This is a genomic window from Paenibacillus sp. NPDC058174, from assembly GCF_042883865.1.
GTDB lineage: Bacteria > Bacillota > Bacilli > Paenibacillales > Paenibacillaceae > Pristimantibacillus.
The window spans coordinates 57,672-115,342 of record NZ_JBHVUY010000006.1 but is presented as its reverse complement, the minus strand read 5'-3'; the positions used below and the strand labels follow the sequence as shown (position 1 = coordinate 115,342).

The 57,671-nt window shown below is 44.8% G+C and carries 49 protein-coding genes, 1 tRNA gene and 1 pseudogene (2 of these 51 cut by a window edge); 17 read left to right on the top strand and 34 right to left on the bottom strand.

The genetic code is table 11. The annotated features are described in order from the left end of the window. Together aroA and ACFVVF_RS23780 are read right to left on the bottom strand one after the other, a co-directional pair. A protein-coding gene (gene aroA, locus ACFVVF_RS23785) for a 3-phosphoshikimate 1-carboxyvinyltransferase (protein WP_387814933.1) crosses the window boundary here: on the bottom strand, window positions 1-536 show its start. It extends 757 nt beyond the left edge of the window; only the first 536 of its 1,293 coding nucleotides appear in the window; its start codon is at window positions 534-536; its stop codon lies off the left edge, out of view. 63 nt (window positions 537-599) lie between these two features. Then, window positions 600-1,184: a shikimate kinase gene (locus ACFVVF_RS23780; RefSeq protein WP_387814931.1), complete on the bottom strand. Its 585-nt coding sequence runs from the start codon at window positions 1,182-1,184 to the stop codon at window positions 600-602. A gap of 117 nt (window positions 1,185-1,301) precedes the next feature. Between ACFVVF_RS23780 and ACFVVF_RS23775 the strand changes: the two genes are divergently transcribed. Next, window positions 1,302-1,646 carry a hypothetical protein gene (locus ACFVVF_RS23775; protein ID WP_387814929.1) on the top strand — a complete coding sequence of 115 codons (345 nt, stop codon included), beginning with the start codon at window positions 1,302-1,304 and terminating at the stop codon, window positions 1,644-1,646. Here the strand turns inward: ACFVVF_RS23775 and gndA are convergent. The 6 genes and pseudogenes from gndA to ACFVVF_RS23745 form a co-directional block, all read right to left on the bottom strand. Further along, the gene (gene gndA, locus ACFVVF_RS23770) at window positions 1,643-3,055 is read right to left on the bottom strand and encodes an NADP-dependent phosphogluconate dehydrogenase (protein WP_188892950.1); all 1,413 of its coding nucleotides are present in this window, start codon (window positions 3,053-3,055) and stop codon (window positions 1,643-1,645) included. The genes ACFVVF_RS23775 and gndA overlap by 4 nt on opposite strands. Window positions 3,056-3,290: 235 nt before the next feature. Further along, window positions 3,291-3,887 carry a hypothetical protein gene (locus ACFVVF_RS23765; RefSeq protein WP_387814926.1) on the bottom strand — a complete coding sequence of 199 codons (597 nt, stop codon included), beginning with the start codon at window positions 3,885-3,887 and terminating at the stop codon, window positions 3,291-3,293. 188 nt (window positions 3,888-4,075) lie between these two features. After that, window positions 4,076-5,808 (bottom strand): annotated as a pseudogene (locus tag ACFVVF_RS23760) (proline--tRNA ligase). 407 nt (window positions 5,809-6,215) lie between these two features. Further along, window positions 6,216-7,367 (bottom strand): ABC transporter permease, encoded by a 1,152-nt coding sequence (locus tag ACFVVF_RS23755; protein WP_387814924.1) that lies wholly within the window; start codon window positions 7,365-7,367, stop codon window positions 6,216-6,218. Further along, window positions 7,360-8,535, bottom strand: coding sequence for an ABC transporter permease (locus ACFVVF_RS23750; RefSeq protein WP_387814922.1), 1,176 nt, complete (start codon window positions 8,533-8,535; stop codon window positions 7,360-7,362). The genes ACFVVF_RS23755 and ACFVVF_RS23750 overlap by 8 nt, the downstream gene beginning before the upstream one ends. An 11-nt stretch (window positions 8,536-8,546) precedes the next feature. Beyond that, the gene (locus ACFVVF_RS23745) at window positions 8,547-9,491 is read right to left on the bottom strand and encodes an ABC transporter ATP-binding protein (RefSeq protein WP_387814920.1); all 945 of its coding nucleotides are present in this window, start codon (window positions 9,489-9,491) and stop codon (window positions 8,547-8,549) included. A 205-nt stretch (window positions 9,492-9,696) separates the two neighbouring features. Between ACFVVF_RS23745 and ACFVVF_RS23740 the strand changes: the two genes are divergently transcribed. The 3 genes from ACFVVF_RS23740 to ACFVVF_RS23730 are packed head-to-tail and all read left to right on the top strand — an operon-like array spanning window position 9,697 to window position 12,227. Next, the gene (locus ACFVVF_RS23740) at window positions 9,697-10,872 is read left to right on the top strand and encodes a sensor histidine kinase (protein WP_387814918.1); all 1,176 of its coding nucleotides are present in this window, start codon (window positions 9,697-9,699) and stop codon (window positions 10,870-10,872) included. Then, window positions 10,869-11,537 carry a response regulator gene (locus ACFVVF_RS23735; protein WP_387814916.1) on the top strand — a complete coding sequence of 223 codons (669 nt, stop codon included), beginning with the start codon at window positions 10,869-10,871 and terminating at the stop codon, window positions 11,535-11,537. The genes ACFVVF_RS23740 and ACFVVF_RS23735 overlap by 4 nt, the downstream gene beginning before the upstream one ends. Window positions 11,538-11,564: 27 nt before the next feature. Then, window positions 11,565-12,227 (top strand): DUF1054 domain-containing protein, encoded by a 663-nt coding sequence (locus ACFVVF_RS23730; RefSeq protein WP_387814914.1) that lies wholly within the window; start codon window positions 11,565-11,567, stop codon window positions 12,225-12,227. An 86-nt stretch (window positions 12,228-12,313) separates the two neighbouring features. Here the strand turns inward: ACFVVF_RS23730 and ACFVVF_RS23725 are convergent, their stop codons facing one another. Then, complete coding sequence (locus tag ACFVVF_RS23725) at window positions 12,314-15,331, bottom strand: efflux RND transporter permease subunit (RefSeq protein WP_387814912.1); 3,018 nt, start codon at window positions 15,329-15,331, stop codon at window positions 12,314-12,316. A 231-nt stretch (window positions 15,332-15,562) separates the two neighbouring features. Between ACFVVF_RS23725 and ACFVVF_RS23720 the strand changes: the two genes are divergently transcribed. Both ACFVVF_RS23720 and ACFVVF_RS23715 read left to right on the top strand, forming a co-directional pair. Further along, the gene (locus ACFVVF_RS23720; protein WP_387814910.1) at window positions 15,563-16,312 is read left to right on the top strand and encodes an ABC transporter ATP-binding protein; all 750 of its coding nucleotides are present in this window, start codon (window positions 15,563-15,565) and stop codon (window positions 16,310-16,312) included. Further along, window positions 16,309-17,334 carry an ABC transporter permease gene (locus ACFVVF_RS23715; RefSeq protein WP_387814908.1) on the top strand — a complete coding sequence of 342 codons (1,026 nt, stop codon included), beginning with the start codon at window positions 16,309-16,311 and terminating at the stop codon, window positions 17,332-17,334. Before ACFVVF_RS23720 ends, ACFVVF_RS23715 begins: the two co-directional genes overlap by 4 nt. A gap of 87 nt (window positions 17,335-17,421) precedes the next feature. Here ACFVVF_RS23715 and ACFVVF_RS23710 read toward each other — a convergent pair whose 3' ends face one another. Together ACFVVF_RS23710 and ACFVVF_RS23705 are read right to left on the bottom strand one after the other, a co-directional pair. Further along, window positions 17,422-18,612: an MFS transporter gene (locus ACFVVF_RS23710; RefSeq protein ID WP_387814906.1), complete on the bottom strand. Its 1,191-nt coding sequence runs from the start codon at window positions 18,610-18,612 to the stop codon at window positions 17,422-17,424. Between the two features lie 20 nt (window positions 18,613-18,632). Then, the gene (locus ACFVVF_RS23705; protein ID WP_387814904.1) at window positions 18,633-19,916 is read right to left on the bottom strand and encodes an MFS transporter; all 1,284 of its coding nucleotides are present in this window, start codon (window positions 19,914-19,916) and stop codon (window positions 18,633-18,635) included. A 115-nt stretch (window positions 19,917-20,031) separates the two neighbouring features. Here ACFVVF_RS23705 and ACFVVF_RS23700 point away from each other — a divergent pair, with 115 nt between their 5' ends. Continuing rightward, window positions 20,032-21,501 (top strand): aminotransferase class I/II-fold pyridoxal phosphate-dependent enzyme, encoded by a 1,470-nt coding sequence (locus ACFVVF_RS23700; RefSeq protein ID WP_387814902.1) that lies wholly within the window; start codon window positions 20,032-20,034, stop codon window positions 21,499-21,501. Between the two features lie 411 nt (window positions 21,502-21,912). After that, a complete protein-coding gene (locus ACFVVF_RS23695) occupies window positions 21,913-22,308 on the top strand; it encodes a DUF1885 family protein (protein ID WP_387814900.1) in 396 nt (131 codons plus the stop codon). 118 nt (window positions 22,309-22,426) lie between these two features. On the opposite strand, the gene ACFVVF_RS23690 is transcribed toward ACFVVF_RS23695, so the two are convergent. From ACFVVF_RS23690 to ACFVVF_RS23680, 3 genes are all read right to left on the bottom strand, one after another. Beyond that, entirely contained in the window at window positions 22,427-22,750 is a 324-nt protein-coding gene (locus ACFVVF_RS23690) for a DUF1292 domain-containing protein (RefSeq protein ID WP_387814898.1), read from the bottom strand. Between the two features lie 164 nt (window positions 22,751-22,914). Beyond that, the gene (locus ACFVVF_RS23685) at window positions 22,915-23,478 is read right to left on the bottom strand and encodes a stalk domain-containing protein (protein WP_387814896.1); all 564 of its coding nucleotides are present in this window, start codon (window positions 23,476-23,478) and stop codon (window positions 22,915-22,917) included. 179 nt (window positions 23,479-23,657) lie between these two features. Further along, window positions 23,658-23,858 carry a hypothetical protein gene (locus ACFVVF_RS23680; RefSeq protein WP_387814894.1) on the bottom strand — a complete coding sequence of 67 codons (201 nt, stop codon included), beginning with the start codon at window positions 23,856-23,858 and terminating at the stop codon, window positions 23,658-23,660. A 132-nt stretch (window positions 23,859-23,990) separates the two neighbouring features. Between ACFVVF_RS23680 and ACFVVF_RS23675 the strand changes: the two genes are divergently transcribed. Then, entirely contained in the window at window positions 23,991-24,719 is a 729-nt protein-coding gene (locus ACFVVF_RS23675; protein WP_387814892.1) for an MBL fold metallo-hydrolase, read from the top strand. 67 nt (window positions 24,720-24,786) lie between these two features. Here ACFVVF_RS23675 and ACFVVF_RS23670 read toward each other — a convergent pair whose 3' ends face one another. Next, window positions 24,787-25,032: a DUF3892 domain-containing protein gene (locus ACFVVF_RS23670; RefSeq protein ID WP_387814891.1), complete on the bottom strand. Its 246-nt coding sequence runs from the start codon at window positions 25,030-25,032 to the stop codon at window positions 24,787-24,789. Between the two features lie 92 nt (window positions 25,033-25,124). Then, on the bottom strand, window positions 25,125-25,328 hold the full coding sequence (locus ACFVVF_RS23665; RefSeq protein WP_387814889.1) for a hypothetical protein: 204 nt from the start codon (window positions 25,326-25,328) through the stop codon (window positions 25,125-25,127). Window positions 25,329-25,481: 153 nt separating this feature from the next. On the opposite strand from ACFVVF_RS23665, the gene ACFVVF_RS23660 reads away from it, so the two are divergent. Further along, entirely contained in the window at window positions 25,482-26,648 is a 1,167-nt protein-coding gene (locus tag ACFVVF_RS23660) for an acyltransferase family protein (RefSeq protein WP_387814887.1), read from the top strand. Between the two features lie 91 nt (window positions 26,649-26,739). Continuing rightward, a tRNA-Val gene (locus ACFVVF_RS23655) sits at window positions 26,740-26,814 on the top strand. 131 nt (window positions 26,815-26,945) lie between these two features. On the opposite strand, the gene ACFVVF_RS23650 is transcribed toward ACFVVF_RS23655, so the two are convergent. The 8 genes from ACFVVF_RS23650 to ACFVVF_RS23615 form a co-directional block, all read right to left on the bottom strand. After that, the gene (locus ACFVVF_RS23650; protein ID WP_387814885.1) at window positions 26,946-30,497 is read right to left on the bottom strand and encodes a phage tail spike protein; all 3,552 of its coding nucleotides are present in this window, start codon (window positions 30,495-30,497) and stop codon (window positions 26,946-26,948) included. Window positions 30,498-30,538: 41 nt separating this feature from the next. Then, the gene (locus tag ACFVVF_RS23645; protein WP_387814883.1) at window positions 30,539-35,080 is read right to left on the bottom strand and encodes a hypothetical protein; all 4,542 of its coding nucleotides are present in this window, start codon (window positions 35,078-35,080) and stop codon (window positions 30,539-30,541) included. A 93-nt stretch (window positions 35,081-35,173) separates the two neighbouring features. After that, entirely contained in the window at window positions 35,174-35,458 is a 285-nt protein-coding gene (locus ACFVVF_RS23640) for a hypothetical protein (RefSeq protein WP_387814881.1), read from the bottom strand. A gap of 77 nt (window positions 35,459-35,535) precedes the next feature. Beyond that, window positions 35,536-36,057, bottom strand: a complete 522-nt coding sequence (locus ACFVVF_RS23635; RefSeq protein WP_387814880.1) for a hypothetical protein — start codon at window positions 36,055-36,057, stop codon at window positions 35,536-35,538. 132 nt (window positions 36,058-36,189) lie between these two features. Next, window positions 36,190-36,963 (bottom strand): hypothetical protein, encoded by a 774-nt coding sequence (locus ACFVVF_RS23630; RefSeq protein ID WP_387814878.1) that lies wholly within the window; start codon window positions 36,961-36,963, stop codon window positions 36,190-36,192. A 32-nt stretch (window positions 36,964-36,995) separates the two neighbouring features. Continuing rightward, the gene (locus ACFVVF_RS23625) at window positions 36,996-37,706 is read right to left on the bottom strand and encodes a hypothetical protein (RefSeq protein ID WP_387814876.1); all 711 of its coding nucleotides are present in this window, start codon (window positions 37,704-37,706) and stop codon (window positions 36,996-36,998) included. A 301-nt stretch (window positions 37,707-38,007) separates the two neighbouring features. Beyond that, the gene (locus tag ACFVVF_RS23620; protein WP_387814874.1) at window positions 38,008-38,829 is read right to left on the bottom strand and encodes a hypothetical protein; all 822 of its coding nucleotides are present in this window, start codon (window positions 38,827-38,829) and stop codon (window positions 38,008-38,010) included. Next, window positions 38,826-41,573 (bottom strand): RNA dependent RNA polymerase, encoded by a 2,748-nt coding sequence (locus tag ACFVVF_RS23615; RefSeq protein ID WP_387814872.1) that lies wholly within the window; start codon window positions 41,571-41,573, stop codon window positions 38,826-38,828. Before ACFVVF_RS23615 ends, ACFVVF_RS23620 begins: the two co-directional genes overlap by 4 nt. Before the next feature lie 266 nt (window positions 41,574-41,839). On the opposite strand from ACFVVF_RS23615, the gene ACFVVF_RS23610 reads away from it, so the two are divergent. From ACFVVF_RS23610 to ACFVVF_RS23590, 5 genes are all read left to right on the top strand, one after another. Continuing rightward, on the top strand, window positions 41,840-42,280 hold the full coding sequence (locus ACFVVF_RS23610; RefSeq protein WP_387814870.1) for a hypothetical protein: 441 nt from the start codon (window positions 41,840-41,842) through the stop codon (window positions 42,278-42,280). A 299-nt stretch (window positions 42,281-42,579) separates the two neighbouring features. Beyond that, window positions 42,580-42,801, top strand: coding sequence for a hypothetical protein (locus tag ACFVVF_RS23605; RefSeq protein ID WP_387814868.1), 222 nt, complete (start codon window positions 42,580-42,582; stop codon window positions 42,799-42,801). Between the two features lie 94 nt (window positions 42,802-42,895). Beyond that, the gene (locus ACFVVF_RS23600; RefSeq protein WP_387814867.1) at window positions 42,896-43,054 is read left to right on the top strand and encodes an asparagine synthase; all 159 of its coding nucleotides are present in this window, start codon (window positions 42,896-42,898) and stop codon (window positions 43,052-43,054) included. A gap of 168 nt (window positions 43,055-43,222) precedes the next feature. After that, entirely contained in the window at window positions 43,223-43,513 is a 291-nt protein-coding gene (locus ACFVVF_RS23595; protein WP_387814865.1) for a hypothetical protein, read from the top strand. A gap of 168 nt (window positions 43,514-43,681) precedes the next feature. Then, window positions 43,682-44,668 carry an S-layer homology domain-containing protein gene (locus ACFVVF_RS23590; protein WP_387814863.1) on the top strand — a complete coding sequence of 329 codons (987 nt, stop codon included), beginning with the start codon at window positions 43,682-43,684 and terminating at the stop codon, window positions 44,666-44,668. Window positions 44,669-44,735: 67 nt separating this feature from the next. On the opposite strand, the gene ACFVVF_RS23585 is transcribed toward ACFVVF_RS23590, so the two are convergent. The 4 genes from ACFVVF_RS23585 to ACFVVF_RS23570 all read right to left on the bottom strand — a co-directional run bounded on the left by ACFVVF_RS23585 (window position 44,736) and on the right by ACFVVF_RS23570 (window position 47,460). Beyond that, window positions 44,736-45,401: a uracil-DNA glycosylase gene (locus tag ACFVVF_RS23585; protein WP_387814861.1), complete on the bottom strand. Its 666-nt coding sequence runs from the start codon at window positions 45,399-45,401 to the stop codon at window positions 44,736-44,738. Window positions 45,402-45,414: 13 nt separating this feature from the next. Then, window positions 45,415-46,107 (bottom strand): ribonuclease H, encoded by a 693-nt coding sequence (rnhA, locus tag ACFVVF_RS23580; protein ID WP_387815088.1) that lies wholly within the window; start codon window positions 46,105-46,107, stop codon window positions 45,415-45,417. 142 nt (window positions 46,108-46,249) lie between these two features. Beyond that, a complete protein-coding gene (locus tag ACFVVF_RS23575) occupies window positions 46,250-46,861 on the bottom strand; it encodes a histidine phosphatase family protein (RefSeq protein WP_387814859.1) in 612 nt (203 codons plus the stop codon). A 47-nt stretch (window positions 46,862-46,908) separates the two neighbouring features. Beyond that, complete coding sequence (locus ACFVVF_RS23570) at window positions 46,909-47,460, bottom strand: methylated-DNA--[protein]-cysteine S-methyltransferase (protein WP_387814857.1); 552 nt, start codon at window positions 47,458-47,460, stop codon at window positions 46,909-46,911. A gap of 327 nt (window positions 47,461-47,787) precedes the next feature. Here ACFVVF_RS23570 and ACFVVF_RS23565 point away from each other — a divergent pair, with 327 nt between their 5' ends. Beyond that, window positions 47,788-49,104, top strand: a complete 1,317-nt coding sequence (locus ACFVVF_RS23565; RefSeq protein WP_387814855.1) for a GHKL domain-containing protein — start codon at window positions 47,788-47,790, stop codon at window positions 49,102-49,104. A 55-nt stretch (window positions 49,105-49,159) separates the two neighbouring features. On the opposite strand, the gene ACFVVF_RS23560 is transcribed toward ACFVVF_RS23565, so the two are convergent. The 6 genes from ACFVVF_RS23560 to ACFVVF_RS23535 all read right to left on the bottom strand — a co-directional run. Continuing rightward, window positions 49,160-49,462, bottom strand: coding sequence for a hypothetical protein (locus ACFVVF_RS23560; RefSeq protein WP_387814853.1), 303 nt, complete (start codon window positions 49,460-49,462; stop codon window positions 49,160-49,162). Beyond that, window positions 49,459-49,668, bottom strand: coding sequence for a helix-turn-helix transcriptional regulator (locus ACFVVF_RS23555; protein WP_387814851.1), 210 nt, complete (start codon window positions 49,666-49,668; stop codon window positions 49,459-49,461). The genes ACFVVF_RS23560 and ACFVVF_RS23555 overlap by 4 nt, the downstream gene beginning before the upstream one ends. A gap of 709 nt (window positions 49,669-50,377) precedes the next feature. Beyond that, window positions 50,378-51,670 (bottom strand): TIGR02679 family protein, encoded by a 1,293-nt coding sequence (locus ACFVVF_RS23550; protein ID WP_387814849.1) that lies wholly within the window; start codon window positions 51,668-51,670, stop codon window positions 50,378-50,380. Next, entirely contained in the window at window positions 51,667-55,821 is a 4,155-nt protein-coding gene (locus ACFVVF_RS23545; protein WP_387814847.1) for an SbcC/MukB-like Walker B domain-containing protein, read from the bottom strand. Before ACFVVF_RS23545 ends, ACFVVF_RS23550 begins: the two co-directional genes overlap by 4 nt. Window positions 55,822-55,826: 5 nt before the next feature. Beyond that, on the bottom strand, window positions 55,827-57,050 hold the full coding sequence (locus tag ACFVVF_RS23540; RefSeq protein WP_387814845.1) for a TIGR02678 family protein: 1,224 nt from the start codon (window positions 57,048-57,050) through the stop codon (window positions 55,827-55,829). Window positions 57,051-57,085: 35 nt separating this feature from the next. Continuing rightward, window positions 57,086-57,671: the final stretch of a TIGR02677 family protein gene (locus ACFVVF_RS23535; RefSeq protein ID WP_387814843.1), read on the bottom strand. It continues 896 nt past the right edge of the window; 586 of the gene's 1,482 nt are visible here — the last part of the coding sequence; the start codon falls outside the window, past its right edge; it ends in the stop codon at window positions 57,086-57,088.

Here is a 57,671-nt window from a genome sequence, read left to right as displayed (position 1 = left end):
TTCAGCAGCGGAGTCAGGAACAGCAATGCGCTCAGAAACTGCGAGCTTACGCTGCCGGACACTTGAATTTTGCCGCCAACCGGCTGGCCGCCGCGAATGCGGATCGGCAGCTTGCCTTCGTTATGCTCTACCGAAACGCCGATTTGACCAAGCGCATCGATCAGATCGTTATGGGGTCTTTTGCCCAGCGAATCCGGGTATTTGTTGACAAAGGTTACATCCGGACAAAGCGCAGCAATTGCCATCAGGAAACGGAGAACCGCTCCGGCATTGCCGACATCCAGTGTATCTACAGCCTTCGGATTTTTGCCAAACCCTGTAATGACGATTTTCTCGTCGTCTTCCTCAACAACTGCGCCCAGATCCCGGATACAGCGGCGCATTGCATCGCTGTCTTCGCTGTGTGCAGGGTAGTAGATCGTGCTCGTTCCTTCTGCCAATGCTGCAACGAGCAGGTAGCGAGTCGTATAATTTTTCGAGGAAAGCGCCTGAATTTCGCCCTTCAGTTCGGGCGTAGGAGTAACGATAACATCCATAGTGCTGCAAGTCTCCCTTATTTATATAGTAGTGTGCGGGCAATGCCCGGAGTTAAACAATGGCTATGCCTGACTGCTGCGGCTATGCAATTGAAGCAATATCGCTTCAGCCGCCTCGTTCGCCGTCAAAGCTGTCGTATCCATCTGCAAATGAGCGAAATCATACGCATGCTTGCGCGCTTCCATAATCCGGTTCACATTCGCTGCAACGTCGCCTTGCAGCAAGGGACGTGACGTATCCGATTTGACCCGCGATATGATGTGCTCGGCATCCGCTTTCAGCGCGACAACGAAGCTGTTGTCCAGCATCGCGCTTCGGTTGCCCTCAAGCAGCACGGCTCCGCCGCCCGTCGCAATGATCGCATTGCCGCCAGCCTCCAGCAGCGAAATCAGCGTCTTGCTCTCTATGGCGCGAAAGCCCGCTTCACCTTCGGCTGCGAAAATATCCGAGATTTTCCTGCCTTCCAGGCGCTCGATCTCTTCATCCGAATCATAGCGTGCCCAGCCCAGCTTGTCCGCCAGCAAGCGGCTTACTGTCGACTTCCCGGTTCCCATGAAACCGACTAATACAATTTTGCCGTTAGCTTCTTGTCCCAAGTTAGAGCGCCCCACTTTTATGAATAATTCCGACTTTGTCCCAAATATCATATCATTTTTTGCAGCGAATAGGGTATAAAAAAGTTGCATATGCCGTAATGATGATAATGATGCTTATTTAAGCATAAAGTTATAATCCTATAACAAACCGATAGGAGTGACAACGGCATGACTCTAAACCGCCGCAACATCCCGCCGCCGCATCCGGCAGATTCGCGCCTGAGCCGAATTCTTCATCCCGATCACCCGTTATGCCGCGAGGACGTCGTCTGGATGCTGGAGTATATTAAAAAAAAGGTGGCTGACGAAGATCCCGCCTTAACGGAACTTTCGCAGCCACGCTTATTGAAAAACTTTCATTGCTTCGCGGAAGCAGCGATGTCGCTCGTCCACAGAAGGCACTGCTCCGCACAGGAAGCCGGCCGCCTGCGTGCCTGGCTGATCGAAGCCGCGTACGGCTTGACGACGACGCCAGGTACGACCGAGCTGCACCGCAAAACGAATGCCGATTAGTTTTGCAGCCAGTTGAAGTGGAAGCTGCCTTCTTTGTCCACACGTTTGAACGTATGTGCGCCGAAGTAATCGCGTTGCGCTTGCAGCAGGTTAGCTGGCAGACGCTCGGAGCGGTAGCTGTCGAAGTAAGCCAGCGCGCTTGCGAAAGCAGGAACCGGAACGCCATTCGTTACAGCTGCAGCTACAACTTCACGCCATGCGCCTTGGTACGACTCGACGATGTTTTTGAAGTAAGGGTCGAGCAGCAGGTTTTTCAGGCTTGGATCGTTGTCGTAAGCATCTTTGATGTTTTGCAGGAAGCCGGCACGGATAATGCAGCCGCCGCGGAATATCATTGCGATGTCGCCATAGCGAAGGTTCCAGTCATACTCTTCCGAAGCTGCGCGCATTTGAGCAAAGCCTTGTGCATACGAGCAAATTTTACTTGCAAACAGCGCTTTGCGAACCGCTTCGATGAATGCCGCTTTGTCGCCTTGGAAAGGAGCTTTTGCCGGGCCGCTCAGCACTTTGCTTGCTGCTACGCGCTCTTCTTTCATAGCGGAGAGGAAGCGTGTGAATACCGACTCGGTAATGATCGACAAAGGTACGCCCAGGTCGAGGGAGCTTTGGCTTGTCCATTTGCCTGTGCCTTTTTGGCCAGCGGAGTCCAAAATCACGTCAACCATCGGTTTGCCTGTTTCCGGATCGTATTTCGAGAAGATGTCCGTCGTAATCTCGATCAGGTAGCTGTCGAGCTCGCCTTTGTTCCACTCGGAGAAAATGCTGTGAAGCTCTTCCGTGCTTACATCAAGCACGTTTTTCAGCAGGTCGTAAGCTTCGCAGATCAGCTGCATGTCGCCGTACTCGATGCCGTTATGAACCATCTTCACGTAGTGGCCAGCGCCGTCCGGTCCGATGTATGTGCAGCAAGCGTCGTCGCCCACTTTAGCGGAAATCGCCGTCAGAATCGGCTCAACCAGCTTGTACGCGGATTCTTGGCCGCCAGGCATGATGGAAGGGCCTTTCAGCGCGCCTTCTTCGCCGCCCGAAACGCCTGTACCGATAAAGCGGATGCCTTGCTCTTCAAGCGCTTTGCTGCGGCGCTGCGTGTCAGGGAAGTAAGCGTTGCCGCCGTCGATGATGATGTCGCCTTTATCCAAGTGCGGAACGAGGGAATCGATTGTCGCGTCAGTACCAGCGCCAGCTTGTACCATGATCAGGATTTTGCGCGGGGATTCCAGCGATTGCACGAACTCTTCGATTGTGTAAGTAGGAACGAGATTTTTGCCAGCGGCTTCTTGGACCAAATCATCCGTTTTCTCGCGGGAGCGGTTGTATACCGAGACGGTAAACCCTCTGCTTTCAATGTTAAGGGCCAAGTTTTTGCCCATTACTGCCAATCCGATAACGCCGATTTGCTGTTTAGACATCTGGTTTGTTCCATCCTTCTCTATAAAATTTTGGTGATCAAATGGTGATCAATAGCTCTATATTACTCTTTTTAGACCGAGAAGAAAACTATTTACGCACATTTTGTCGTTCCTGGCGCATCCAATTCGGAACCTGTCCCGCTTCATCATTCCCTTTCATTCGAAAATCATCATAAAAAAGGCAACAAAAAAGACGGAAGCGACATCCTATCCGCTTCCGCCTATAAACCCGGGGTCAAAGCTCAAGCTGCAGCATCTCCGAACGAAGCAGCGCCAGCTTCTCCTTCGAATCTGCAATCAGCTGCTCGTTGTTGTCCTGGAGCGCGTCATACAGCACTGACAATTCATAATCGAGCTCGTAACGCAGCACGGCTGCACGCTCTTCCGCTCTTTTGGATTGAAACGCCTTGATCATTTCTTCTATTGTAACGAAAGGCTTTTTCTGATAAACAATTCGATGCTCCATACCGGACACCTCCACAAGTCGTATGATCTCGCCGAACATAATGTTCTCTATGACGATTTGACGATCCTTGATCCGCTTGACCACCGCATGTCCACGTGAGTCGTTAATCAGCTTTTCTAACAGCTCCGACAGCTTCTCGTCTTTAATAATATAATCACCGACAATTTTGTAGCGGCTTTTCATTCGTTGAAACCGAAGCTTAACGAGCTTTCGGCCGGTCCGAATGGAAATTAAAAACTGCCCCTCCGTCTCGCTCCAATACAAGGAGTACCCTTCCTGAATGAGATCACGGATGAGGTTTTGGATTTGCCGGCGGTCAAATCGCAGCTCCAAATTACAATATTCGACTTCGTAGCTCTTATTCACGGCAATCCCTCCCTTTACTCAGTTGACGAAATGTTCTGACAATTTGTTCTTATCCCTATCTTATACTTCATCTTATGTTATGGCAACTTGGATTATTGACTAATTTTCAGCTTAAGCTTGCCAAAACTTAAAAAATAGGACAGAGCCCGCTTATTCAGCCAGACCTTGTCCTCTTTTAATGGTAATTTTTATAGACAGTTGTCCAGTTTCTGCTTCATGGCGGCTGCGATCGCGCATGCCTCATCAACTGAAACCACTTGCGGCTCCCCCGATTCCCGCCATTTCAGCTCCACTTTGCCGTCCGCAGCAGCTTTGCCGACGACAATTCTTAGCGGAATGCCGATCAGATCGGAATCTTTGAATTTTACACCCGGGCGCTCATCCCGGTCGTCGAGCAGCACCTCCAACCCGCTTGCCGACAGCTTCGCATACAGCTCCTGGGCCGTTTCCGCCTGCTGCTGATCTTTCATGGACACCGGTATGATATGAACCTGGTACGGCGCTATCGCATGCGGCCATCTGATGCCTCCTGCATCATGGTGCTGCTCCACAACAGCGGACAGCAAGCGGGGAAATTCCGATACCGTAGCAGCCCATAATGAACGGCTGCTCTTGGCCGGCCGCATCGATGAAACGGGCGTTCAGCTTGTCGCTGTATTTCGTTCCAAGCTTGAACACTTGCCCGACTTCAATACCGCGGCGGAACACAAGCTGCCCTGTCTGGCAGCGCGGACAGGCATCGCCTTCGGCGGCATTCCGGAAGTCACCGCGAATGCCAAGCTTGAAGTCAATGCCCGGACGGATTCCGCTCCAATGATAGTCTGTTTCATTTGCCCCTGCTATTCCGACCGGCATATCGGCAACAGCGTCATCGGCAGCAACTGTAATCGTCAATCCGGCCGGACCTGCAAATCCGACTGCTGCTCCGGTTGCCCTCGTCACCGTATCGGCATCAGCCAGCTCCAGCTCGTTAATCGACAGCGCATGCTGAAGCTTGAGTTCATTAACCTCGTGATCCCCTCTGACCAAGACGGCAAGCGGAGCTCCGTCCGCCAAATAAATGATCGTCTTAATGATGTCGGCTGCACGGCAGCCAAGCGCTTGAACAAGTGCATCAACACTCCGAATGGAAGGCGTATGCAGCTTTACCGGCTCCGTTGTCCGCAATTGCTGCTGCTGCCTGGTCCAGACAGCTGCTTCTCGCCTGAACTCTGCTTTTTCCAAATTGGCCGCATAATCGCATTGATCGCATACAGCAATCGTATCCTCCCCGATATCCGCCAATGCCATAAATTCATGGGTGCCGCCATCGCCGCCAATCGTGCCCGGATCTGCTTCAACCGCACGGAACTTCAAGCCGATCCGGCTGAAAATCCGGCTGTATGCATCGTACATGCGCCGATAGCTGCGATCTAGACTTTCCCAGTCTGTATCGAAGGAATATGCATCCTTCATCAGAAATTCACGGCCCCGCAGCAATCCATAGCGGGGACGCTTCTCATCGCGGAATTTCGTCTGGATCTGATACAGCGTCACTGGCATTTGCCGGTAGGAATGCAGCTCATTCCGTAAGAGTGCCGTTATGACCTTCATGGGTCGGCCCTAGAGCAAATTCACGGCCCTGCCGATCCTTCAGCCGGACAAGCTCCGGCCCGTATTTGTCGTAACGCCCTGATTCCTGCCACAGCTCCGCCGGCTGCATGGCCGGCAGCAGCAGCTCTTGAGCGCCGGCTTCCTCCATACCCTCATGCACGATGCGCTCCAGTTTTCTTAACACCCGCCGGCCAAGCGGCAAATACGTATAGATGCCTGCGGCAAGCTGGCGGACAATGCCAGCGCGAAGCAGCAGCTGGTGGCTGACCGCTTCGGCATCCGCAGGCGCTTCACGCAGCGTAGGCATCCATAGTTGGGATTGTTTCATCGTAAAATTCCTCCTGCTTAAGTTTAAAAATAAAAAAGAGCGCATTCGTAAGGGACGAATGCGCTCGTGGTACCCCCTTATGCAGCTGTCCTCGTAACCGGACGGCCGGTACGGGGACTGCTCTTGTTTAGGTAACGGGGCGGATCCATGTCCGTCCCGGCTTCGCCGCATTGCTGCAGCCAAGCAGCTCGCAAGGCAGGGCAACGCTCTATTCGCACATGGAAGCTTCCAGCCTATGGCTTCCTCTCTGTGACGGACGCGAATGGAGGTTATATCCTTGGTCAACGCTGTTCATATAATCGGCAATCTGTTAAGCTTTCGATCAATTTACAGCATTACCCATATGCAAGTCAAGAGAATTATTGCAATATTCAATCTTATATGGCACAGGCCTGCAGAGTTTGAGGCTAGTTCGTGCGGTTAGGACGAAGTACAGCTGCCCCAAACGCAGTCAGTACAAGAGCGAACAGCAGCAGAATGCCCAGCTGGAGCTGTATGTCGCTGACCGTTCCGCCTGCGCTTAGCCGGTCGAACGCTTGGATGGTCCATTTTTGCGGCGTGAAGTTAGCCAGCTTCTGCATAAAGTCCGGCATCAGCGACAACGGCCAGAAGCAGCCGCCGATCATGCAGGTTGGCGTAATGAACAAATTGTTGATTTGACCGAGCTGAACACTATTTTTCACCAAGCCTCCTATAAGCGTAGCCATGCCTACTGCTGCCAGCAGGAAGCATTCCAATACGAGAAACAGCGGACCGAAGGGAACACCCGACATAAATCCGAACATGAAATGCGAGATGCCGAACACGATGAGAAGCTGGAACGTGCCTAGCAGCATACTGCCCGCGAAGTTGCCAAAGGCGATGTCCAGTGCCCGGAGAGGGGCTGCATACATTCTCGCCATCGTCCGCTGTTCGCGATCCTCCATCACAAAGCCGATGGACCGGCTGACGAGCAGCATGACGAACATGATCATAATGCCGATCACTTCCGGACGGGAAACCGCCTGCCCAAGCCTCATCGATTCTTCGCGAACGGAAGCTTTGCCCTCGCCTTCCTTGTCGAGGATCGAGGCCAATAGCTGATCCCGCTGCCCGTCACTTGAGGCTTTAACCATCATGGCCGCTGCTGCCAGCTTCCTCGCCTCGCTCTGCAGCTCCTCAGTGAGTGAGGCGCTCCACAGCTGTTCGCCCATTCGGTAGATGGCGGCTTGCGGTGTCTCTTCGGCCAGCAGCTTCGAGGTGAAATCAGCCGGAATCAGAACAGCCGCATGGGCTTTGCCCGCTTGAATCGCATCGATCAAATCCTGCTCCGCAGCATTGGGCGCTTCTACGATTTCATAGCTTCCATTTTGCCGCAGCGACTGTTCCACATAGCTTCCCATCATGCCTTGATCCTGATTGGATATTTGCACAACGGCCTTGCTGTCTGACGAGCTGGAAAATAATCCGGCAATCAGCGACAATGAGATAGCCGGTATAAGAATATTGAGCAAAAAGTCCCTTTTCGTCCCCATTGTGCGGCGAATAAGATGAAAGGCGATGACTCCGATTTTACGCATGCTTTTTCACCACCTTTGGCAGTCTGACAACTCCAATTAACACCAAGCAAAAGGCGATTGCAGCCAAAATTCCGATTCCGCTCCATATCTTCGAAGGATCATTCTCATACATAACTGTCCTCAGCACCTCATTAGCCCAATAGTTAAGCGTATATTTGCCCGCTCCTCCGACCATTTGATCAATATTCGGAACCATGCCTCCGCTTAGAAACGTCATAACGAAAACGAAGACGCCAAACAGCGTTTGCAGAGATTTCGTCGAATCGACTAGAGAGGCCAATGTGACGGCCAATCCAGTACCCGCAATAACCGTCAGCAGACAGGTCAGCGCAATCCATCCTGCACGTCCGCCCCAATCGACACCGTATACGACCGCTGAGAAGCCGATAATAACAACAGCCTGCAAGCCAGCCAGCGCCAGAGAGCCAGAGAGTATGCCTGCAACCGCTTTGCGGAAAACCCCGGGAACAGCATAGATACGCTGGAGCGTTCCCCGGCTTCGCTGATTCATAAGCGATAACGCCGCCGACATGCCGCCATACAGGAGAAACATGATCAGATAAGCCGCAGCGTAATATTGGACGGCCGATACCGATTTGAAGACGTCCTCCTTGCCGCCCGACACGTTGCCTACCCGGAATATCGGCTCTTCCGCTGTGGCCGCCTCATTACTTGACGAAGCTGCAGCCGAAGATGCATAGTCAGCGCCCAGCGTCTCCATCGCTGCCAGATTTAAATTGGTATTAGCCATATAGGAATCGATGACTGCCCTGACCGCAATATTCCGATCCTCATACCGGCCGGGAAAAGCGGTCCATTCCGCATGCTGGCCCGTTAAAATCCGGCTCGAGTAATCTTCTGGCACGACTACGCCATAGTCCGCCGTTCCCTCGCGTACCATATCTTTGACTTCCGTCTCCGAAGCTGCGTTCAACCTGTCAATATAAGTTCCAATCGACGGGTCATTCCAGAACGAATCGATGCCGGATCGCAGCTCCCCTTGATCATTGATATAAACCGCCACTTTAGCCGGCTTCATATTCTCACCAAAAGCGTTCCCCAATAGAAAAATCAACACAAGCGGCAGTGCCGTCAAGAGAAGCAGCATCGAGCGCATCTTGCTGTATTTAATGATCTCGTAATAGACCGTCGTCCACCATACCCGCATCTTGCAGCCTCCTATTCATCGCGCAGCTTGCGCCCGGTCATTTGTAGAAACAGCGTTTCGAGGTTCGCTTCCACTCGCGTTATTTTACGCAAGCCGATACCATGCTTTTGCAAAATAAATAGCAGATCCTGCAGGACAGACGGCGAATCCTTCACGGCAACCTCAATCGTCTTATCCTCCGCTTGCTCCTCGCACCGTTTCACCGCAGGATGCTCAGCTATTTCGGCAAGTGCCTGACCATCAGACCGTTCAACTTCGAATATAAGCCGCTCCTCTTGGCCGGACTGCTTCTTCAGCTGCTCCTTTGTGCCGATTGCAATTAACTTTCCTTCATCCATAATGCCGATTCTGGAGCAAAGCGCCTCGATTTCCTCCATGTAATGGCTCGTGTAGATAATCGTAGAGCCCAGCCGGTTGAGCTCCCTTACCGATTCCAAAATATGATTGCGTGATTGCGGATCGATGCCGACCGTCGGCTCATCCATAATAATGAGCTTTGGACGGTGCATGATGGCGCAAGCAATGTTAAGACGCCGTTTCATGCCGCCCGAGAACGTGGAGGGTAAATCCTTGGCCCGCTCCTGCAGCCCGACAAAGCGCAGCGCCTCGTCGACCCGTTCCTTCAGCAGCTTGCCCGACAAGCCGTACAGTCTGGCGAAGAAAGTAACGTTGTCTCTCGCCGACAAGCCTTCATAGATCGCCAGCTCTTGCGGCACGATTCCGATTCTTTTCTTTACTTCAAGCGGCTGCTTGCGAATCGAGAAACCGTCTACCGTAATATCGCCGCCATTCATCTCCAGCAGTCCGGCAAGCATTTCAATCGTCGTGCTTTTACCCGCTCCATTCGGGCCAAGCAATCCGAACACTTCGCCTTCGGCGATTTCGAAAGTCAGGTGGTTGACAGTCAGCGTCGTATCGTATTTTTTCACAACGTCGCGGAACTTCACAAAATTCATGTTATCTTCATCCTTCCGGTTGCTTCATTTGTTATCATTGTATAAAGAAAAGCTTCTCGTTGCAGGTCTACAAAGTCATCTTCTGCAGATGACTAAAGTCACCTTGGCTTACTCAGGCAACCGGATAATGCTATAATGCAACCATAAGCGGGCTTGCCGGCATGTGCCGCAGCACCGCGAACCAGTTCCGGGGAGCCTAGTTGCTATGATGAATCTGCTGCACCGAATTCGAAGCCTGCTCGTTGCCGTTCCTGCGGTCGTCACGATTCTCAGCATCGGTCCGGGCGACTATATCGGCTACACGGCTTATATGCTGATCGCCTTGCTCATCGTCCGTGCAGGCAAGCTGTTTCCGGGAATAACCTTGCCGCTGCTGCTGGCAGAGCTGTTCTACTTCAGCTGGCTCGCCAGCACGTATAACGGCATCCTGTTTCTGCTCCCTTTCGCAACGCTGATCGGCGCTTTTGCCGCCAAGCCACCCGCATGGACCGCCTTTGCATGGACACTCGGCGGCGGAGTACTGCTTGCCGTGCCGCTGCAGGCTGAGGAACCTAAAGTTATAACCGCAATATTATTGCTCTGGCTCATGACGGCGGGCATCCTTGCAATCGGCAATGCCAACGCCGCGAAGCAGCACCAGACGGAGCATTTATATGATGCGCTTGCCTTAAGCCATGAAGAGCTGGAGGCAGCCAGGCGGCGCTTGATCGACTATGCTTCCCAAATTGAGCAATATGCGCAATTAGAGGAGCGTAATCGCATTGCGAAGGATATTCATGACGATCTTGGCCACCGACTTATTCGCGTCAAAATGATGTCGGAAGCGGCGATTCAGCTATTTGATGCAGACACGCCGCGCGCCCGGACGATGATCGAGCAAATTCGCGACCAGCTGCAGGACAGCATGGAACGCATGCGCCGCACGGTGCGCAGACTGGCTGCGCCCGAGGACAGTGATTCGAGGCGGTATGCGCTTGACCGGCTTGTTGCCGATTCCGGCGAAGCACTCGGGATAGAGGTCGGCTTTACGGTTCAAGGCGATATGCAGCCAATCTATCCCAGCATCGAGCTGATTCTGTTCCTGAATGCGCAGGAGGCGATTACGAATGCAGTGCGGCATGGCGGAGCGTCGGTCGTTGACGTTACGCTGCATTTCCTTGGAAAAAGCGTTGCGCTAACGATAGCCAACAATGGGGCTTTGCCGAAGGAGCCGCTAGCTGCCGGACTTGGCATCAGAGGGATGAAGGAGAGAATCGCATTGATCGGAGGCCGTCTGGAATGGCGGACCGAGAAGCGATTTGAGATTACGACGATTATTCCGCTCACCGGAGATGCCGCGCGGCGTGCCGAGACTGTGCAGGAGAGGAGTATGCAGCCATGATTAAAGTACTGATCGTCGACGACGATCCTTTTATCCGGGAAAGCATGATGCTTATTCTCGGTTTAGATCCGGAGCTTGAGGTGGCCGGAACTTGCGGCAACGGCCGTGAAGCAGCCGAATTTGCGGCGAATACGCCGGTTGATGTCGTCCTGATGGATATCCGGATGCCAGAGTGCGACGGCGTAGAAGGAACCAAGCTGCTGCAAGCGCTCGAAAAACCGCCTTGCGTGCTTATTCTCACTACCTTCGACGATGATGAGTACATCGCGCAAGCGATCCGAAACGGAGCCAATGGCTACTTGCTCAAAAATGTATCGCCGGGCCGCATCATCGCCGGCATCAAAACCGTCCATGACGGATCGCTGCTCATTCATCCGGCTATTGCCCGCAAGCTGGCCGGCATGCTGGATCGCCCCTCCTCTCCGGCCGCAGAGCTTGCGCCGGCACCCGCGGATTCTTCCGGCAAGCTGGGCGCCTACGGCCTAACGCCGACGGAGCAGCAAATCGTCCGCCATATTGCAGACGGGCTGTCCAATAAGGAGATCGCTGCTGCGCTATTTTTCAGTGAAGGCACGGTAAAAAACTATATATCGGAAATATTGGGGAAGCTGGAGCTTCGGGACCGTACGCAACTCGCAATTTTCTATTTAAAACTTCCGGGCTAAACGCCCGTTCATAAGGAGATGGACTTGATGACTGCACCAACAACTGCTGCTACCGCTGCCGCTGAGGCGTTTCACGGCTTCGAGCAAGCCGATTTCGACGTCTTTCACATAGAAGGACTAGAAGAAAGAATGGCTGCTATTCAAGATAGAATCCGGCCAAAATTTCAAATTATCGGCGAAGAGCTGACGCAGGAGCTTGCGCTGCATGCCGGCAACGAGATGTTTCTGCATATTGCCAAGCATGCCCGCCGCACGGTAAATCCTCCGAAGGATACGTGGATGTCGATCTGCGACAATAAGCGCGGCTACAAAGCGCATCCGCATTTTCAGCTGGGCTTGTTCGACGATCATCTGTTCCTTTGGCTCGCCTTGATCTATGAAGTGCCGAACAAGAAAAACATTGCCGCAACCTACCTGAATCAGCTTGATGATGTCATTGCCGCTGTGCCGAAAAGCTTCGAAATTTCCCTTGATCATATGAAAAAGGAATCGACTCCGGTGGCCAGCATGTCCAGAGACGATTGGAGCAAAGCGCTCGTACGCTTCCGTGACGTTCAGAAAGCGGAGCTGCTTATTGGCCGCCATATCCCGGTCGGCGATCCGCTGCTCAGCGACGGCAAAGCGCTGCTGCAGGCTGCTTCCTCAACGTTCGAGACGCTAATGCCGCTGTACCGGCTCGCGCGTTCGTAACGGGCGAATTCATAATCAAGAAAGAAGCCGGCCCATGGCAGTGATGCCACGGGCCGGCTTCTTTCTTTTACAGTTGGCTTCGTCAATTAATGCACCGACTGAGGAGCCAGTGCCTGCTGAGTAACGCGGCGCTGCTTGCGTGAAGCCCGGAAGAACAGCAGCTCATAGACGCAAGGCACGATGACGATTGTCAGCAGCGTCGCCGCTGTCAGACCGCCGATAACGACAATTGCCAGACTTTGCGATACGATGCTTCCGGACTCATGCGAGCCGAACAGCAGCGGCAGCATAGCACAGATGGTTGCCACAGCCGTCATTACGATCGGCCGCATTCTCGTCGTCGCCGCTTCGATCAGCGCTTCGCGAATCGGCATGGTTGTCTCGTTCTGCTTCACCCGGTCAATGAGCACGATCGCATTCGTGACGACGATGCCAATCAGCATCAATGCTCCGAACATAGCTGTGAAGTCCGGCGTAATCCCGGATATGAGCAAGCCGATAACTGCGCCAATTGCGGCCAGCGGCAGCGAGAACATTATGGCCAGTGGCGCACGCAGCGTCTTGAACGCCAGTACCATAATGAGATAGACCAGCCCGATCGAGATGAGCGCCGTTACGCCCAGATCGGCAAAATCATTCATTTGATCGGCGGAAGCACCGCCGACCGACAGCTTTACGCCATCAGGAAGCGTGAGTTCATTTACAGCTTTATTGATATCTGCTCCTACAACAGACAGCTTGCTGGGCTCCGCTTCTGCTGTTACCCGGACATACGTCTTGCCGTCCTTGTGATAATAAAGGCTTGGCTCTTCCGTACGAGTCAGCTTGGCAACGGAGGATACGGGCTGCGGACCGCTGCTGGTCATAATGGTCAATTGTTCAAGCGCCTGCTCTGTCTCCGGATTGGCTGCTGGCTGCAGCATGACAGGCGTATCTGCGCCTTCCACTTGAATCGATCCGACTGGCACCGGATTAAGCAAGCTTTGCAGCTGTATCGCCACATCCTGGCCTGTTGCCCGGGCCGGATCTACCTTGAAGGCATACACCGGCTTTTTCTCCTCCTGGTTGCTTTGCACCTTCAGAACGCCGTCCACCTTGCTGATTGCAGCAATTAACAACTTGGCGGTCTCATCCAGCTTGACGGCATCCCCGCCCGTAATATCGACATTGATCGTGGAGGAGCCGCCGCCCATCATCAAATCGATGGCATTAACGGTGAGCGTGGCATCCTCGTAGTGTGCTTTTTGCGCCTTAACGTTCGCCATGAAGAGCTCTGCATCGGCACCAGACTTCAAATCAATTGTATAATTCACTTGAGTTGGTGACGATACCGCCCCCTGCTTCGCCATATCGGCGCTGTTGCCGGAATTCATCAGCACCCATTCGACTGACTTGTCAGCTATAATAAATGCTTCCAGCTCCTTCCCTGCCTCCACGACGGTTTCGCGTGGCGTATCGTTCGGGAAGGCAAGCGTAGCTGTCACATTCTCCGCGCTGGAAGAATCAAGCGCGCCTTTCGGCATTGCGACGTAAGCGCCGATTGAACCCGCGAACAGGATGACAGCAATCGTTAGAGCGACAGCTTTATGCTTCAAGTTCCAGCGGATGAAAGCCGAGATTTTCGGCGAGCCCTCATGCGGCTTCTCTTTCGTTCCTTTCAGCAGCAGCCCGCTCAGCAGCGGAACTACTGTCAAAGCGACCAGCAAAGAAGCAAGCAGCGAATATGCAACCGTTAGTGCAAATGGCAGCAGGAATGCCTGCAGCGAGCCGCGAAGCAGTCCCATCGGCAGAAATACAGCGACCGTTACGAGTGTAGAAGCCGTGATAGCACCGGCAACCTCTTTCGTCGCATCTTTGATGACGGAAAGCGAGAAGGGCTCCTTTTGCAAGCGGCGGTATATATTTTCAATGACAACAATACTGTCATCGACTAATCGCCCTACGGCGACTGCGACGCCGCCCAGCGTAATAATATTGAGAGATACACCGGACAATTGCAGCAAATAAAGTGTAATGCCAAGCGATAATGGAATTGAAACGATCGTTACAATCGTTGCTCTCACGTTGCGCATGAACAGCAAAATGACGATTGTAGCGAACAGCGCGCCAAGCAGCACTTCACGAAGCATGCTGTTGACCGATGTGACGATGGAATCGGACGTGCTGAGAACGACGGATGGCTCTATGCCTGGAATGTCCGCTTTTATCCGTTTAACCGTCTCATTAATACCCTTGCCGACCGTAACGGCATTAGCATCCGCCGCTTTCGATACCGTAAACAGGATGGCATCCTTGCCGTTCATCCGGCTAATGCTCTCCTGCTCCTTATCAAACTCCACAATCGCGACGTCGCCGAGCTTAATGCCATTCGCTACAGGCAGCTCGCGCAGCGTCTCCAGACTCGTTACTTCATCGTACACCTTCATATTGCCAGCAGCACCGTCAATGTTCCGCTCCCCGATTGAAGCCGATATGCCGCGGCCTTGGAGAATGCCCATCAACGATTGCGGAGGAATGCCCAGCTCAGTTAACCTGTCAGTCAAAGGGGTCAGATGGATGGCCGGCGCGGATTGGCCCATCGTCGTAATGACGCCTGCTCCTTCGGTTTTCTGAAGCTCCGTCTGAAACTGCTTGAGCTTCTCGCCCTTCTGCTGCTCGCTTAACTCGCCGTCGAAGGTCAGCGTAATCCATGCGATCGGAATCATCGACGTAGTGTAGTGGGTGACGAACGGCGGCATGACGCCTTGCGGAAGCGGCAGTTGAGAGACCGCCCGCTCCACCTCAAGCTTAGCCTCCTTCATGTCCGTCTTCGAATCAAAATTCAAATTAACTTGCGCATAGCCTGTACCGGATGAGGAAAACATCGCCGTCTTCCCTTTTGTAAACATAAGCGCCTCTTCCAGCTTGTCGGTAACCTGCACCTCCATCGCTTTTGCATCATAGCCGGGGCCGATAGCTGTTACCGTAATTTGCGGATTGTCCGCTGCAGGCAGAAATTCCATTGGAAGCCGAAAGTAGCTTACTGCCCCCATAGCCAGCGCCATGATGACGATCAGGATGACTGCCGCTTTATTGCGGAATGACCAGTCCGTTAATTTGCTCATTTGCTTTTCTTCTCCTTCTCCATTCCAGGATTATCTTTGTTTTTGTCATAACTAAGCATAGCCGGAAGGAAAAATCTTCAAAAACGTCTAGAGACTGTTCTTGATTTGAGACCTTAGTCGGAAACAAGCTCCGACCATAGTCGAGGAAGCAAGTATCTTCCGCATCAACCTTCTTTTCGTTATATTAAAGAAGAATGATACAATTCCCATTTAGGAATGGAGCGTGAACCGATGTCCGAGGCGAGTTCTGCTGTATTGGCGGTAGAGGTTTCGGGGATTCAGCGGCAGTTCAAAGGCGTTACCGTGCTGAACGATATTACTCTATCGATTCCGCGAGGAGAGTTGTTTGGACTGCTTGGTCCTTCAGGTTCTGGAAAAACGACATTTATTAAGCTGATTACGGGAATTGACCGCGCGGATTCCGGAAGTGTTCGTGTACTGGGCCAGCAAATGCCCCAGCTCGCCCTATTGGCCCGAATCGGTTATATGGCACAATCCGATGCGCTCTATAATGAATTGACAGGAAGGCAAAACCTGGCGTTTTTCGGAGCCATGTATGGTTTGAAAGGACAACGGCTGCAGGACCGCATTCGGGCTGTCGCCGAACTTGTCGATCTGGAAGCCGATTTGAACAAGCAGACTGGAGCCTATTCCGGCGGTATGAAGAGAAGGCTGTCGCTCGCCATCTCGCTGCTCCACGAACCGGAGCTGCTCGTCTTGGACGAACCGACGGTTGGCATCGATCCGCTCCTGCGCCAATCTATCTGGCGGGAGCTTGCCGGATTAAGCAAGCAGGGCGTTACAATCATCCTAACGACGCATGTCATGGATGAAGCCGAAAAATGCGACCGGCTGGGTCTGATTCGCGGCGGCAAGCTTATCGCAGCAGATACACCCGAAGCGCTTGTACAGCAGTCAGGCGGCACTACGATTGAGGAAGCCTTTATCGCATTCGGCCGCGAAGGGGGCGTTATGGCATGAGAATTCGAGCGCTTGCACTGCGCATCATCCGGCAATTTATTCGCGACAAACGAACGCTGGCGCTGCTCTTCCTTGCCCCGCTGCTTATTCTCAGCCTGATGAAGCTCGTCTTTGACGGTCAAGCGATCGTGCCGAACATCGGTCTGGTTGATGCGCCTGCAGGCATTACCGAACAGTTCGCTAAGCTGCAGGACTCGGGCATTACCTCTTACGGGGCGGATGCCGAAGCTGCCGAAGCTGCGCTAAACAGCGGGAAACTGGATGCTATCGTTCACTGGGATGGCGTCAAGCCTTCCTTGACGCTGGAGGGAAGCGACCCTTCCATCAGCCGCAGCGTATTGCTGAAGCTGCAGACTGCACTGCAAGCCGGACAGCAGTCGCCTTCTTTCGATGTTGTCTATCTGCACGGGGGAGCTGATATGGCCTCATTTGACTCTTTTGGCCCGGTGCTCATCGGCTTTTTCTCTTTTTTCTTCGTATTTCTGCTGGCAGGCGTCTCCTTCTTGAGAGAGCGGACCAGCGGAACGCTGGAGCGACTGCTGGCAACGCCCATTCGGCGCATCGAGATTGTCATCGGGTACTTGGCTGGCTTTGGCCTGTTCACGTTGGCGCAAGCGACGCTGATCGCTTGGTTTTCCGTTGATGTTCTAGGGCTCTACATGGTCGGAAACATTCTCTACATGCTGGTGATCAATTTGCTGCTCTCCCTAACCGCCCTTACACTCGGCACGCTGCTATCCTCTTTTGCGAGCAGTGAATTCCAGATCATTCAGTTCATTCCGATCGTCATCGTACCGCAAGCGTTTTTCTCCGGCCTGTTCAATCTCGATGCGATGAATCCGCTGCTGCAAAAACTCAGCTACATCATGCCGCTGTATTACGGTGCAGACGCGATGAGAGGCATTATGATCCGAGGTGAAGGCTGGGCCGAATTTCAGAACGATGTCTATGTGCTGGCGGCCTTTTCGCTGCTGTTTGCGCTGCTGAATATAATAGCCCTCAAGAAGCACCGCCGGCTGTAGACGCCAGAAAGGCCGATTTCCTGAATGGAAATCGGCCTTAGCTGCGGGAACCAAATGTACATTTATCGTCGTTACAAGACTACTAAACTAAGCGTTGCTCGCTTCCGAGCTTGATTGCAGACGGCTGTCCAGTTTGCGGAATTGGACAAGCAGCAGCAGCGCGGCAAGACAGAGGACACCGCCGGATACGTATGGAAGGTTATCGCCGACCGTAAATAAAAACGTTCCGAACAACGGTCCGACGATACGGCCAAGGCTATCCATTGATGAGCTTAAACCCGAGGCTACCCCTTGCCCAACGGTCGTTTTCTGTGTAATCAGCGAGGTTACACATGGACGGATCAACGCATTGCCGATGCCGAATACAGCCAGCGACACCGTTGCCCACCAGAGTGAATGCGCGCCAAGCAGCATGAAGAAGCCGATTGCCGAAATGACGAGTCCGATACCGATATACTTTGGCTCGTCCCCCTTCTTAATACGGCGACGCACGAAGCCGCCCTGTACGAGCGCTCCGACAAAGCCGCATACAAAAAACAATACGCCAACCTGAAGCGGCGTCACGTCAAACCGTTTCATGCCGAAAATTTGCAGCGTTGCCTCCAGACCCGCGAGTGTAAAGGTGACGAAAAACGCCAGCACATACAAGTACTTCAGAGACCCTGTAAAAGCAGTCCAACGCGACACGCGAGGCTCAGATGCCGATCTGCGCTGCTCAGGAGCAAGCGACTCTTTCAATTTCAAGAAAGCCAATACAAATGTAAATAGAGCTAGGCCAGATGCCACATAGAACGGTGTTTCCAGCGAAATGACGCTGAGGAAGCCGCCAAATGCCGGTCCGAACGTAAAGCCTGCGCCGATGGACATGCCGACAAGAGCCATCCCTTTCGTCCGGTGCTCCTTAGGCGTAATATCCGCAACATAGGCAACGATAACGGAAGTTACAGCACCAGAGAACAGGCCGCCAAGCACGCGGGATAAATACATAAGCGGCAGGTTGCCAGACGCCAGTCCGAACAGGACGAAGCTGACCGCAAAACCGACAACGCCGGTCAGGATGATCGGACGTCTGCCGATCCGGTCGGACAAGCCTCCCCAATAAGGCGACAGCAAGAATGATACGAGAGAATACACGGCCAGCATATAGCCGGTATGCTTCTCAAACCCTTGGTGGGCTGTTTGCTTAATAATTTCGGGCATGACGGGAATGATGATCCCGAACCCAAGGAAGGTTGTCATTAGAATAGCCATTACAATTAATAGTCGTTTGTCTCGCATAACCGATTCGCCTCCATCCGTTATCGTACCATAACGCGCTGCCGCTTAGTTATGAACAAATGAAGAACAAATAACACGACCATAACGATACCGCTAAGCTGAAAAGGCATATGCGGGCCAAAGCTGTCCCAGAGCCTGCCGGACATAATGGAGCCCAGCACCATTCCCGTCCCTTCAATCGTCAGAAAAAATCCCCATACCGCCCCGCGCTCCGTCTTCGGAATTTGCTCGGCAATAAAGGCGTTCCACGCCGGAATAATGCAAGCGTAGCCGATGCCTACGATTGCTACTATGACGAGAACCGCCGGGAGATATCGGGTCATCCCAAGCAATGGCAATGACACGGCAGCAAGCAGGAAGCCAATATGCAGCAGCCAGCGGGTCCCCCAGCGATCAACGGCTTTGCCGACGGGAATGAGACCCAGCGCCGTAACAGCCCCTCCAGCGACTAGAAAGTAGCTGTATTGCTGGGGCGACAGATGCAGCACCGTTCGCGCATAAAGGGAAAGTATCGGCGTCAGCAGCCCAAGGGCGAAATTTTGCGCGAACATTGCCGGATACAACAAACGGCTGACATGAAGAGATCGGCGAAGCCGGTTCACATATTCGACAGCTCTACTATAAAGAGGTTCTCTCCCGGCCGTCACCTTGCCATCGATGCCTCCTCCTGTACCAGCATCTTCTGTATCTGCAGATGCCGATTCCATCGCCCTCGATTGTTTCCTTCCCGGCAGCAAAAGCGTGACGATGACCGCGATCGTCATGGCTCCAATCAAAATCCGGAAAGCGCGGGTATACGTATGCGCAATGAAAAAATTGATGACGATCGGCCCGCTTCCGATCCCGATCAGCCAGGACATATAGACGACGCTCATGACGGTGCCGCTTGATTCCCCGCCGGCGGTTGCTCCTGTAATGACGCAAGGCCATAATGGCGAAGTGCCGACGCCAAGCAGCAAGCAGGCAAAGATTAGCCAGCCGGCATGATGCATAAACGTAACAATCAATACGGCGACAAAGGTAAGGATGATGCCGAACAGCATCGTCTGCCGGTAGCCAATCCGTTCGATAAGCCAGCCCAGCGGACTGCGGAACGCGTTGTCTCCTATATATAGAAGCGCGAGCGACCAGCCTATTGCATAAGCGGACAGGCCAAGCACTGTACCCATATAAACGGGCAGTATGGATACGATCAGCGCCCCTTTTACAAATTCTACAAGCAGCATGATAATAAGCAGCTGAATAACAAACGGCGAGCTCCACACGGGGCTTTTGCGCTTCACCGGCGTTTCGATTTGGTTCATAGCTGGTACACTCCGATTCTATAATCTAAAAATGCTGCTTGCATTCCGACTTGTTTTTGCTATACTCAATTTTGTTTGCACTTTTTGACGATACCGAAAGGCAGGGATTACAGCGATGGACCATAACCAAACCCCGCTCTTCAGCGCACTCCGCCGCCATGCGGAGCAGAACCCGGTACAGTTTCATATTCCGGGACATAAGAAAGGCCTAGGCAGCGATCCCGAATTTCGCGAGTTTATCGGCGACAACGCGTTGTCGATCGACTTGATCAATATAGCCCCGCTGGATGATTTGCATCAACCGACCGGCGTTATTGAAGAAGCCCAAAAGCTCGCAGCCGATGCTTTCGGCGCTGATTACACTTATTTTTCCGTTCAAGGAACAAGCGGAGCCATTATTACTATGATTATGACGGTGTGCGCACCAGGCGATAAAATTATCGTGCCGCGCAACGTGCATAAATCGATTATGGCCGCTATTATTTTCGCAGGTGCACGTCCGGTCTTCATCAGCCCGGCACGCGATGCCAACCTCGGCATCGATCACGGTATTACGACGCGCTCCGTCAAACGTGCGCTGGACAAGCATCCCGATGCTAAGGCGGTATTGGTCATCAATCCGACTTACTTCGGCATTTGCGCCAACCTGAAAGAAATCGTAGATCTCGTTCACAGCTACGACATTCCAGTACTCGTCGATGAAGCACATGGCGTGCTGATCCATTTCCACGAGAAGCTGCCGATGTCCGCAATGGAAGCGGGCGCCGATATGGCTGCGACCAGCGTTCATAAGCTTGGCGGCTCGATGACACAAAGCTCGGTGCTGAATGTACGCAAGGGCCGCGTTAATCCGCATCGCATTCAGACGATTATCAGCATGCTCACGACAACATCAACTTCATACCTGCTTCTTGCGTCGCTCGATACATCACGGCGCAATCTCGCGATCAACGGCCATGATATTGCCGAAAAGGCAATCAGCCTGGCCCAATATGCGCGTGAGCAGATTAATCTAATTCCCGGCCTGCATTGCTTCGGGGAAGAAATATTGGGCGATGAAGCCACTTATGACTACGACCCTACGAAGGTGTCGATTCATATTCGCCATCTTGGCCTGACAGGCTACGAGACGGAGAACTGGCTGCGCGAGCATTATAACCTTGAGATCGAAATGAGCGATATGTATAACATTCTTTGCCTAGTTACCCCTGGAGATACGTCCGATTCGGTCGATAAATTAATTGAAGCGCTGAAAGGCTTGTCCGAAGCGTTCCACGAAGGCGCGGAATCGCGTGAACTGGTCGTTAAAATTCCGGACATTCCGCAGCTGTCGCTGACGCCGCGTGACGCATTCTACGGGGAAACTGAAGTCGTTCCGTTCAAGGAGTCGGCTGGACGTATTATTGCCGAGTTCATCTATGTGTACCCGCCGGGCATTCCGATTCTTCTGCCGGGAGAGGTCATCTCGCAAAACAACATCGACTATATCATCGATCATGTCGAGGTAGGCTTGCCGGTTAAGGGGCCAGAGGACCGCAGCATTCAATTTGTAAAAGTGATCGTCGAGGAAAACGCGATTTTCTAGTTTTTCTGAGCGAAAAGAAACGCCGGTTATGCAGCCTGATTATCAGGACAGCGTAACCGGCGTTTGTCATTGGCTCCAATCGGAACCTGCTGTACACCTTCAAACAAACAAAATGTAAAACTGCATTTTGTTTCTGCTTTTTCTCTCCCAAATGCCTGTCAAAATGCAAAAGTGCAGGCTGATTGCGCAGAAACAGCCTCTTTCAAGCAAATATGCCAGATCAAAATGTATTTTTGCATTTTGACAGGCAAAAATAGTCGTTTCCAACAAATCTACCTGCACTTTTGCATTTTGAATCGTGAAATTCCAAGCAGGAATGAGAAGCGCTACCGACAGTTCGACGACCCTACCTGTTCCACTTATTGTAAAAGGAAGCTGACGCATGCTATGATGGGCTTGGAGGTGGGACACATGAGTCAAAGCGCTTACATTAAGCTGGTGCAAGGCTCCGCCGAAGGTGAACTGTCGCTTGCTCAATTAAAGGAGAAGCTGCTTCATTACCGCGATCAGACAGCTCTGACCGGCCAGCAGCTGGATTGGGATTATGCCGGAGCAGCATTCCCGTATACGATCGAGACGAAACAGGACGACCGGTGGTTTTATTTGAAAGGCACTCATCCCTCTTACAAGTACATTATTTTCGGAACAGACGAAGCTGGCACCACGATACAGGCTGTGCTGCCCGAGCAAGCCACTCATGGCGACAAAGCGAAAGCCAACGAGCTATGCAAATATTTGGCAAAGCAGCTGCAGGCGGAGCTTCAGCTCTTTAACGGACGGACGATTTATTATAATCCTCGCAAATGAACGGCATAAAAAGGGACTGCCCTTTGGGCAATGTCATTAAGTTAAGGCTTAACTTAATGATATTGGCCCACTGGGACAGTCCCTTATCTTTTACATGTTATACACCAATGTCTCCCGATTACTGCTGGGATTCATTCTCCACACGAGCGATTTCTTCATAAATCGCCGTTACGCGATCCCACTCTGCATCATCTTCGATGCCGACCAGGAAAGTCTCTTCATTCTCTTCTTCAAAACGGAAAATAACGCCGTCCGCTTCCGGATCATTGCGATCCAGCAATACAGCATAAGCTTTATCTTCCGATTCAAACGTATAGACCATAACCATTTCACGTTCTTGGCCTTCGTCGTCTGTTACTATGAACACATGCTCTTCGTGATCATGATCGTGATCGTGGTCATGTCCGCAGCCGCAGTTGTCTCCGTGCTGGTGCTCGCTCATTGCAGAATACCCCATTTCAATGATATATACATACTCTCGTATCGTACCATGAGACGGTAAAGCGGTCAAACCATAATGACGGCATAAAGGGCAGATTACAAGCTAAAAAAGCCCCTATTCTCCTTCGAGAATAAGGGCATTCGAAACTTAGCTTTATTCACAAATTATTGTGAAGTAATCAGCTTCTCCGACACAACCGTCCACTCATCCGACGCGCTTGTCTTCATATAGAAGCGGACAGCGTATTTTCCGGAATACTCAAAATTATATTTAATATCCTCGGTCCGGTACCAGAAATTATCCTTCGTAATGTTGACTGACTGCGATTGTATGACTTTTTCCGTTCCGTTAGGATCGGTAATCGAAACTTTAACAGCGGACACTTCCGTCGTCAGATTGTCAATTTGAGACAGCACATTGAATGTATAGCGGTTGCCTTTGTCCACGTTGCCGAACACAACTTTGTCCTGGAATAGAACCATATGAACATTGGGCTTATACAGCGTTGCTTTCTTGGTCTGATTGTCCCAGCTCACAATCGCCTGCAGTCCGTTCGCAATTTGCCGGAGCGGCAAATAAGTTTTGTTGTCTACAATCAGTCCGCTGTCGTCCAGCTCGCTGCCGTTCAATATGACGCGCACCTTCTGCGACGCCGCATCTGCAAACATCAGCGTTCCTCCACACAGTGTCAGCACGACAAGAAGGATAGCAATTTTACTGAATTTCATCGATGAAAACCCTCCATCCGGTTACTCTTTGGATGTAAGGTTATACTCGGCCTATAGATGAAAGTTGCGGTAAATAAAGCATATTTTTCACTTGAGTCTTAGGGTGGAAATCATTGCCGGTTCCGGCTGTCAAATGCTGTAGAATTACGCCCTTGCCTGGGAAATTATGCTCTTCTTTATTACCCGTATGTGCGGGTTAAAATGCAAGGCACGCCTTTCCCCAGCGCCCCCGGCTCCTGCATTCTTTCCCAATACTTCATGCCTCGCGCGCATGGTGTTTTGCACACGCCGCAGGTGCTGGACAACACCAGCTTATAGTGGTACTGCTTTCTTTCGCTTGCTGTCTTCTTCTTAATTACCTTTGATTTGCCCTTGCTCATCCAATCTCCGCCCCTTCCACCGTTATGCTGATGCATTATATGTGGATCGGGCCAAATGTGTATCTTGGTTTGTCAGTTTAAGCAACTTTTGATAAAGTGAGGAGAAGTCCGTAACAATTGGAGGAGTTAACCATGAATATTACGATGCTCGGAACCGGGAGCGCATTTGCCAAAAAATATGACAACAACAACGGCCTCATCGAGCTGGACGGTTATAAGCTTCTCGTCGACTGCGGCATTACGCTGCCAAGCTCCCTGCATGCAGCCGGACTTTCGTTCAACGATCTGGATGCCGTGCTGGTCAGCCATATCCATGCCGACCATGTAGGCGGCTTAGAGGAATATGCGTTCCAAATGATGTTTCTATACGGCAAAAAGCCGGTTATGTATATTGCGGAAGGTCTTGTCGATACGTTATGGGAGCAGACGCTCCGGGGCGGGTTGACGCAGGAGCCGCTCAATGCGATGAGTGATTTTTTCGAGGTAAGACCGCTTAAGGAAGGCGTCGATTATGAATTGCACCCGGGTCTTAACGTTCGCCTGATTCAGACTGATCATATAACGGGGAAGCTGAGCTACTCTTTCCTGTTTAATGGCCGTTTCTTTTATTCCGCAGATATGAAGTTCAATGGGGAGCTGCTCAAGCGTCTCGTTGATGAGGGTGTTCAAACGATCTACCATGACTGCCAGCTGCAATCGCCAGGCGTTGTCCATGCCTCGCTGGATGAGCTGCTGACGCTTCCGGATGACATTCAATCCAAAGTCATGCTGATGCATTATGGGGATACAATGGAAGAATATATCGGCCGGACAGGACTGATGCAGTTCGTTAAACAGCGGCAAGCCTATTCGTATACATAAAAAAACAGCGGCAAGCGCTCGAACATACAAGGCGCTTGCCGCTGTTTTTGCTTTCCGTATCTGAAACTTAAAAAGTAGGGAGATTATCCAAGTTATTGGTCGGATCGCCATCCGCATCTCCGCGAATATGCAGCTCCCCGTCTCTTCCTTTAAAGGCATTCACGCCGGCAATATGCCCCTCTTGAACCTCTTGAAGCGCGGCAGCATAATCAAGAATACGGCCTGACGATGTCTTGAACGACGTCAAATCACCGTCTCCGTTTTTCTGAACTGCTACGATATGCTCGCGCTGCCCTCCGTCTGCTGGACTCATGCTTGCACTCTCCTTTTTGTAGACAGCGTTTATAAGTTCATATGCTGCCCAAATTCAAACACTCCAGTAGCATGCCCAGCAGAGGGCCATTATTATTCCTTTTCGAGACATTCCGCAGGAAGTTTCCTTCTCCAGAGAAAGGTTTGATCATAATTGAAGGAATCTTCAACGACAAGCTTGAGAACACAAGCGCTTACAGTAATGACAATACCAAACAGACCAATTAACCATATGGCCAAATGGGCATATTCCGCCGCCAAACGAACGCCCTCCTCAAAGGTAGGTTTCCGCTGCATACTTGCCCAGCAAGCTGCAAGCCTGATTGGTATATGTATGCCGGCTCCCGGGCAACTATGCTCGCTGACCCATAAAAATACCAGTAAAGTCTTCTCAATTTCCGAACATTATGATACAATTCGTATCAATAAAAGAAATTGAGGATGAGAGTGATGAATAAAAACCGGATTGGACAGTTGGACGCTATGAGGGGCTTGGCAGCGATTGCTGTCGTTTTCAGTCATTATTATCAAGTCGAGGTCAAGCCGGCCCTCTCCGTCCTGTTGTTTAAATTCTCGCCCCTTGGGTTTATCAAAAACGGGCACGGCGCTGTCATTTTATTTTTCCTGCTTAGCGGCTTCGTTCTTATGCTCCCGTTTTTGAAAAACAGCGCGATTTCCTACAAAACCTTTCTATTAAAAAGAATACTAAGAATTTATGTTCCATTCTGGTTTGCGATGGTGCTTGCGATCCTTCTCTGCTCATGGCTCTCAACCGGCGGAATAGCTGCACTTAGCAGCTGGTTCAATTCTTCATGGAACGAGCCGGTAACACTAAAATCAGTAATCGAAAACCTGCTTCTCATCGGGAACTATAACTCCAACTTATATAACAATGTCATCTGGTCATTGGTGCACGAGATGCGAATCTCGATTATCTTCCCCTTGCTCGCTCTCATCATTATGAAATGGAATTGGAAAACGGTGCTTGGGTTATGTCTGGCACTCTCTGCTATTAGCGGCACCAAAAACATCTTCGGTTATGATCATAGCTATGGATTCCACACCGGCTTTGTGGATACTCTCCACTACGCTTCCATATTCCTCATTGGCGGACTGCTGGCCAAACATCGAGAGTACATTGTCAGCCTTTTCGTGAAAAGCTCAAAAGCTTGGAAGTGGTGCCTGCTTGGCCTCGCCTACATTCTCTTCACTTACTCGGAGCTGTCCATGGCGGTAGGGAATCGCATCGGATTAATTGACTACCAGGAAATAGTTAATGATTACACAACAACTGCCAGCTGCGTCTTACTGATCGTCATCGCGCTTGGCTCGGCTCGCGTGACGCGATTCCTGAGCATTCGGATCATTGCCTTTTTCGGCGATATTTCCTATAGCATATACCTGTACCATCTGCTCGTGCTGTTTAGCTTTATCTACTTGTTTCATGGCAAGCTGCCGCTTTCCATCATCTATGTACTGGCTTTCTTCTGGACCATCCTCGCAGCTGCAGCGTCCTACAACTATATCGAAGTACCGGCCATCAAGTGGGGCAAACGTATCGGCACTAGAAGTAAAAAAGAGGCGCATCAGCCATCCGAGCCGGTTGTGAAGTTTTAATGGGGGGGCCATTACTAAAAGAACAAGTATAATTTCCTTAAATTTATACTTGATTTCTCAATTTAATTTGTGATATTATATTAACTATCGCAGGACGGTAGCTCAGCGGGAGAGCACTACCTTGACAGGGTAGGGGTCATGGGTTCGATCCCCATCCGTCCTACCATAATAGACATTCCAAACCCTTGTGCAGCAAGGGTTTTTCTTTTGTGTATAGGCTGTCTGTTAATCTCAAGTTACAAAAAAACTGGAGTTAAGATCAATTAATCTTAACTCCAAAGTTCTCTATTTCACCTATTAAGAAAAATTATAACTAGGCGCATCAAAATCTAATCCCGCCGTTGCTTTCATTTTGATACGACCCGCTGCTGTAAACTCCAACTCGCAGCCGTTGACATGCTTGATGCTCAGAGAACCGCCTGTCGTAATTCCAAATTCAAAATTTTTTGCAATCTGACTGATCTTCTCGTCCTCAGATTTCAAGTGAATGCCATCATCTTTAAGCTTAATACTTCTTTCTCTGGCATTATTACTGGCAAAATAGTTAATGTCAAAGCTGCCTACCGGCTTCTCAATAAAGCCTCTGCTGCTTTTATTGTTCCCCATTCCATCCGCCACAGCAGAATCGCTAATCGCCCCATCCCCTAGTCCGAATGCAATACGAGGAAAAGCCGCATCGCCTGATCCTTTAAAGTCCATCAGCATTTTCACTTTTTCATTCATTTGATATTTCATTACAGGATAAGGTGTTACAGTTGTTCCAAACTGCCCCGTCTTCGATGCGTTGGCCCAGTACAGCAATCTATTCTGTGAATCTTTTTGCTGCACGCCAGCACCGCTAATCTGGCCCGTAATTAATTTGATATAATTCTTTTCCACATGAATGTAATTGGTCCAGTCTGTTTCAGCTGCATTTGTTAATGTTGACAATTTACCTGCAGTCAGGTCAGAGATATATCCGTAATTTGCGCTAACAAAATTTGCAGAAAGCAAATCGGAGTAAATGGCCCCAGCACCTCTAAGATCAAAAAGTCCAAAATCAATAAATTTATTTTGACTATCAATCATCAGCTGGTTATTCCCATCCGTAACCTTCATCTTCTTAAATTTAGCAGTCCCATCCATCGCGATTGAGGCAATCGCATCGGTAAAATTTTCTGCACCTGCATGAAAGCCGACTGCCGGATTCAGTTTCATTACCCCGCCGCCGTTGCGCAGCGTTATCGTAGACCCTTCAATATGACCGTCCTTGAAAATACTGTTCTTAATATCCGCATCATCAGCAAACAGCTTATTCATCCATACATTCCCGAAATAATCAGCGTGAAATGGAGCTTGTCCCCAGACACTTGAACCCAAAGCCAGCCCTTTGTCATCGATGGTAAATACTTTCTCGCCTTCACCGGATTGAAAATGCCCGATATGCTTCAGCGTGCCATTCAGATCAGCAAACAATACATCTTTGAAGCCCGTTCCATCCTTTTTCTGAATCTTCAAGCCGTCTTTAGATGTCAGTAATATTTTATTGACTACTGATGTCGAACAAGGTGTCTCATCACTGTAACGATTGACTACAATACCATACAAATCCGGATTACTTTCGATTAATCCAATTCCCATTGCGAGACGCTGACAGGCATCCGTAATCGTCGTTTTCGGTCCTTCCATTAGCCAGACACCGTTAGCATCTCCTACGATTACCCGTTCGGACAAGATGATTTTTCCATAAAGCGTTTCCGCAATAAGACCATCAGCTGTAATAGCCGTTTCATACACTTGCCCGCCAGACTTAGTCAGTCCAATTGCGCCAGAGTTTAACCGGATGAATCGTAAAGGATCATTGGGATCTGAAATGATAATTCCTAAATTATTAATATCAACGGTGTTATTGATGCTCATATTAATTTGTTCTGTGACTCTATCGTAAAACTGTTTAAACAGTAGGCTCATATCGCTTGTGTCAACAGAAGCCTGAAGCCACTTCAGCTTATTGGCGTCCAAAGTAGTTGAAGCATACGTTGACTTCGCAAAATATTTCTCAATCTGGCTAGTCTCATTGTTAATGTCAGTGACATTTGCAATTGTCAGTTTAATGTCCGCTTCTTCGAAGTTATAATCAATCCCGATAATTTTGGCTGTAACTTTGACACCGATGCGGTCATACTCCACTCTAATTTCATCGCCGAGAATGAGCTTATCCCACTTTCCTTGCTCCTCTACCACTTGCAGAAAATCAACCACATCCACGTTCATTGCCAGCTGTGGCGTTCGAACTTCAACAAACTTATCTTTCCCGGCTTGAAACAAATCCTCAACGTCAACATAATTACTATCTTTAAAATCTTTCTCGCGAATGTAGTCCTCTAACTCGAGCAATTGCTCATTCGTAAAATTCTGCTGCTCAGACAGCTTAAATTGTAAATTTTTAATTTGAGCATAAATAGAGTTTAAAGCAATTTTCTCCGCGTCGATCTCTGCTTGCTTCGCTTCAATTTGCATTCTTTTATTGTTGGCGCAATATCGTTCAATAATTTCTTGTTCATTGCTGACAGACGCATGCTCCATTAATGAAATATTCGCAATTTGAATACTGACTTCCGCCGATCCTGCACCTGTAATCTGTACACTTGCGCCAGTTACACCCTTCAGCTTGCCTAGAACTGTCCATTTATTGGATGGCAACGTTTTTGTTACTCCATTTAGTCCTACTTGAATATCCGAGGTATGTACAGCTTTACACATCACGACATAGGGATAAATCGTTTGAAGCGAATTGAAATTTCTAGTTGCCGTATTACCGCTATAAGAGAAGTTATCAATGAACATTACAGGGCGATTGTTATTGATTAATTGATTTCCTTCAATATCTTCAATAACTTTTAATGCGATCTTTAGATTTTTCAACTGGGCTTCCTTTGTATGTATAAGAGAAGCGACTGCATCCCTGTCTGTTCGAAGCGCTGCAAATGCAGTCTCATTCGCTTTAATGAGTTTATTATAATCTAAGATCGCATGACATAAGCTGTCACTCATATACTGACTATGCTTTAATACATTCTTTTGCTCATCGCGTGCGAAAGGATACATGAAATAGCTATAATCGGCGATATAGCTTTGCCCGGTTGGATTAATCGAGTTAATCGTTAGTCCGTCTCTTCCTTCGGGCCGCAGTCTTGTTACTTGTTCGTTTGAATTAGATTCTCTGTCAAAGCCTTTAAGCAAATTTCCATATTTGAAGCTCAGCCCTTTATAAAAACCATGAACCTCAGGTTTGATAAAATCAATTGTTCGCTTTTCGCTATTCCACTCTACAATGGCATTATAGGTCTCAGCGATTTTATAGATACAATCTATTAGCGTATTATCTTGAAAATCAAAGGTCCTTTTCGATAATTCAAAATCCGGATCAACCGTTCCAATTGCCCATTTCGTTTTATGCAATAGCTCATTTAGAACATAAATAGCGCCTTTAGATTCAGCGGTATACGATTTTATGTTCCGAAAAGAGAGCTCATGCGGTAAAGCTATAGCTTGAATGGCTTTCTGATCACCGTCATTACCCATTACATCATTAATACTGGTAATAATAAACCAATTCACTACGCGCCCCAGTTTAAATTGAATTAAATAGTTTTCTCTAATACCATCAATATATCTCACTTTTACGGGAATATTATTTTCCTCGGTATAATAGGGAACACTAAAGGATATACGGTCAAGATCATTTACGCTGCTCTGTGAACTAATGCCATAAGCATCGCTAATTTTAGCAATGATTGTCCTGTCTGGTTTAGCCAGGAAAAGTGTCGGTTTATTAGGCTTCCTTAAATAATTTATGTCTCCAAGCATATATCTATCTCCTCAATAAAAAAGGTATAGAAGCCTGGCTCCTATACCCTTTTTCCTTTTCGATTCATTTTATTTAACGCATCCAGCATATAATCGGTTACCATTCTGGCACCTTTTTCGTCACCCATCACTTTATCAATATTTACTGAATAATAATTTGCAGCAGCCGCGGGAGCAGCACTATTGATGAAATTCAAGCTATTGCCTAGATTGGACATCGCATTGCGGGCCATTCTGCTAATGAACTCTAACGGATTATCAAGCACGACCTCGCCTTTTCTGAGAATGGAAGGGACCTCATCATTTTTGAGACGGTCCCACCACTTTTGAGTACTCGTGCCTTCTTCTCCGACCTCTCCGCCTTCGTGAAAAACTTTAACATCTTTCAAGGATTCATATTTGCCGTCCTGGAATTTCCAAATCTCTCTAAGCTCTGCATTTCTTTTAGCCAGCTCTTGAAATCTCCCGTCTTTTTTGCTGCCCAGATCTTCTGCTTCTTTTTTATTGTTCAAATATTCCTGCCAAGCAGATTGTTTTGCTGTGTTTTTAGGTATTCCAGCGCCTGAGTTAGCATAATCTTGATCGAGTTTGAAAGCATTAATAAGATTTTGGTTGATCATTTCACCATAAAGTTCGGAATTCGCAAGAATATTTTTGTATAATTGTCCATATGCTTCGTTCACGATAGAAAGCTGAGATTGAATTTTTGCTGTATCTCCGCTCATTAAATCTTGCTTCATTTGATAAAAGCTTTGCTCATCTTCTAAAAGGCCTTTATATTTTAAATTGTTTTTCTCAATAAGTTGTTCAATATTTTTAATATTGCTTTTATTCTTTTCATCTTCTGCTTTCTTTTCTTGTTCAATGGTCGCTTTACGATCATCTAACTGATCCTGCAAACCTTCCTTTTTAAGCTGCCGTTCTCTATCCCGTTGGAATTTAACAATTTCTTCATTCTTTAGTGCCAGCTCTTCCTCTAAAGTTTTTCGCTTTGCTTTCGCTTCAAAGGAATCATCTAATGCTAATACACTAATTTTATTATCAATCGCTGCTTTTTCCTTCAACAGCTTATCTAATTGCTCGTTATGATCCTCTTCGCTATTGTTTATGTCTAACGCTTTAATTTTAGCGTTGATTTGTTTTTCATAACCGCTCAACTCTTCATCGAGATTTTTCATTACGGTTTCATGACGGTCATCTTCCGCTTTCTTTTCAGCTTTAAGCGCGTCCTCCCGAAGCTTTCTCTCTTGTTCAAGCACCTTTTTATAATTATTGATTACGGTATCTGCGAACTTTTCCCTGGCCTCGTACTCTGCTTTTTGATAATTAGCCAGCTCTACTGCATAAGCTTTGTTAGCCTCCCGCAAACCATCCAGCTTGGTCTGCACTCTCATCCGCTCTGTTTCTGTTAGATCTGTAGTAAGTTTTCTTTCGAGCTCAATAATTTGAGCATTGAATTTAGCTTGAGCTGCCAATCGGACTTGATTCATTTCAGCATCAATTTGCTTCGCCTTTTTAACATCCTCTTCAGAATTTCCAAGCAACGACTTCCTATACTGAAGATCTTCAATTTTCTTGTTAAAGCCAAATACGATAGCATCTGCTTGAATTTGACCAGACTTCTCTGCTTGAGTTACTCTTTCCAGGTTCAATTCATTTGCATAATTTTTGTAATCTTCAAGGGATTGCTTGGCTGCAGCTTTAAGATCGGCAGAGGCTTTAGGATCATTGATGATTTTATTAAACTTAGCAATTTCTGCCCAAATTCTATTATTCTCCTGCTTTAATGCATTAGAGATTTCTTCACTGTATTTAACTAGCTTATTTTTCTCCTCCTGCGTATTGATACTTCCCAACAAAGATATTTTTCTTTCCGCTTTGCTGGTCAAACTATCGGAAGAAGCTTTAATATATTCCATCATCAACTTACTAGTCTCCGGAAGATCTTGGTACAGTTTTTCTCTTTCACTTCTATTCTCCCGAATAGCCATTGTTAACATTTTGTATTGATCAAATTGCTTTTGAAGAGCATCCTGCGCGCTACCACTTTTTGTCTTATTAAACAGTTTAATATAGTCCTCTGTAGCCTCGCCGTTATCATCAATCCATTCAGACATATCATTCTGATTAGATTTCTGAACCTCCTTTTGTGCAGCCACTAGCTTATAATTTGCTGAAGTGAGATTATTAATTTCGGCAGTTTGACCAGCGTATAACTTATTCGCATTTAATATGGCATTCATATAATCTCCACTATTGGCCGCAATAGTGGCGCCTGCTTTTAATTTCTCATTTTGCTTCTTTTGCTCATCTGCCAGCTTATTCATTGCATTGATTCTGGCTTGGGTAGCATCTTGGAGCCTAGGCAGGTCATTGTCTTGTGAAGAAGAAGATTTTGATGGATTTGATGGATTTGATGAATTTGACGAAGATACGCCGAAATTTTTGTCGTTAAACGTCTTTTCAATAGTATCTATTTGTGCTAGTTGGGTATTTAGTTTATCTTCTTCAATTTTTAGTTTATCTTTTTCCAACTGTATTTTTTCTTCCAATTCCGATTTAGAAGGAAGTTTTTTAACTGTTGGTGGATTTATAACATTATTAATTCCTGTTCCACCAAGAAACGGACTCGGCAGTTTGCTAGTAAACTTCTGAAGCGTCTCCAACTCAACCTCATACAATTTTATCCTGGTTCTTATTGAATTAATGGTAGATTGTGTTATTTCCTTATCACCTTTAACTTTATTTAAAAACCTTTCATTCTCTTCTTTTCTAACTTTCTCCAGTGCTTTTGTTTCAATCTCCCAGCCACCAGCAACTTGTTTGGACTGCGCAGCTAATTCTGGATATTTTAGTATCAAATCTGCTACTGTCTCAGAAGATAGCAATTGACCACTATTTAAATCATGTATGGCTTGGTTCACTTTTTTAATATCATTTGCTGAACTAGCATAAGCTTCCCGCAATCTTTCAGTATTTCCAGAGGAGCTATCTAAGACTTCTTTAAACGCATTCGTCCCATTTTTTGCATCTTCATAAGAGAGATTCGTTAAAGCAACATTTAGATCATTAAACGCCTTTTCATTCAAACCAATTGATTCTGGTAATTTTCTAAATACCATTCGAGCATCTTCTAAATTACTAATCTGATCTGTATTAACAACATCAAAGAAGTCCCTAAGCTGTGAATTATCCAGTTTTATTCCGTTCAAGGAAGCTGTCGAAGCAAGTGCATCAAACATAAGACTTGTCGTATTCTTAACCTCAACACCCGATGCACGCATTGCTTCAACATAAGATGCAAAATCTGCTTTTAAAGCTACATCCGCAATCTTCACTACTTTTTGTAATTCAGTATTTGAAGTTTGGAATTTCTCACGAGCATCGTTAAGTTGTCTCGCAAGTTCCTCGCCTATCATCTTTACCTTATTGTTTTCAAGTTTGTCATCACTTCCAGCATTTGCAAAAAAATTATACTTGTCCGAATAATTATAATCACTACTGTTCAAAACCTTTTTATCTTCAACATTCTGTTTGTATTCATCATACTTCTCTCTAACTTGATCATAAGCTTGCTTGTTTTTTTCTACCTTTTTTTTATTTTTTTTGATATTTTTATCAATTGAAGATTCGTCCTCATGATATTCTAAGGAGAGCTTCTCCCGCTCTAATCGAATTTCCTCATTTAAAAGATCTACTCTCTGTTGAATTGCTCTATTGTTGCTATCATAGGCTTCTTTTTGATCTCCAAGATGTTTAAAAACAACACCATATTTAGAACCTAATTCCTCTTCAACCTTCGAGAGCCTACTTTTCTCTTGCGAGGTGAGATTTAAACTTTGGGCCAAGTTTTGATATTCAGTTTGTAATTCTCTCAATCTTACTAACTCACTCATGCGATCAGATAAAGTGGTTAGTGATTGTTCAAATGCCTCACTAGAATCTTTTGATTTAGCAAAAGAATTAATTAGCTTATCTGCTGCAAAACTAATAACTGTTAATATTGCTCCTACCCCTGTGGTCAATGCGAGTCCCTTCAATGCAGCTTTTAATCCAGCAACAGATAGCGTTGCAATATTTAAAACACCAGTAAAGCCTAATATGTCTTTTACCGCAGTCGCAATACTAAATGCGGAGTCAAGGGCACTTAAATGATCAAAAAAAGATGCGCTTTTATCGCCTTCCTTATTCAGCGCAGCCAATGCAGTTGTAATCGCGTCAATGGCTTCACTGGAAGGCATACTTGGTACGTTTTGTGCCGCTGTGGCCGATAGTTCAGCATAGCGTTCATCAAAACCTTCGATAGCAATTTCAATCCTTGAATGATTTATTGTCGAAATGGTCTGCCCCAGATTATTCAACATCGCTATACTTCGTTGAAGTATAGACTCAAAACTTGTGAAACCTTGTATAGTACCCTTTAATTCATTCATTTGCTTGTTCAATTCAGAAAAGCTTTTATTCAGATTATCGAATCTAAGCTTTGCAATCTGCTCATAAAGCTTAAGCGTCTTATTGAGTTCTGCAGTTACCTCTTTGGAGCCAAGACCTGTTCCTGCTTTGATTTGTAAATTTTGCGTCATAATTTAACCCTCTCTCTAATATGAAAAAAATAAAGCGGACATTAGATGTCCGCTATTAGGTGTTCTTCCATATATTTATGTAATAGTGGATCACTATTGATAAATTTCTAAATCTGTTTTAGCTAGCTTTTGTATAACTTTAATAATATTTATCCCTTTTTTTCTCGACACTTTTAAAAGTGATTTCAAGTAATGCTCACAAACCAGGTTATACTCATCCACTGATTTCATATAACCGTCTTCGAATTCTAATAGCTTTTCGAAAGATATATTAGTTTCGCCACATAATTCTTCTAACGTAATTCCAGCTGTCTCCCGAATAAAGGAAAGAAATTGCCCTTCCTCAAACAAAAGTTTTTTTTTGCTTTCAAAATCCAATCTCAATACACCTCCAGCCTAAAAAGACGCGAGTTTAGCTTATCACTCCTTTTTTAAGCTTCATTTTTTTGAAGGAATCATTCTGATCCAGGAACTTCAGTCTGAACCTGCTCTTGGGCCGTCTTTGCAACTTGATCAGTAAGACTGTTAATGCCGTCAGAGATTTCTTGCATTAGCGTACTGAAAGAAGCTTGATCGAATGCAGAAAGGATCGCTTCATCGAATTTCAAATCCACAATTTTAGCAATAAGATTGAGAAGACCATCATAGGTTCTCGAAGAATAAATAATGCTTGTAAAGTTTAATACAATAAGAGCGACCGCAATCGTTGTCGTTTTCTCGACCCCTAATAATTGATTAAACAGTTTATCAAATTTATCCTTATCCATTTGATCGCTTTTTTTGAGTTTTGATTTTTTAGTTATATCTAGGAGCTTTTTAGTATACACATTCATAAACTCATTGACCGTTTTCATTCGCTGAATTGGATCAAAGTGAGGGTATACATCAATATGTGTCTGTTCATTCAATTGAATTCTCGCTGTAGTGCGATAGACTGCATCCATTTGATCGATATCTAAATTATTGGTTTGATTCATTATTAACCTCTCCTGTTCTTGCATCATTTGAGTTTTACGCCTCAAACGTAGATAAATTACAATAGCTCTTTAATAAAACTATGTTTGGACATAAATAAAAGAGAGAGACCGAAGTCTCCCTCATGTTTATTTTTATTCAAAAACATAGTCAACCAATTGCTGATGACCCTCTGTATCTACCACTGTAAATGTATCAAACACAATTTCAAGATTTGTTGCATTTGTACCTTCCATAGTAAATGTAAAGTTTGCCTGTGGCCGCGCTTTATGAACCGTCACATGAACAGGATAGTCCTTCTCATCCTCTTGATTGCGTGCAAGGCCTGTGCCATAAATTTTGACTGCTTTAGGAAACTTGTTGCCGCGAATCGAAATTTTCTTTGCTGTAGTTGCCGATGCATACAGATAAGTAACGACGATTTCCGAACCTTCAGGATGACTTGTAGCATTCAACGAGATCACCTTATCGTTAATTGCATATTGCCCAGCCGCAGGAGTCGCAGAACCTAGCGTAATTTCTTTACCATAATCGCGAACACCTGCCAGATCAGCTACAAAAAGACTATTTGCAAGTGGTGCTGCAGAAAGTTTTACTGTGTTATCAGCTGCAACAACAAGTACTTCGCGTTTGAAAATATCCGATGCGCCTGTAACCAGGTCTTCGCCGGTAAGCATTGCAACAGCCTTCAGATCAACTAACGGCATCGTCACATTAATTGTCGATTCACGGGAGTGATCAAACGAGAGCTGGTCGACATTGCCCCAGCCGCCTTTGATTTTCAGTCTCTCCGCAGTATTTGCATTAGAGCTAACCGCTGCATAATCCGAGTAAAGTACAGGCTTATTTGTTGCATAATCCACGATAGAAAGATTCAGTACCTCTTTAATTCCATATTGCAAACCCATATATAATTCCTCCTGATATAAATAATTTGATTTTATTTTCCTTCTACTTTTGCAATCCAATGTTTAAGAGTCAGCTTCTTAGGATCAGCACCTTGTAAAAGCTGTTGAAATTCAGACTCATATGTATCTTTCATAATAAGCCGAATGTACAAATGATAAAGCTGATAAACCGTTAGGTTCCATACATCAAGGATATTAAGGTTTGGCGTATAAGAAGCAACAATAGAAATAATATCGTTTAAATTAATTTGATTATCTTTATTGTCTTTACTAAGTTTATTCTTAATTTTGTCGAGTTTCTCTTTCAACTCTCTGGCTTTGTCATTTGCTGGATTAAATTTATGATTCGGAGTTGAATCAGACAGAAAATATTGCTCCCGAATGACAAGTTGTATTAAGGAGAATGTTTTACGGTCCAAAATGAATTTTTCATCCAATAACATATGCACTTTGTCATCTATTATTTGGACCTCGATTTTACATTTGGTAACCAGCTCTAAGGCCGACTTAAATATCAGACCATCTTCATATTTCAATGTGCTAAGCACACATAGATAATCGAATACATCAATATTTAGTTTTTTAAGCTCAGGAATATGGTTATCGTTAATTAAAAGACAACCTAAGTAAATGTTAAATAACGGTTCGCCTAGTCCTGCAATTTCTTTCAAAGATAGCGGATAGATCGGAATTTCATTAATATGGACGGGCAAACCTGAAAGATAGTTGAGTTCATTCGACACTCGCATCACCTAATTTGTAGACCGCAGTATAATCTGCGATTATAACCTTAGTCCTACAGTCTATTGCTTTGCTTAACTTCTAAACGGACTAATCATCGTTAACCTTCACTACTTGTGCATTCCCCATCACCTCCTTATAGGTAAACATGAAAAAGAGCAGAGTGTATCTCTCTGCCCTGCTTGGAATGAATCCAGGTTCCATTTGATTAGCTTATGCCATGTATGTGACCTGGTATTCCCTATCACATTAGAGGTTTAACGCAAATTATAATATTGAATAGTTTTTTTATATGTTTTATTCTCATTTCTGAATCGAACTTAATATCCGGTTCGTTTTCATTCGATTACGTGCCAACTCTCGATCAGCATCAACCGAACAATTTCTGCAATATTTTTGATTATTGGTCTTTCTTCTTACTATTGCATTGCATTTCGCACAATCAATAATTCCTTTTTCACCTTTCCATTTTAAAAAGTATAAAATAGAGTTATTAAAATCCGTTATGGTGATCTCTTTATCGGTATCGTTAGTTATAAATAGCGCTTTACACTTTGTACTCGTTATTTTCAAAGGAACTTCAATCAAGCCTTTTTCTTTTAGCTCAAATAACATTCGTTTTTTACGTGTCTTAACTTCATTAGATAATTGAGCATCTTTTATTATTTCTCTATGATCATCAAATAGATCCAGTTTTTCCTCGTTGACCCTCAGTAAATTTTTCAATCTAGCTGTAACTAAAATACTAAATGCAAATTTTTGCAACTCTAAATCTTCTTCACCATTCGTTTTTTTCAAGGCGGTAATCACATCCAACTCTCTTTTTGGAATCGACAGCTGCGTAATTTCATTCAAACGGTACTTATAGTCGTCCGCGATTTCCATGTAGTTCTTATGAATAGAGTTTATCATCTTACGAAGCAGACTCTCTAATCTTACGAAATTATATTTATAATTCCCTTGCAGAAACTTCTCAAGCTCTAACAACACTTCGGTTTTATTTAGCCCTTCTTTAAAAAAGTGTTTAATTAGAACTTGAAAAGTATGTGTGGGCTTCTCGTCTTTAATCTTTCTCAGCTTCAGTGCTTCCTCCAGCAACATTCTTTCGTTTAGCAAAAAATTCATTCTATATCGCCCTCCTTCACTCGTTTCCTCTTCACACTAAATCTTTCTCCTGCAAATTCAACATCGCCCTGCATATCCAATTCTAAATAAGTAATCATGTAATTGGAGCGCTTCCTTAAATTACGAATAATCGTATCTCCTGCTATATCCCACACAAACTGTTTCGAATTATTATTTGAATAAAGCATATCAATAACAATATTACATAGTACATCTTCATTGCTGCAAATATTTAAGGCTAGAAACCTAAATCGGTCTTTAAGCACATCTCTTTGACTGGTACGTCCGTTTTCCTCTCCAGCTGCATGCTCAAGCGCTTGCTCATACACAGCAACTGCAAAGACATATTCATCATACAATTTTTTCATTTCATCAAATACAGGCTTTTCATAAGTTGCATCTGACTTCAGAATTGAATAATCAAATGGCTGATTGTTAGTTCTAGATCTTTTAAATTCATTCTCAATTTTTTTGCATATTTTATTCATCGTACTTTCCCCATGCGTACAAGGATTCATCTGATTATAATAATGAACAAAGCTCTCTTCTTCTTCTGTGCGATTCACTTTCGCTAGTAATTCAAACAACTCGATTCCAAAACGATTCATAGCGCTTTTATTTGAATTTTTCATATAGGTATCATGCTTTTTTTTCATCTCATCATTGCTGTAAATCATAAAATAAGGGTTCTTATCCGTTACAATACTTAGATTAAACTCATCTTTCGAGAGGATCTCCTTGGAATCAAAATCTCTAACTATATTAGCGTTAGCATCATACCAGACTTTAGGCATTTTCTGCCCTTCGATGCCCTTTGCACGATCAATACTGTCCTGCTGAAGCTTTTGACAACGTTTTATCCGTTGAGACAACTCTTTATACTGCTGACTGTCCTTTGAAAAAAAAGACAACATATCATACATTGCAGTCGCTTTATTCGTGATAACACCAATATCATCACCTTTACTTTGTTTATTTGCACGTATAAGATCAATCTCCTCAATGATTTTTGGAATTGCAGTTCCTTGTTCACAAATAATTGCATTCGACTCTACAATGCTGTGTAGTATGATAGGATTATTAGTTGTCATAAGCTGGTCACCGTCAAAATCTGCACCGTTTAATGCATGAGTTGTGGCATCCCATGCGTTAAAAATAATAACTGTATCAAGATATTTATACCACTTTTTAAGTTTTTTATCGTTATTCAATTTCAAAATACGGATATTTTCATGACAGGACATCGGCGCTCTAAAGCCTGCAATCCTTTCTACATTTCTTTCATTCCAATAATCTGAGTAGAATTCCCCCTCGCCTAGCAGGCCAGTGACAGGCATATTGAACATATGCTGCGACAAGGCATAAGGATCGCCACCGATTGTTTGATAATTGCCGTTTACTCTGAGCCTGCCAAGCTTAGCATCATTAATCATTTTACGAATCATCTTTTTTATGTTGCCTGCTACAAAAGGATCGTCAATCATTTTTGGCTCCAGCATAAGAGCATGAGCGAAATCATACTCCAAATCATCAACACTTTTATCTGTTAAATGGATACCTTTAAGAAATAATAGGCTCTTCCTCCAATCTCCTCCCATTGCATCTTTAATGAAATTTACAGTTGGTTTCGTTAGATTGTCTATGTCTTCGTCCGATAATTCCAACGATTGAATAAATTGATAAGTTAGATTGCGTTCATTCTCTAATTTTTGAGGCATCACTTTAGTAATAGAGAATGTGTAACCGTTCTTCCAATTGCATTCCATGAATTGATTGATATCACTGTAGCTAGACCACAATTTTGCCATTGAAGCAGTCAACACCATATCGATATCATTTAAATCAGAATGTGAATTACCCCAGACATCTGTATAAACATTCGTCTTTGCTTCCTCTTCAGCAAACAGATGGTAATCAAAAACAAAAAGCATTCCTTTGGTAAAGCCAAAACGAATGCAAAAACCGCTAGGAACATAGTCCAGCCCTAATTCCTTCCGCCAATGCTCGGCTAGTCGATAGCTAATAAATCCATAACCATCATTTATATTGAGCTCAAGTTCAAAATTTTTTATTTCTTTAATTGATAGTTCCTCATCGTTACTGATTAATGTAACGTCTTTATATATTTTATGCCTATAATCTTCAATTACAGCAACACTTTTGGGATGAATCAAAGAAACAGGTATACTGGCGCTGCTAACAAGAGACTTGTAAGCTTCAAACTTGGCAGGAACCAGTTGTTTTGTTTGATCCCTTCCGTTATTTAATTTTGCTTTCAACTGCTCGTACACTCTCTCGCTAGCGAAGACAACAACACCTTTTTTGGCTCCCCCTGCAGTAGCAAACAAACGATAAAAACGAAGCCCATTAAATACAAATGATTTACTAACAACATCGTAATCTTTCATTGAATCCATGATGACCATTATGTAATCTTGTAAAAATAATTTTTCATCCAATAAATTTCGGAGCTGCTTAATTCGAGTACGATTTATTTGGGTGTCAGGCAGTCTGCTAATTGTTTTAATCTCTCTATTAATTTTTTGAGTATCCTCGTAAGTAAAGCTATTGTGAGTAATTTGATTAATAAAACGAATAACCTGGCTTTCCGCGAGCTTAACAACCTCTCTATTGCACCTAGCCTCTTCTGGCGAAAGATTAAGATTCCAATTATTACTTTTTAGTCTTGATGATCTAATTTTATAAACATAGTATTGATTTAGCTTTTTCTTAATAATAAACACCCTCTTTTGAAATGTTTTATCCTATAAACTGCACATAATGAAACTTTACACTTTTAAAGGATAAGTATCAAGTACTTTAACATACCAGCCCAGGTCTTAATCTAATCATGCAATAACATTAATCAGTTAAAAATTCTATTTAATAAACAAAGTATAGACACATTAGATTTAGGAACTAAAATTTATCAAACATGTATTAGTAAAATTATAATTACAAGAAGGAATTTCCCTTCTTCTATATATTAATATCTAGGGAGGAAATTGAAGTGACTGATATGTTGCGAGTAAAGAATCCGAATACAGGAAAATACGAATTAATTAGCATTAACGAAATACTGTACTTTGTATTTAATAATGATAGTTTTACCAGGGTGGGTTCGGACAAATATGAGCTATTATTGCCTATCACTGAAATCGGATTGAAGGAAATTATAGAGGAGTATGAATTTACAGCCTCTGACCGCTATGTATTCGTCAACACTAATAAAATGAAAAAGCTTCATAGCAGTCTAAACAGCATCATATTTGCTGATGTGACAAGTCTGCAGGAAGCAAAGCAGCTAAACGTTCCGACTGTTTTTATGCACTCAAAGTATGCGCCTAAGATTAGGGCCATTCTCGGTGTAGAAAATGACCTAGCCTATAAACTAACAAAGAAGAATTCAAAATATATATTAAAACGCAATGTTTTTGATGAAATATCCTAATAAATTTCGATAACATAACTAATAATTCCCTAAATTTCGACATATTTCATCAAATCAAACACATTCTGCACATCTCCATATATTTGTAAAGCCAAAAAAAACTATACTTTGGTAGTGAAAAAATAGGTCTCTCCATTTACTATTTGATTGTAGGCATGACTTTTTACCTGAAAGGATTGATTAACATCATCACAATCTAATAATATAGCGATAATGATTACCAGCAAGTAAGTTTCAACTTAAGTAATTTTTATATGTTTTACTGAAAATCAAACTACATCTAAGATAAGGAGAATAAAATGAAACACGTTGTAAAAGGATTTGTATATATTCCAATTCAATATATGGTTGACTCTGACTCTGAAAATTCTGCTTTGGACTACGCTCAGTATGTCCTTAACGATACAAATATAGATAGCATTGATATGGATGTTCACGTAAAAGGTAAAGAAGACACATTGTACATAAGAGCAGTACGTGGAATAAATGTGGAGTGGACGAAGGCTCTTCAAGCAGACTAATAAAAGAAGGATGAAAATTATCCAATGAATGAAATCCGCCCTTTTGAAGCATAACTACCTTGTCTTGCCAAACTATGCCTAAGGAGTGTTGAAAATGCGCGAAGGCTTGATTCCTGCCGTTCTTGGAACCGTAGTTACAGCTTCTGGTGCTTCACTGCTCAAAAGCAAGTATAAGCTTATTGGTACTGGTGTTCTTGGCTTTGGTCTGGCCCATATTGTATTGGGTGCGATTGATTTAGTCGAGCATCGCTAAGCTTGGCAAGATCCGAGGAGGGGGAGGCGTTCAGCCTCCTTCTTTTTTTGTGAGCTAATGATGTCGATAAATAATCCAATTGCAGATTCAAATTATGACAAATATTGTATCCGTCATCTGTTACAATAATCTCCATGCTGTCTCAACCATGTATAGGAGAGTGAAAAAATGAAAGTAATAGAGAACGAACATTTCACCAGCGAAACGATCGCGTTTGACGGATTCCATTTTATCGGGTGCACCTTTACGAACTGTGTCATCATCATTACGACTTTAAACTTCGATTTCAATAGATGCTCATTTTACGATTCTGCGCTTCACGTCAACCCGAAACTGCCGGTATTTGAAATATCTCACCGCCTGTCCCAGTCCGCTTACGACAGCGACACGACCTGCTTCCGCGACGATTACAAATATCCAAGAACGACCGTCGAGCTGCCAGCCGCAACTCTGCACTAATTAATTAGGTTATTACCCCGCTTTATTGGCAAAAATTAAACGGTAACAGCCCGATTTTCGGGACTTTGTTACCGTTTTTTATTTTTATTTTCGTGACTGCAACATTGCAGCCGACTTCTCCGTCAAACTTTATGCTATAGCAAATACTAGAAGAAAAGAGATGATCCCATGAGAAAAAAACCGTTAATCGTAATAGCGTTAACGATGCTGCTCGTATTTTCTTTAAGTCAATCAGTATGGGCTTTCAGCGATACGAAGAACAATCCGAATGAAAGCAAGATCGAAGCGCTCCAGAAAAAAGGCATCATCGGCGGGGAAAAAGACGGCAAGTTCAATCCGAATGGCAAGCTTACTTATGCTGCCGGCATTTCGATGATTGTAAAAGGCTTGGGACTGAACATCGACAACATCCGTTTTATCAAAGCGCCAAAGGTAACAGACCACTTTAAAAACCTTAAAGATGACGCTTGGTACTCCAATGCTGTTATTATCGCTCAATACAACGGACTCGACATTCCTGTCGATGTTAAAGCTGAAGACGAAATGACCCGCGAGCAATTCGCCCATCATTTGTTCAAAGCAATCCTGACAAAAGGCGACTTCGCCTTCACCAAACAGTATGTTGTGCTGAATGATGAGAAAAGCGTCAATGCCGAGTACATGGACAGCATTCAAAAGCTGCTCATTCTGAAAATCGCCAGCCTGGATGCGAAACAAAACTTCAATCCAAAAACAGCAATTACCCGTGGAGAATCAGCAGCTTGGCTGTATGATGCTATAGAATTCGTGCAAAATACGCCTCCTGTAACAGATCCAACGCCGGCTGTGGATTACAAGCTGACGACTGAGAAGGTCAATGCCGACATCACAAAAGTGACGATCACCGCGCAGCTTCCTCATCCTGGCTATGGACTTCATATCACCTCCATCTCCTTTGAAGGCGATCAAGCGGTTATTCATGTCGAAGTTGGAAAGCCAGATCCGGATAAAATCTATCCGCAAGTTGTAACGGAAAAATCAGTATCGACTTATATTGATGCGAAGCTGAAGCCAATTCTGTCGGCACCGGGTCAATCGGTTGATGGTTCTACTGGATTCCCGATTGAAGAAGGCGGCTCCGCAAGCGGCTCCACCGGCTTCCCTATCTCCGGATAAAACAACAAAGCGCCAATCCTCCTAGTACAGGAAGATCGGCGCTTTTTATTTTCATACCAACAGTTCCTTATTCAATCGACCAGTCAACTTCATCGCTGCCGATGGCGCGAAGGTATTCGTTCGCCTTAGAAAACGGCTTGCTGCCGAAAAATCCATTCCTCGCGGCCAGTGGACTCGGATGTACCGTAGCGATAACCGGATGCTTGGCCGTATTTATGAATGATGCCTTATTCTGCGCATGCTTGCCCCATAGAATAAACACTACCGGTCTTTCCCGCTCGTTAAGCAAGGTGATGATCCGATCCGTAAAGCGCTCCCAGCCGGCTTTTTTATGCGAATTAGGCTGCCCCTCTTCTACCGATAGAACGGTATTGAGCAGCAGTACGCCCTGCTTGGCCCAAGAAAGCAGCGAGCCATGCGCTGGAATCGGACAACCAATATCGTCATTCAATTCTTTGTAAATGTTGCGGAGGGACGGCGGAATGGCTACCCCTGGCTTAACAGAAAAGCTTAGCCCTTGTGCTTGCCCTTCCCCGTGATACGGATCTTGGCCGAGAATGACGACCTTCGTCTCCGCTAGCGACGTATATTGCAGCGCTGTAAACAGCTCAGAACGTTCGGGATACACATTGGCTAATGCATAACGCTCATTCAAAAATGTCTCCAGCTTCTTATAATAAGGCTGCTCCTGTTCGGTCTTCAGCAGTTCTCCCCAATCATTGTTCAATTCCATGCTCTCTTCCCCCTTATTTCCTCCCGAAATCAGCCCGGATTTCTCCCCATTCTTCCGTGTTCCATTTCACAACCTGGTTGCTGTACGAGTTCGAGCGAAGCCACTCCAGCGCCCAGTCTGCAAGCTCCCAGATCCGTTTCGTCGATTCGTCACGCGTTAGCGAGGAAGCGATCTTTTGGTTGCGCAGCCATGCCAGCGCGGTTCTGGAGTCGCTGTAGATCGTTTTGCCGCTGCCCTGCTTCTTGAGATAATCAAGCGCATGAACGACAGCGATGAATTCGCCGAGGTTGTTCGTTCCATTCGGAATGGGACCCACATAGAACAATATGTCACCCGTCTGCGTATCCACGCCTTTGTACTCTACAGGACCCGGATTCCCCCGTGTACCTACGTCCACCGAGATACTGTCATAATCGATTTCCAGTGCGGCCTGAGGCACAGGTGCTGTGCTTTTGCTTGCCACCTTAGCGTACGGCTTCCCTTTCGCCGCAGACGCGCTGCTGCTGCCCGGCTTGCTTGCTGAGCTGCCTTTTCCCCAATAGCCCTTCCAGCCCTCTTTGAACGCCTGATCGGCCTGCGCCTTGGTTTCAAACGACTTATATTTCGCTTCGGGAAAACCGTTGACCTGCTCCTGGCATTCCTTCCACGTTCCGTATACGCCTGTCTTTTTGCCAACCCAAACGACATAATACTTGCTTGCTGCCATCATTCACACCCCTTATTTGCGGCAATAAAAATCCCCCTTCAACGCTCGCCCTGAAGGAGGATATAGTTCATCGTTATGTACCCTTGCTCTGATCCCATTATAGCAGACGGGAGAGGGCAGTTCCAGCAATCCTAGATTACAGTCATTGATAATGGCTGATGTCTCCGTGCAATACAACCTTAGGCACATTATCGGCAATGTCGATTCGGGAAAGACTGGTCGGATGAATTTCCGGCGGGCTCCAGAGCTGTTTCATTTCTTTTCCTTCGAAATAAACCATGAGCAGCTTAATAATGACGGTATGCGTAACAATAAGGATCGATTGCCCTGCATGATTGTTTAGAATGTCTTGTAATTTATCTATAACTCTAGCTTGCATCCCAGCGTATGTCTCGCTGCTTTCGATTTCAAACTTGTCAGGGTTGTTCCAGAAATGATCCCATTGCTCCGGATATTCCGTCTGAACTTCCGACTGCAGCCGTCCTTCCCAAATCCCAAATCCCATCTCGATAAAAGCTTCTGAGATTTCAAGAGGAATCTCTCTATCACCACGCACAATCTGGGCGGTCTGCAAGGCTCTCGGACTGGAACTTGCATAAATCACATCTATAGGGACAGTATCCATTGCACTTCTTAACCATTCCGCTTGCTGCTTGCCAAGATCGGTTAATGGGGAATCCTTGAAGCCTTGCATGCGGTGAACGACATTCCATTCCGTCTCTCCGTGCCGAGCCAAGTATAGTTTAGTGTTCATGTCAGAAGCCTCCATCTGTGCTGAATATTCGACACATTCATTATACCTTAAAAAAGGAATCTGGAATAACCGCCATCCTCCACACCTTGAATCCCTTCCAGATCGAGCAGCTTACGCTTCATCTCCAGTCCGCCGCGGAAGCCTGTCAGCTTGCGGTTCGCCCCGATAATGCGATGACAGGGCAGGAGAACTGGAATCGGATTGGCGCCATTGGCTGCCCCAACGGCACGTACTGCCTGCGGCCTGCCAACCGCAGCTGCAATTTCACCATATGTCCTCGTTTCCCCATAAGGCACACGTCCCAGCTCATTCCATACCTGCTGCTGAAACGACGTGCCGATCAGATCGAGCGGAATATTGGAAATCTCAGGCTCATCCCCTGCAAAATAAGACTGCAGCCATTCGCCGATTCCTGTCGCCTTTATTACAGCTGCGTCCTGCTGCGGCTCAGAGCCGGGCACTATCCGCTGCATCCAGCCCCGAAAATCTTCAAGCCCCTCATGCGGAAAAATAATGCGGCATACTCCGCGTTCAGTGGCCAGCAGCAGCCACTCGCGGCCTTCTATGTTTAGCTTGTCCCACACCAAAGTTTTTCTCATTATGCGATCGCCTTTCCTGTATGAATCTTGATGTTATTATAGCATGAGGAGGGTTAGCGTTCACTTTCTTGACAAAGGTCCGCTGGAGGAAGTAGTATGCTTAGAGCAAATAGGAAAGAATCATAAATTTTTCAAAAACTACAAACAGCATCAAATAAACAAATAGATTGGATAAATACAGAGTTCTATCATGTTAAAATACAAAAGTATACATATATTTTCGAAAACGAAAGCTTTCATCTGAAATGTATAGCTTACATTTTTATATCCAGTCTTTATAATTATATTTATCGTCAACGCAATTTATTTTTTGTAGAAAGGAAATCTATGTTGAAACTCAAAGGAATGTATCCTAATAAACGTGTCCTTATCTTCATACTTATTTCTTTTATCATACTTAGCATTTTAACAAGTTCAAAAATATTAATATCCTACTACTCAACTGAACAATCCGCACGAATTGCTCTTGCGAAGCAATATCTCGCTATTGCTGAGAAAATAGCTAATGGTCTGGACAAAGATGCTTATCAACAATTTTTATTAACCAAAACTAAAGATGACGAAAATTTTAGAACAACAAAACGATATCTGGAAGAATACCGAAGCCGTATAAATGCGTTATACGTTTACGCTTTATTATTGGATGAAAGTGACGTCACGAAAACAATGGTTGCAGCAGTGCCAAGTGCCTTACAGGAATTGCCTATTGGCGCGCCATGTACGGTTCCTCCTGCTCAAGTTACCCAAGCGAAGAAGGGTCAGAATTACTTCACAAGTATTATTAAAGGAGACCGCGATGAAGCCTATTTCTCAGTCGGTGTCCCGTTTTATGATGAGAATGGCGAGATATTAGGGGTTATCGGAATTGATATTGACGCCAAAGACTTAGAGCAAGTCAGTCTTCAAGTTATAAAAAGCAGTGAAATCACTTTTGCCATTGATGTATTATTCGCAATTGCTCTTATCACCGTTGTTTTCTTTCTAAATAAATGGTACAGACTTCGTTTAAAGCAGGACTTAAAGGATTCAGAGAAAACATTTATTTTAGAGCTTGGTAATATTGTAGCTACCTTAAAATCAAGCAGGCATGACTTAATGAATCATTTACAAGTTCTGAACGGTTTAATGCAGTTGAAGCTGTATGATAAAACAAGCGACTATTTAAAGCAAATTACAATGGATTCAAAAGCGATGGATTTATCATTACAAGTAAAGAACCCCATTCTAATGGTTCTGTTCCAAAGCAAGTGGGAGCTGGCTCAATCCAAAAATATACGGATCCAATTTGATATCGACCAAAGTGATTTTAGTCGGATGGAGTCAATGGATATGGTGAAAATCATCTCCAACCTTTTAGACAATGCTATTGAGGCTGCCGATATATACGAAGGCTCACAGCCTAAGTTAATTCGTATTATCTGCAAAACGGTTGGTTCAAAGTATACGTTTGCGATTGAAAATCCTACCCTGCTTTCTGTAAAAGAGCAAAAGAATCTATTCCAAACTGGATTTACAACGAAGGGGAATGGTGACGGGGTACGAGGCAACGGATTATCGATTATAAAAAGAACGGTTGAAAAATATCATGGTGATATCGATGTCCATTATGAGCAAGAAATCATTTTGATCCAGATTACAATTTAATTAAAAACCTCCTGCGACAACTGATCTAGTCAGATATGCCGAAGGAGGTTTTTCTCTAGTACCTCTTATTATAGAAAAAGAAAGAAAGACTCCAGCCCCCTAATTGAATAAATAAAAGAGTGCCTAGCGCGGCCGGGACGGAAAACGCAACGCCTAATGCATATAAAATAAATATAGAATAGGTAGCTGCTAAAGTAATAATCCAGGAACTGCTATGCGATTTCGCCACAATAGCTTTTAAACGTTCATCGATCCCTCTGTTTTTAGCTGCTTTTTTAATCCCCCACCATACCCCAAGAACTCCAAAAAAAACACCGACCAGTATACCTGCCAAGCCAACAAGCTGATCCGTATTCATGAGTACTCACTTCCTTCCTCAAAGATAAACACATCTTCAATTGTGCAGCGAAATGCTTTAGCGATCTTATAGGCTAATTCCAAGGATGGATTGTACCGCCCGCTTTCGATGGAGATGATCGTTTGCCGAGAAACGCCAACTTGCTCAGACAAATTTTCCTGCGTCCATCCATTTGCAGCCCTTAGCTCCTTCAATCGATGCTTCATGCTATCCCTGCCCTTCATGTAAAGCTACCTTTACGTAAAGGATACTTTACAATAATATAAAATGTCAAGTAGACTTTACTTTTTCTTGTTCTGAATAATCTCTTTTCACTTTTTACAGTGGAAGCTTATTCTTCAAAGACCTTCTATCCAACAGCTGAAAACATTAAATTTACTACGATAAAATAAAAAAATGCTTCATTATGTACGTACAATTAAGCAACTTTTCTGCTCTAATTAATCACAGGCATTTCCAACGAAAAAACCTCCTTCAACTACCTGATCTAGTCAGATACATTAAAAGAGGTTTTTCATCTTTACTCAAATCCTGTATAATTTATTCAAAGAAACAGGACTATGTTTACTGCAAGTATGTACTTCGTAAAAAACCAATAAGTACAAAGTTTTTTTAGTATGCCGAGGACGGGAATCGAACCCGTACGGTGGTCACCCACCGCAGGATTTTAAGTCTTGAAACGGCCTTCTTGGCCCCTCTCCTATATCACAGAAAGATCGAGCACAAATCCTTTAACCATGCGGGTTAAAGGCACTTTTTTATGTTCCATGCACTCTGCGTTCAGGAAGTTGCATATGGAGCCATGTTAGCAAAAATGTTAGCAAACTGATGGGCAGAAAGTTTTCATTTCTGCCCTTTTTTATTGGAAAGAGATTAATATGATCATTATTTAAATAGTACTTCTTTGCTACAGCATTAACTATTCAATTCCAATAAATCATTTAGCAACAATTCTGATAGCCTCTCTTGGTAAGCTGGTTTTCCAAACACAATCATTTCATTTGCTGTCTCCGCTAAATCGTTAGAAACATTGTTGAGCCAAACCTTGTCATCTATTGAAAGTACACTCTCTATATTTGGATCGTAGGCCAATTTATAATCAGAAGGACTCATTCTCCACAAAACGATGTTCTTATAGCGAGCCATTAGTCCCTGGGCAATTGCCAGGCCATTCTTATCAAAGTCACCACCATAATAGATACTGAACCCCGCATCATTAAGTCGATCTAGAAGAATCAATGCAGAAGCACTTAGGAAACCACCTGTACACAGCAAAACTGGCCTTTTCTCCCGTTTAATAGTTATTAATGAGTGTGTTAAATATTCAAAAGCTTGGGGATTTTCCAACACAAACACTCTCTTTTGCGGTTGAAAAGGAACTGAGAGTGTACGTATAACGTGTAGTGGTACAGGCCATCCCATATCATCTGAAGCCATTACCTCAAGTACTGGATGCTTAGTACCAGTTAAATAAGCTACAAGAACAGTGGAAGAAAGCCCATCTACTTCCAAGCCCACACTACCAAGTAAAACTATTCTAATTTCAGCATGAGAGAGATCACTCGGTGCTTTGCAAAATTGTTCTTCTATAACGGCAAGCAAGAGACGACCAGCAAGTTGATTGGTATCAAATGCGTGGGGGTTCCCTGTGAGATGTGCTGCAAATAGAGCAAGCAACTCCGGTTTTTGTAGAGGTAGCTTCTTAATCGCCGCTACCACCATTCTTGCTGCTCGTTCTGCCGCTTCCGAATCTTTATTGTATGCTCTACGATATCGACGCCCGCTTAACCCATCAGAATTAAGTGCTTCTATCCAATTTTGAACCCTTCCATCATTTGGTGCCATTTCGAGAACTCGTTTTAATCCCTTCGTCCACGCTTCTTCTTCTTGAAGCTTCTTATCTTTACGCATCAATATCGGACCTGAATATGCTTCAATTACATGTAACAATCTTACTTGTAAAAAACTCTCCTCTAGCTTTTCATCAAGCTTTTCGAGGGATATTTGTAACTTTCCGTCTTTGATATATTTAACATTTCGATAACCTACTAAGTTAATGAGTTCTTGTTTTTGAGCTTCATCACAAATAATTGAAATACTCCCTCGTGTATTACTTCTCTTCTCTATGTGTTCTCTTGCAGCATCCAATAGGTGCAATAACCTCAAGTTTCTTAATTGGGCTACTGCATTATCAACAGCATTGTTCATACTTTCTCTCCACCTTCTAAACCAATTGCAATTTGAGCTAGAGTCTCGTGGGAGGTATTTCCATCCCAAAGAATAGGATAAGTAACATGGATATTGCCCTCTAACGATACGCGGTAGGTCATTGCAGCCGACAAATTGTCACTGTAAGGCAATTCATCTGGACATGAAATTATCCAGTGCAGATTCAATTCATCAAGGAATCTTAAGTATATTTTTTGATGTAGCGAATCAAAACCTGCAAATGCCTCATCTAACATTACAATTCGAGGTGCATCTCCATGTTTTGCAGCGTCATATCGGCAAGCTACCCCTGCAACAGATGGAACGACTAAAGCCCATGCTTTAGCAGATGAACTCCTTTTCCCGAAACCTTTATTTCTAATTCGGACTGAGTTTTCTTGTGGTTTTTTACCAAAAAGATGAAATTCATACCAATTGCGATAATCAAGAGCTGTCCGTATTGCTTCGAAATAACTTAACATACTTCCTTTCATCTCAGCCTCACTACTTACCCGTTCAACTTCCTTCTGTATTAGACCCAAAAGAACCTCTCGTCTATCTTCAGCCAGCCATAGTGCACCTTGATCCATACTCTTCAAAAGTTCTCCTATTGCTGCACCTGTAACGTCCTCTATAGATTTTTGCACTAGTTTAAGTTGGAGTATTTCTCCGTCAGCCGCTCTTGCATTTTTGAGCTTTTGATTAATGTTATCTGTAAACTCGTCTGCCTGATATACTAGTTTTCTTAATTCATCAAGCAATCCATGGTATAAAATTCGTTGGTAAAGTTTTCTTTCTTCCTCAGCAAGAAGATTTTTATATTGTTCACTTGTTTCAGTTAGTATTTCATGTAATCTTGTACAACTGACAGGCTTTCGATTATATTGAAAACGCACAGTATACTGATCTCTACTTGGACGGTAATCTCCAAGAGTATGCATGTTACGACGAAGAAAATCTGAAACTTTGTCACGACGTGTTTCAATTTCTGTAGATAACATAGATGGTTCAACAATCCGTGGTAGTTTCTGTGCAGCACTAACAGGTCCTTGCTTATTAAATGAATCTAAATGCTCTTGAAGTCCTGGATGTAACAATAACGCCAGTTTAAACTCTTCTAAGCGAGAATCCGACTCCTCTCGATGTTGTTTCTCAATTGGCTCTTGAATAGTAATAATTGCTTCTGCTCCAGCCCTTTGCTGAAGCATTTGTTCATTTTCACCAAGGTCTGCATCTTTTTGTTTCTTAAGTACACCTTCTTCAACTTCTAAAGCATCAATTTCATGATGTAGCTCTTGGGTTTCTGGACGCAACATTTCCTCCGCAATTACATTTAATTTTGCAGTTATTTCAGTGAGAATTACATTCCCTTCGCTTTTTTCAATATCAAGTGATTGTAGATATGCTTCTCCTTCTTTATAATCTGCTTTTCTTGTCCTATAAGAACGAATTGCATCAGATAGACCTCTAAAGCGACTTACTAAGGCAAATAAATTTTCAGTTAAATTTGAGATTTGCTGGATACGACTTGCAAGCTCTGTACTAATTAATCCTTTTGCCGAAGGAAGTAATTTAATAAATTCATCATAACGTCCTTCAAGTTCTTGTAACTGCAGTAGTGCCATTTCAAGTTGAGGACGCTTAGCTTCAAGTAATTTCCATGCCTCTCCAACTTCCTTTCGACACCTTCTAGCTTCACTAAATGATTCAAATAATGTTTGCCAAGAAAGCTGTTGCAATTTGTTAAGTTCATTTTCTATCTCTCTATAAGAAAGCTGTAAATCGACTTGCTCTGCCCGCAGTGAATTTATCATCCCATTGTTTTGTTCAATGGTAGCATTTATCAATGTTATTCGGAGATCTAAAGCCTTTTGCCGTCGATCCGAACCTATTAAATTAACCTCATCATGCAATAAACTAACCTGGCCTCGAGCTAATCCATGTTGCCATGCTCCATTGATATCTATCCAATGATCCCCATTACCTTCACCTAAACCAATAGAAGATAATAATTTTATTACTTCTTCTGTTGCCCCATCTTCAGGCTCAAAAATATCCTCCATCGTCTGACCCGAAGTAAGTGGGCTAGGTACTGCCCATGCGTCCATATTAGCGGTAGAAGCCTTGTCGTTAACTAAAAGCAAATCGAGCAAGCCTGATTCAAGTGCAGCCAATTCAATTTTAATCGCTGTATCTCTTGGTATACCTTTTTTAAATTTAATATACTTGTACAAAGGAATATCTAAGCCGCTATCCCTTCTATTTTGCGCTCTAAGTAAAGTTCGATTAGGTTGAATTCCCAAAACTTTAAGCTCTTTCATTAATTTTTCATGAGCTTCATTTTCGAGCCTAAAGCGAATTAAATTCTGTGCCAATGTCTCTGATCGGCTCTCCATTTCGCTTTTTTTATCCTGACCATAGGTAATTAATGGATCGAGCAAAGTAATGGCTCCATCTGAAGGAGTTGCTTGTAAATTATTGATTCGAGAGGTAACTACATTAATGATCTGATCTGGTACATTTATAGCTAAACTTTTTACCTGCCAATCGGTTAGTTCCGCGTATATGTCCGCCTTTGTATCTTCTAATGCATCCTCTGCTTTTTGCTCAGTGAAAACTGCTTCATTATGATTATTACGGAGAATCTTAGTTTCTTCTTGCACAATCGACAATTCCTCTTGAGCAATCTCGACATCTATTTGATGTTTCATCAATTCTTCATATTTACTCACCAACTCTTTTCCTGTGTCAACCAAAGTCAAAGATGGTTGCAGTGATTCTATGATCTCTATAGGCTCATCTATTGTAATAGTAACTAATTCATTGCTTATCTCATGTAGCTCCGTTGCAAAGTCCAGCCAATGTATAGTTGATGCTTGCTGTGCAAACCTCATATGTTGAGTAGCTAATTCTTTAGTTTGAGTATTAAAGCTTTCAACAATTCCTCCAATCTCTTCATCAATCTGAGATAACTTTCTAGATTGGTTTTCGCGTCGATCATCCGTACGCTGTAGTGCTTTTTGAATATCTTCAAGTTGTTTTTTGGCAGCACTAAGTTCAATAGCTAAGCCTGACTTATCGTTTTTACGAAGAAACTTAAGTTTCTGTTCAATTTCAATTAATCGCTGCTGCCTACTCTCATTTCTAAGTCTAAGTCTCTCTAATTCCTCCATCGCAGTATCTTTATTCTCTCTTGCTTGTTTTAATATTCTAGTAGCACTTCCCAATGACCCATTGGCACTTTGCCATCGATTTGCAGCATCTTGCACTAAAACCTGAGAGAGTGACCAGAGATACTCATCAAGAGCCTCTACACAATCAATAATATTATCAACTTCTGATAAATTACGTTTGTGCTCTTCAATATTACGTATAACCTCTGCTGTATGTTCAAACCGTTCATCGGAGACTCCAGGCAAACATCCACGTAAGTTATCAAGGACTTCATCAGGTCCCTGACGGTCGGCAATTTTAGGTGTTCTAGCTTGAATCAACATTGTTGATAGAGCTTTAAACTGATCAGGATTCATACCCATCAGCAACTCATTTACCGCTGCTCCGTATTTACCATGTTCAGTGTAAACCCTTCCACTTTTAACGCTTATTAAATCTTCGAAATCGCGTCGCCCCTTGCAATTCTCATTGGAACTTCGAATATCAAAATCACGTCCGATTCTACTTTCTTCTATGGTAAAGCCCCACCATTCCTTTATCTTTCTTGGGTGATTTCTTGCAGCATTAACTCCCATTCCAATAGTTAAATATTTACCAGTGCTACCATGACGAAATTCAAGGGCTAAGTACCCGATTCGAGCAGTGTATGCAAATGCATCTGGATTTTCTGGATCCGCACTTTCATCTCCAAGTAAATAAAATGCTAAAGATCGGTCCCTAGACAATGATGGATCAAGACGAATTGGTGTTGTATCACCGTCTATCAAAGGTAGGAGGAGTGCGAGTAAGGCGGATTTCCCTCCACGATTCTGCCCTGTGAGGGCTAAATGACCATGTGCAAAGCCTAACTCATGATTCTTCCACATAAACCAATCCCTGAAAATAATTCTTTCAGGTATAAACCCACGAGAACCACCAGGTATATTATTCCTTAATGTTTCTAAATCCTTTTCTAGATTGGTCCAGTTGAGAATCACATATATCACTCCATTTCAAATAAACTAGCTTGCATAATGCTGTTATCATTTTTTTTCTGTACAATTTCCATAACATTGTAATGTCCTATTATTTCGGCTGACACAGGGAGAAGATAACAACTTCCGTGTTCATTTGGTCCCCGTAGATAACCTATCCGTCTCATTTGGGAGAAGATATTCTTACACAACTCCTTCAGAGAAAGCTGCTCTCCCATTTCCACTCCCCAATTGCGCCTATAATTACGATATAATTGAGCTAAAATATCCATTAAGTAACCCTCATCTACTTGAACTGATCCATCTTTTAAAACTTTCAGGCGGTTACTCTCTACTAATAATCTTATTTCTGACATTAGTAGAAGAACAGGATGGTAAATGTACTTTATTACGCGTGATCTATCAATTTCTCCAGGCTCTGGAACAACATCTATTAGTAGTGAAGAGGCACGTTGGGCCGTACTATATCTTTGAATCCGAGCATATGCTTCACTTATTTCAAGTTGCCACCCCAATAACTGCTCTAGCTCTTGCTGGACTTTGGATATGTTGGAACATAAAAAATCAAAGGCTTCAGAATCATCAGCCTTCCAAAAAGCTGGCCCTAACAATAGGCTTCTCCAAGCTCTCGACATAGGAGAGGTAGTTTCACCTGTATAAGGTAGTAGCTTGGAATCTCCGCCAGTAGTAGACACTATACTAATTGATTTTGGATCGAAGTTGGCTAAAAGTCTGGGCGCGTCAGGAACAAATTCATATAAAATGTCTGCTTCTTCCGATTGCACTCCAAGCACCCACTGCACAGCATCCCCGGAGTTATAACATAGGATGTTTAAATCTACCAAAAGGGACATTGCTGAAACTAACGCCTCTCGATGTGTCCTATCCTCTATTTTAAAGTTACCTTTGGAAATCATTATTATCTCTTCAGCAAGCTCAGATATTACAAACCAGCCTATACTTTGCACTGATCGTCGCTCTGCATACCATAGTGCCCAACATAGACACGCATAATCAATAGGTCTTTTAAGGCGTGGAAGTCCTCTTTCTAGCAGCACTTGACTCGGCAGACGTTCAAGCCGATAAAATCCCTGACCTTTTAATAACCTCCAATCAGGTCTTTCATCAAACCACTCTCTCAGATATATCTCATGCTTAAATATTCTTTTGTACGCATCTAGTTGTTCTGACTGGTTAATAATTATTCTGTCTAATAAGTCATGGAGTGCCATTCGACGTTCTTCTAATATATTTGGAGAACCCAATTTCAATCCCTCTCTCGATGCAGTTTAAGAGTAAATGCTGGCATTGTAAGCCGTCCATCTGGTGCATGTATATTTCCGAGCTTTTCTACTTTTGGTGCCTCCAAAGTAATATACCAATCTGCATATCCAATTCTGGTTCTGCCTTCCTCAGAAAGAGCTCGGTAAACGAGTTTGAGGATTTGCTGGCGATCATCTGAAGAATTGCAACTTATTTCATTAATGTCAATTACACCATTTGAACCAAACAATTCAGATAGCGCTCGTGCAGATTCTTCTCTCCGCATATATTCTCTTGCCATTCGCTCAATCTGTTCAAAAGATCGATCTCTGGTAGTACTGAGAGGAGTCTTTTGACGTGGTCCTCTCTTTACTACTTGTAAGGTAATATCAATTGGTCTCTTTTCCCAAGGAGATATGCCTAAGTCAGGACTCGCTTCCCCTTTCCAATGAAAAGGTAGAGTTGCACCGAAAGCCACTTGCCCTAGCCAATGTGCTTTATCTGGCGATAGATTTATGAACGTATCAGCTAATTCAAGGAATGTTTGTTCCCGTACAGTGCTACTGAATAGATGCTGTTCACTTAAGCGC

Bases quoted from the DNA above. Each gene is read 5' to 3' on its own strand.
- ACFVVF_RS23575 (WP_387814859.1), bottom strand. From the start codon at position 46,861: ATGAACACTAAACTATACTTGGCTCGGCACGGAGAGACGGAATGGAAT.
- ACFVVF_RS23645 (WP_387814883.1), bottom strand. From the start codon at position 35,080: ATGACGCAAAATTTACAAATCAAAGCAGGAACAGGTCTTGGCTCCAAA.
- ACFVVF_RS23595 (WP_387814865.1), top strand. From the start codon at position 43,223: ATGAAAGTAATAGAGAACGAACATTTCACCAGCGAAACGATCGCGTTT.
- ACFVVF_RS23700 (WP_387814902.1), top strand. From the start codon at position 20,032: ATGGACCATAACCAAACCCCGCTCTTCAGCGCACTCCGCCGCCATGCG.
- ACFVVF_RS23695 (WP_387814900.1), top strand. From the start codon at position 21,913: ATGAGTCAAAGCGCTTACATTAAGCTGGTGCAAGGCTCCGCCGAAGGT.
- ACFVVF_RS23660 (WP_387814887.1), top strand. From the start codon at position 25,482: ATGAATAAAAACCGGATTGGACAGTTGGACGCTATGAGGGGCTTGGCA.
- ACFVVF_RS23670 (WP_387814891.1), bottom strand. From the start codon at position 25,032: ATGAGTCCAGCAGACGGAGGGCAGCGCGAGCATATCGTAGCAGTTCAG.
- ACFVVF_RS23725 (WP_387814912.1), bottom strand. From the start codon at position 15,331: ATGAGCAAATTAACGGACTGGTCATTCCGCAATAAAGCGGCAGTCATC.
- ACFVVF_RS23740 (WP_387814918.1), top strand. From the start codon at position 9,697: ATGATGAATCTGCTGCACCGAATTCGAAGCCTGCTCGTTGCCGTTCCT.
- gndA (WP_188892950.1), bottom strand. From the start codon at position 3,055: ATGTCTAAACAGCAAATCGGCGTTATCGGATTGGCAGTAATGGGCAAA.
- ACFVVF_RS23680 (WP_387814894.1), bottom strand. From the start codon at position 23,858: ATGAGCAAGGGCAAATCAAAGGTAATTAAGAAGAAGACAGCAAGCGAA.
- ACFVVF_RS23755 (WP_387814924.1), bottom strand. From the start codon at position 7,367: ATGCGTAAAATCGGAGTCATCGCCTTTCATCTTATTCGCCGCACAATG.
- ACFVVF_RS23600 (WP_387814867.1), top strand. From the start codon at position 42,896: ATGCGCGAAGGCTTGATTCCTGCCGTTCTTGGAACCGTAGTTACAGCT.
- ACFVVF_RS23540 (WP_387814845.1), bottom strand. From the start codon at position 57,050: ATGGCACTCCATGACTTATTAGACAGAATAATTATTAACCAGTCAGAA.
- ACFVVF_RS23550 (WP_387814849.1), bottom strand. From the start codon at position 51,670: ATGAACAATGCTGTTGATAATGCAGTAGCCCAATTAAGAAACTTGAGG.
- ACFVVF_RS23685 (WP_387814896.1), bottom strand. From the start codon at position 23,478: ATGAAATTCAGTAAAATTGCTATCCTTCTTGTCGTGCTGACACTGTGT.
- ACFVVF_RS23735 (WP_387814916.1), top strand. From the start codon at position 10,869: ATGATTAAAGTACTGATCGTCGACGACGATCCTTTTATCCGGGAAAGC.
- ACFVVF_RS23730 (WP_387814914.1), top strand. From the start codon at position 11,565: ATGACTGCACCAACAACTGCTGCTACCGCTGCCGCTGAGGCGTTTCAC.
- ACFVVF_RS23690 (WP_387814898.1), bottom strand. From the start codon at position 22,750: ATGAGCGAGCACCAGCACGGAGACAACTGCGGCTGCGGACATGACCAC.
- ACFVVF_RS23715 (WP_387814908.1), top strand. From the start codon at position 16,309: ATGAGAATTCGAGCGCTTGCACTGCGCATCATCCGGCAATTTATTCGC.
- ACFVVF_RS23635 (WP_387814880.1), bottom strand. From the start codon at position 36,057: ATGAATCAAACCAATAATTTAGATATCGATCAAATGGATGCAGTCTAT.
- ACFVVF_RS23665 (WP_387814889.1), bottom strand. From the start codon at position 25,328: ATGCAGCGGAAACCTACCTTTGAGGAGGGCGTTCGTTTGGCGGCGGAA.
- ACFVVF_RS23555 (WP_387814851.1), bottom strand. From the start codon at position 49,668: ATGAAGCATCGATTGAAGGAGCTAAGGGCTGCAAATGGATGGACGCAG.
- ACFVVF_RS23570 (WP_387814857.1), bottom strand. From the start codon at position 47,460: ATGAGAAAAACTTTGGTGTGGGACAAGCTAAACATAGAAGGCCGCGAG.
- ACFVVF_RS23590 (WP_387814863.1), top strand. From the start codon at position 43,682: ATGAGAAAAAAACCGTTAATCGTAATAGCGTTAACGATGCTGCTCGTA.
- ACFVVF_RS23585 (WP_387814861.1), bottom strand. From the start codon at position 45,401: ATGGAATTGAACAATGATTGGGGAGAACTGCTGAAGACCGAACAGGAG.
- ACFVVF_RS23620 (WP_387814874.1), bottom strand. From the start codon at position 38,829: ATGAATTTTTTGCTAAACGAAAGAATGTTGCTGGAGGAAGCACTGAAG.
- ACFVVF_RS23775 (WP_387814929.1), top strand. From the start codon at position 1,302: ATGACTCTAAACCGCCGCAACATCCCGCCGCCGCATCCGGCAGATTCG.
- rnhA (WP_387815088.1), bottom strand. From the start codon at position 46,107: ATGGCAGCAAGCAAGTATTATGTCGTTTGGGTTGGCAAAAAGACAGGC.
- ACFVVF_RS23675 (WP_387814892.1), top strand. From the start codon at position 23,991: ATGAATATTACGATGCTCGGAACCGGGAGCGCATTTGCCAAAAAATAT.
- ACFVVF_RS23650 (WP_387814885.1), bottom strand. From the start codon at position 30,497: ATGCTTGGAGACATAAATTATTTAAGGAAGCCTAATAAACCGACACTT.
- ACFVVF_RS23560 (WP_387814853.1), bottom strand. From the start codon at position 49,462: ATGAATACGGATCAGCTTGTTGGCTTGGCAGGTATACTGGTCGGTGTT.
- ACFVVF_RS23710 (WP_387814906.1), bottom strand. From the start codon at position 18,612: ATGCGAGACAAACGACTATTAATTGTAATGGCTATTCTAATGACAACC.
- ACFVVF_RS23565 (WP_387814855.1), top strand. From the start codon at position 47,788: ATGTTGAAACTCAAAGGAATGTATCCTAATAAACGTGTCCTTATCTTC.
- ACFVVF_RS23605 (WP_387814868.1), top strand. From the start codon at position 42,580: ATGAAACACGTTGTAAAAGGATTTGTATATATTCCAATTCAATATATG.
- ACFVVF_RS23630 (WP_387814878.1), bottom strand. From the start codon at position 36,963: ATGGGTTTGCAATATGGAATTAAAGAGGTACTGAATCTTTCTATCGTG.
- ACFVVF_RS23720 (WP_387814910.1), top strand. From the start codon at position 15,563: ATGTCCGAGGCGAGTTCTGCTGTATTGGCGGTAGAGGTTTCGGGGATT.
- ACFVVF_RS23750 (WP_387814922.1), bottom strand. From the start codon at position 8,535: ATGCGGGTATGGTGGACGACGGTCTATTACGAGATCATTAAATACAGC.
- ACFVVF_RS23745 (WP_387814920.1), bottom strand. From the start codon at position 9,491: ATGAATTTTGTGAAGTTCCGCGACGTTGTGAAAAAATACGATACGACG.
- ACFVVF_RS23780 (WP_387814931.1), bottom strand. From the start codon at position 1,184: ATGATATTTGGGACAAAGTCGGAATTATTCATAAAAGTGGGGCGCTCT.
- ACFVVF_RS23705 (WP_387814904.1), bottom strand. From the start codon at position 19,916: ATGAACCAAATCGAAACGCCGGTGAAGCGCAAAAGCCCCGTGTGGAGC.